General features: G+C 35.6%; 54 protein-coding genes (2 of these 54 running past the window's edge). 25 read left to right on the top strand and 29 right to left on the bottom strand.

All coding sequences use genetic code 11. From position 1 onward, the window contains the following. From BMW64_RS05015 to BMW64_RS05000, 4 genes are all read right to left on the bottom strand, one after another. Positions 1-1,541, bottom strand: the 5' portion of a protein-coding gene (locus BMW64_RS05015; RefSeq protein WP_089998882.1) for a SusC/RagA family TonB-linked outer membrane protein. The gene continues 1,354 nt to the left of window position 1, outside the view; 1,541 of the gene's 2,895 nt are visible here — the first part of the coding sequence; the start codon lies at positions 1,539-1,541; its stop codon lies beyond the left edge, outside the window. 94 nt (positions 1,542-1,635) lie between these two features. Beyond that, complete coding sequence (gene xylA / locus BMW64_RS05010; protein WP_089998881.1) at positions 1,636-2,964, bottom strand: xylose isomerase; 1,329 nt, start codon at positions 2,962-2,964, stop codon at positions 1,636-1,638. A 98-nt stretch (positions 2,965-3,062) separates the two neighbouring features. Then, positions 3,063-4,547 (bottom strand): xylulokinase, encoded by a 1,485-nt coding sequence (locus BMW64_RS05005; protein WP_089998879.1) that lies wholly within the window; start codon positions 4,545-4,547, stop codon positions 3,063-3,065. An 18-nt stretch (positions 4,548-4,565) separates the two neighbouring features. After that, on the bottom strand, positions 4,566-5,291 hold the full coding sequence (locus BMW64_RS05000) for an NUDIX hydrolase (RefSeq protein ID WP_089998878.1): 726 nt from the start codon (positions 5,289-5,291) through the stop codon (positions 4,566-4,568). Between the two features lie 621 nt (positions 5,292-5,912). Here BMW64_RS05000 and BMW64_RS04995 point away from each other — a divergent pair. Next, the gene (locus BMW64_RS04995; RefSeq protein ID WP_143052643.1) at positions 5,913-6,341 is read left to right on the top strand and encodes a hypothetical protein; all 429 of its coding nucleotides are present in this window, start codon (positions 5,913-5,915) and stop codon (positions 6,339-6,341) included. A 169-nt stretch (positions 6,342-6,510) separates the two neighbouring features. Here the strand turns inward: BMW64_RS04995 and BMW64_RS04990 are convergent, their stop codons facing one another. The 7 genes from BMW64_RS04990 to BMW64_RS04965 all read right to left on the bottom strand — a co-directional run bounded on the left by BMW64_RS04990 (position 6,511) and on the right by BMW64_RS04965 (position 14,357). Next, positions 6,511-7,671: a DegT/DnrJ/EryC1/StrS family aminotransferase gene (locus BMW64_RS04990; RefSeq protein ID WP_089998875.1), complete on the bottom strand. Its 1,161-nt coding sequence runs from the start codon at positions 7,669-7,671 to the stop codon at positions 6,511-6,513. A 236-nt stretch (positions 7,672-7,907) separates the two neighbouring features. Continuing rightward, complete coding sequence (locus BMW64_RS20590) at positions 7,908-8,054, bottom strand: PglD-related sugar-binding protein (protein WP_177175239.1); 147 nt, start codon at positions 8,052-8,054, stop codon at positions 7,908-7,910. Between the two features lie 10 nt (positions 8,055-8,064). Beyond that, the gene (locus BMW64_RS04985; RefSeq protein WP_089998874.1) at positions 8,065-8,670 is read right to left on the bottom strand and encodes a sugar transferase; all 606 of its coding nucleotides are present in this window, start codon (positions 8,668-8,670) and stop codon (positions 8,065-8,067) included. A 274-nt stretch (positions 8,671-8,944) separates the two neighbouring features. Next, on the bottom strand, positions 8,945-10,234 hold the full coding sequence (locus BMW64_RS04980; protein ID WP_089998873.1) for a nucleotide sugar dehydrogenase: 1,290 nt from the start codon (positions 10,232-10,234) through the stop codon (positions 8,945-8,947). Between the two features lie 18 nt (positions 10,235-10,252). Continuing rightward, on the bottom strand, positions 10,253-11,221 hold the full coding sequence (locus tag BMW64_RS04975; protein WP_394332256.1) for an SDR family oxidoreductase: 969 nt from the start codon (positions 11,219-11,221) through the stop codon (positions 10,253-10,255). Positions 11,222-11,223: 2 nt separating this feature from the next. Continuing rightward, positions 11,224-13,560 carry a GumC family protein gene (locus BMW64_RS04970; protein ID WP_089998870.1) on the bottom strand — a complete coding sequence of 779 codons (2,337 nt, stop codon included), beginning with the start codon at positions 13,558-13,560 and terminating at the stop codon, positions 11,224-11,226. 8 nt (positions 13,561-13,568) lie between these two features. After that, positions 13,569-14,357, bottom strand: a complete 789-nt coding sequence (locus BMW64_RS04965; RefSeq protein WP_089998869.1) for a polysaccharide biosynthesis/export family protein — start codon at positions 14,355-14,357, stop codon at positions 13,569-13,571. 1,024 nt (positions 14,358-15,381) lie between these two features. On the opposite strand from BMW64_RS04965, the gene BMW64_RS04960 reads away from it, so the two are divergent. The 9 genes from BMW64_RS04960 (at position 15,382) to BMW64_RS04920 (ending at position 25,798) form a co-directional block, all read left to right on the top strand. After that, positions 15,382-16,086, top strand: coding sequence for a helix-turn-helix domain-containing protein (locus tag BMW64_RS04960; protein ID WP_177175238.1), 705 nt, complete (start codon positions 15,382-15,384; stop codon positions 16,084-16,086). A 53-nt stretch (positions 16,087-16,139) separates the two neighbouring features. Continuing rightward, entirely contained in the window at positions 16,140-16,562 is a 423-nt protein-coding gene (locus tag BMW64_RS04955) for a hypothetical protein (protein ID WP_089998867.1), read from the top strand. Positions 16,563-16,850: 288 nt separating this feature from the next. Continuing rightward, entirely contained in the window at positions 16,851-17,384 is a 534-nt protein-coding gene (locus tag BMW64_RS04950; protein WP_089998865.1) for a hypothetical protein, read from the top strand. 30 nt (positions 17,385-17,414) lie between these two features. Further along, the gene (locus BMW64_RS04945) at positions 17,415-18,278 is read left to right on the top strand and encodes a fimbrial biogenesis chaperone (RefSeq protein WP_228400840.1); all 864 of its coding nucleotides are present in this window, start codon (positions 17,415-17,417) and stop codon (positions 18,276-18,278) included. After that, a complete protein-coding gene (locus BMW64_RS04940; RefSeq protein WP_089998863.1) occupies positions 18,271-19,296 on the top strand; it encodes a hypothetical protein in 1,026 nt (341 codons plus the stop codon). The genes BMW64_RS04945 and BMW64_RS04940 overlap by 8 nt, the downstream gene beginning before the upstream one ends. A 6-nt stretch (positions 19,297-19,302) precedes the next feature. Further along, the gene (locus tag BMW64_RS04935) at positions 19,303-22,095 is read left to right on the top strand and encodes a hypothetical protein (RefSeq protein WP_089998861.1); all 2,793 of its coding nucleotides are present in this window, start codon (positions 19,303-19,305) and stop codon (positions 22,093-22,095) included. Between the two features lie 129 nt (positions 22,096-22,224). Then, positions 22,225-22,584, top strand: coding sequence for a prevent-host-death protein (locus tag BMW64_RS04930; protein WP_089998859.1), 360 nt, complete (start codon positions 22,225-22,227; stop codon positions 22,582-22,584). Positions 22,585-23,196: 612 nt separating this feature from the next. After that, entirely contained in the window at positions 23,197-24,348 is a 1,152-nt protein-coding gene (locus BMW64_RS04925) for a porin (protein WP_089998857.1), read from the top strand. A 19-nt stretch (positions 24,349-24,367) separates the two neighbouring features. Beyond that, positions 24,368-25,798, top strand: a complete 1,431-nt coding sequence (locus BMW64_RS04920) for an anion permease (protein WP_089999267.1) — start codon at positions 24,368-24,370, stop codon at positions 25,796-25,798. Between the two features lie 197 nt (positions 25,799-25,995). On the opposite strand, the gene BMW64_RS04915 is transcribed toward BMW64_RS04920, so the two are convergent. The 4 genes from BMW64_RS04915 to BMW64_RS04900 form a co-directional block, all read right to left on the bottom strand. Beyond that, complete coding sequence (locus tag BMW64_RS04915; RefSeq protein WP_228400839.1) at positions 25,996-27,147, bottom strand: ABC transporter permease; 1,152 nt, start codon at positions 27,145-27,147, stop codon at positions 25,996-25,998. Then, positions 27,144-28,310, bottom strand: coding sequence for an ABC transporter permease (locus tag BMW64_RS04910; RefSeq protein ID WP_228400838.1), 1,167 nt, complete (start codon positions 28,308-28,310; stop codon positions 27,144-27,146). The genes BMW64_RS04915 and BMW64_RS04910 overlap by 4 nt, the downstream gene beginning before the upstream one ends. A gap of 14 nt (positions 28,311-28,324) precedes the next feature. After that, the gene (locus tag BMW64_RS04905; RefSeq protein ID WP_089998856.1) at positions 28,325-29,320 is read right to left on the bottom strand and encodes an HlyD family secretion protein; all 996 of its coding nucleotides are present in this window, start codon (positions 29,318-29,320) and stop codon (positions 28,325-28,327) included. A gap of 87 nt (positions 29,321-29,407) precedes the next feature. Next, on the bottom strand, positions 29,408-30,838 hold the full coding sequence (locus BMW64_RS04900; protein ID WP_177175237.1) for a TolC family protein: 1,431 nt from the start codon (positions 30,836-30,838) through the stop codon (positions 29,408-29,410). Between the two features lie 599 nt (positions 30,839-31,437). Here BMW64_RS04900 and BMW64_RS04895 point away from each other — a divergent pair. Beyond that, positions 31,438-31,821: a hypothetical protein gene (locus BMW64_RS04895; protein WP_089998854.1), complete on the top strand. Its 384-nt coding sequence runs from the start codon at positions 31,438-31,440 to the stop codon at positions 31,819-31,821. A 17-nt stretch (positions 31,822-31,838) separates the two neighbouring features. Further along, positions 31,839-32,069: a glyceraldehyde-3-phosphate dehydrogenase gene (locus BMW64_RS04890; protein WP_089998852.1), complete on the top strand. Its 231-nt coding sequence runs from the start codon at positions 31,839-31,841 to the stop codon at positions 32,067-32,069. 350 nt (positions 32,070-32,419) lie between these two features. On the opposite strand, the gene pgl is transcribed toward BMW64_RS04890, so the two are convergent. Genes pgl through gndA form a run of 3 tightly spaced genes read right to left on the bottom strand, consistent with a single transcriptional unit; the run spans position 32,420 to position 36,071 of the window. After that, entirely contained in the window at positions 32,420-33,133 is a 714-nt protein-coding gene (pgl, locus tag BMW64_RS04885) for a 6-phosphogluconolactonase (RefSeq protein ID WP_089998851.1), read from the bottom strand. A gap of 26 nt (positions 33,134-33,159) precedes the next feature. Next, complete coding sequence (zwf, locus tag BMW64_RS04880) at positions 33,160-34,641, bottom strand: glucose-6-phosphate dehydrogenase (protein ID WP_089999264.1); 1,482 nt, start codon at positions 34,639-34,641, stop codon at positions 33,160-33,162. A gap of 11 nt (positions 34,642-34,652) precedes the next feature. After that, entirely contained in the window at positions 34,653-36,071 is a 1,419-nt protein-coding gene (gndA, locus tag BMW64_RS04875; RefSeq protein WP_089998850.1) for an NADP-dependent phosphogluconate dehydrogenase, read from the bottom strand. A 318-nt stretch (positions 36,072-36,389) separates the two neighbouring features. Here gndA and BMW64_RS04870 point away from each other — a divergent pair, with 318 nt between their 5' ends. Then, the gene (locus BMW64_RS04870; protein ID WP_089998849.1) at positions 36,390-38,966 is read left to right on the top strand and encodes a phosphatidylglycerol lysyltransferase domain-containing protein; all 2,577 of its coding nucleotides are present in this window, start codon (positions 36,390-36,392) and stop codon (positions 38,964-38,966) included. Then, on the top strand, positions 38,963-39,652 hold the full coding sequence (locus BMW64_RS04865) for an AcvB/VirJ family lysyl-phosphatidylglycerol hydrolase (protein WP_089998846.1): 690 nt from the start codon (positions 38,963-38,965) through the stop codon (positions 39,650-39,652). The genes BMW64_RS04870 and BMW64_RS04865 overlap by 4 nt, the downstream gene beginning before the upstream one ends. Before the next feature lie 122 nt (positions 39,653-39,774). On the opposite strand, the gene BMW64_RS04860 is transcribed toward BMW64_RS04865, so the two are convergent. Both BMW64_RS04860 and BMW64_RS04855 read right to left on the bottom strand, forming a co-directional pair. Beyond that, a complete protein-coding gene (locus BMW64_RS04860) occupies positions 39,775-40,152 on the bottom strand; it encodes a DUF6876 family protein (RefSeq protein WP_089998844.1) in 378 nt (125 codons plus the stop codon). Positions 40,153-40,365: 213 nt separating this feature from the next. Next, positions 40,366-40,605, bottom strand: a complete 240-nt coding sequence (locus BMW64_RS04855) for a DUF6876 family protein (protein ID WP_089998843.1) — start codon at positions 40,603-40,605, stop codon at positions 40,366-40,368. Between the two features lie 72 nt (positions 40,606-40,677). Here BMW64_RS04855 and BMW64_RS04850 point away from each other — a divergent pair, with 72 nt between their 5' ends. Next, complete coding sequence (locus BMW64_RS04850) at positions 40,678-41,139, top strand: hypothetical protein (protein WP_089998842.1); 462 nt, start codon at positions 40,678-40,680, stop codon at positions 41,137-41,139. A 1-nt stretch (position 41,140) separates the two neighbouring features. On the opposite strand, the gene BMW64_RS04845 is transcribed toward BMW64_RS04850, so the two are convergent. The 3 genes from BMW64_RS04845 to BMW64_RS04835 form a co-directional block, all read right to left on the bottom strand. Then, on the bottom strand, positions 41,141-41,398 hold the full coding sequence (locus BMW64_RS04845) for a hypothetical protein (RefSeq protein WP_089998840.1): 258 nt from the start codon (positions 41,396-41,398) through the stop codon (positions 41,141-41,143). Next, entirely contained in the window at positions 41,391-41,774 is a 384-nt protein-coding gene (locus BMW64_RS04840; protein ID WP_089998838.1) for a hypothetical protein, read from the bottom strand. The genes BMW64_RS04845 and BMW64_RS04840 overlap by 8 nt, the downstream gene beginning before the upstream one ends. 82 nt (positions 41,775-41,856) lie before the next feature. Continuing rightward, positions 41,857-42,147 carry a hypothetical protein gene (locus tag BMW64_RS04835; protein ID WP_089998836.1) on the bottom strand — a complete coding sequence of 97 codons (291 nt, stop codon included), beginning with the start codon at positions 42,145-42,147 and terminating at the stop codon, positions 41,857-41,859. A 627-nt stretch (positions 42,148-42,774) separates the two neighbouring features. Here BMW64_RS04835 and BMW64_RS04830 point away from each other — a divergent pair. The 8 genes from BMW64_RS04830 to BMW64_RS04795 all read left to right on the top strand — a co-directional run bounded on the left by BMW64_RS04830 (position 42,775) and on the right by BMW64_RS04795 (position 50,644). Further along, positions 42,775-43,683, top strand: coding sequence for a universal stress protein (locus BMW64_RS04830; RefSeq protein ID WP_089998835.1), 909 nt, complete (start codon positions 42,775-42,777; stop codon positions 43,681-43,683). A gap of 10 nt (positions 43,684-43,693) precedes the next feature. Beyond that, complete coding sequence (locus BMW64_RS04825; RefSeq protein WP_089998833.1) at positions 43,694-44,140, top strand: GNAT family N-acetyltransferase; 447 nt, start codon at positions 43,694-43,696, stop codon at positions 44,138-44,140. A 1-nt stretch (position 44,141) separates the two neighbouring features. Next, on the top strand, positions 44,142-45,254 hold the full coding sequence (locus tag BMW64_RS04820; RefSeq protein ID WP_089998832.1) for an alanine racemase: 1,113 nt from the start codon (positions 44,142-44,144) through the stop codon (positions 45,252-45,254). A gap of 77 nt (positions 45,255-45,331) precedes the next feature. After that, on the top strand, positions 45,332-46,204 hold the full coding sequence (locus BMW64_RS04815) for a helix-turn-helix domain-containing protein (RefSeq protein WP_143052642.1): 873 nt from the start codon (positions 45,332-45,334) through the stop codon (positions 46,202-46,204). Between the two features lie 129 nt (positions 46,205-46,333). After that, positions 46,334-46,612 carry a hypothetical protein gene (locus tag BMW64_RS04810; RefSeq protein ID WP_089998829.1) on the top strand — a complete coding sequence of 93 codons (279 nt, stop codon included), beginning with the start codon at positions 46,334-46,336 and terminating at the stop codon, positions 46,610-46,612. Positions 46,613-46,785: 173 nt separating this feature from the next. After that, the gene (locus BMW64_RS04805; protein WP_089998828.1) at positions 46,786-47,916 is read left to right on the top strand and encodes a serine hydrolase domain-containing protein; all 1,131 of its coding nucleotides are present in this window, start codon (positions 46,786-46,788) and stop codon (positions 47,914-47,916) included. Positions 47,917-48,095: 179 nt separating this feature from the next. Then, a complete protein-coding gene (locus BMW64_RS04800; RefSeq protein WP_089998827.1) occupies positions 48,096-49,820 on the top strand; it encodes an FAD/NAD(P)-binding protein in 1,725 nt (574 codons plus the stop codon). 302 nt (positions 49,821-50,122) lie between these two features. Next, on the top strand, positions 50,123-50,644 hold the full coding sequence (locus BMW64_RS04795; protein ID WP_089998825.1) for a DUF1440 domain-containing protein: 522 nt from the start codon (positions 50,123-50,125) through the stop codon (positions 50,642-50,644). 118 nt (positions 50,645-50,762) lie between these two features. Here BMW64_RS04795 and BMW64_RS04790 read toward each other — a convergent pair whose 3' ends face one another. Then, entirely contained in the window at positions 50,763-51,458 is a 696-nt protein-coding gene (locus tag BMW64_RS04790) for a DUF1826 domain-containing protein (protein WP_089998823.1), read from the bottom strand. Between the two features lie 142 nt (positions 51,459-51,600). On the opposite strand from BMW64_RS04790, the gene BMW64_RS04785 reads away from it, so the two are divergent. Continuing rightward, positions 51,601-52,449 carry a transporter gene (locus tag BMW64_RS04785; protein ID WP_228400837.1) on the top strand — a complete coding sequence of 283 codons (849 nt, stop codon included), beginning with the start codon at positions 51,601-51,603 and terminating at the stop codon, positions 52,447-52,449. Between the two features lie 92 nt (positions 52,450-52,541). On the opposite strand, the gene BMW64_RS04780 is transcribed toward BMW64_RS04785, so the two are convergent. The 4 genes from BMW64_RS04780 to BMW64_RS04765 all read right to left on the bottom strand — a co-directional run bounded on the left by BMW64_RS04780 (position 52,542) and on the right by BMW64_RS04765 (position 55,740). Further along, the gene (locus BMW64_RS04780) at positions 52,542-53,639 is read right to left on the bottom strand and encodes a calcium:cation antiporter (protein WP_089998821.1); all 1,098 of its coding nucleotides are present in this window, start codon (positions 53,637-53,639) and stop codon (positions 52,542-52,544) included. Between the two features lie 56 nt (positions 53,640-53,695). Continuing rightward, on the bottom strand, positions 53,696-54,154 hold the full coding sequence (locus BMW64_RS04775) for a MaoC family dehydratase (RefSeq protein ID WP_089998819.1): 459 nt from the start codon (positions 54,152-54,154) through the stop codon (positions 53,696-53,698). 223 nt (positions 54,155-54,377) lie between these two features. Then, the gene (locus BMW64_RS04770) at positions 54,378-54,572 is read right to left on the bottom strand and encodes a cold-shock protein (RefSeq protein ID WP_089998818.1); all 195 of its coding nucleotides are present in this window, start codon (positions 54,570-54,572) and stop codon (positions 54,378-54,380) included. A gap of 52 nt (positions 54,573-54,624) precedes the next feature. Then, a complete protein-coding gene (locus tag BMW64_RS04765) occupies positions 54,625-55,740 on the bottom strand; it encodes a DEAD/DEAH box helicase (protein WP_089999262.1) in 1,116 nt (371 codons plus the stop codon). 382 nt (positions 55,741-56,122) lie between these two features. Between BMW64_RS04765 and BMW64_RS04760 the strand changes: the two genes are divergently transcribed. Then, positions 56,123-57,070, top strand: a complete 948-nt coding sequence (locus tag BMW64_RS04760) for a beta-1,6-N-acetylglucosaminyltransferase (protein ID WP_089998816.1) — start codon at positions 56,123-56,125, stop codon at positions 57,068-57,070. A gap of 119 nt (positions 57,071-57,189) precedes the next feature. Here BMW64_RS04760 and BMW64_RS04755 read toward each other — a convergent pair whose 3' ends face one another. After that, positions 57,190-57,671, bottom strand: partial view of a xanthine dehydrogenase family protein molybdopterin-binding subunit gene (locus BMW64_RS04755; protein WP_089998814.1) — the end only. It continues 1,756 nt past the right edge of the window; only the last 482 of its 2,238 coding nucleotides appear in the window; its start codon lies off the right edge, out of view; the stop codon is at positions 57,190-57,192.

The following is a 57,671-nucleotide window of genomic DNA, read 5'->3' as shown; positions in this document are numbered from 1 at the left end:
TATTTGTTATCATATGTATACATTACTCTTCCCATTGCAGAAAGTAATCCCGTCTGATTATATGTCTGATCTTCAGGTCTTACTGTAATATCTGCCTGAGGAGACTGTCCTAGGTTATAATATTGAAAGAAATCTGCAGGAACGTTCTTGGCGCTCATATACGAACTTATATATCTGTTACCTTCGGCAGAATATAATCCTACTGCATTGATTTTATGTTTACCAAATGTACGGTCATAGGTCAATAAATTTTCCAAAACCCAATGGTAAGTCTGATTATTTCCTCTTCCTGCTGCTGACGGTGCAGAAGGATTTGTACTAAATACTCCTACACCAGTATAATTTCCACTGTTTGAAGTACGGTAATCTAATCCTACATTTAGTCTGTATTTTAAACCGTTGATAGGAAGATTCAATTCACCGTAAAGGTTGTTGTATGAGGCAAACGCTTTACTCTCATCAACATACTTATCTTTTAGTGCTTCCAGGTTTTGACGGGTATAGATCCAGCTTTGGTCTATTCCTCCTGCCGTTGTCATCAACGTTTTTGGAGTTCCGTCAGCTTTGTAAGGATCTACCAAGGGTGAATATCCCAATACTGCTCCAGGACTTACTCCGTTCCCTTCAGATATAGAATAATTGGTATTTGTAGTAAAACCAAAACGGAAAATCTTTCCTACCTGCTGATCAATTGCTGTACGCAGAGCAAATCTTTCATAACTCTGAAGAGGAACTAATGCATTTTGCTTATAATAAGACAATCCCACATTATAGTTTCCACCTTCTGTTCCTCCTGAAACACCTACATCATGGCTTGTCATCATGGCAGGTTTGTAATATAAGCTTTGCCAGTCTGTATTAGTACTGTTGCTTTCGTCTGCGCCATTACTATATAAGGGCGTTGAGTTTCCTGCTGGAATGGCGTAAGCACGAAGCTGTGCAAATTTAGGCCCATCCATCATTGGATACTTAGAAAATAAAGTTTGAACTCCAGTAAATGTATTGTATGTAAATCTCGGTTTTTGTCCTTTTGTTCCTCTGTTTGTTGTAACAAGAATAACTCCGTTTGCCCCTCTTGAACCGTAAATGGCTGTAGCAGAAGCGTCTTTAAGGATGTCAATACTTTTTATATCGCTCGAACTAATGTCACTCAGGGATCCCACAAACGGAATACCGTCAAGAACAATTAGCGGGTTGTTATCACCTGTTAATGATCTTGTACCTCTGATCCGGATCTGCATGGCTGCACCCGGTTTAGTAGAAGTTTGGGAAATATCAACCCCCGCAGTTCTACCTTGTAAAGCCTGGGTAATGTTGGCTGAAGGTACCTCGCGAAGTGCATCTCCTTTTACGGTAGCCACTGATCCTGTTACAGCCTCTTTTCTTTGAGTACCATATCCGATCATGACTACTTCCTCTATCTTTTTCTCTTTGGTCGCCGTATCTTTCTTAACCTGGGAATACGCCAAGCCGGAAGGTAATAAGGCCATGGCAAAAAACAAGGCCGCCTTATTGGTTTTAGCTAAATAAAATCGGTTCATAATTATTATTTTTAAATATTAGGGTTGAATAAAAAGGCCATTAATAATTATAATTCTGAAAATCCTTAGTGTTAGCAGCCTTTTCATTTTTTTGTTAGATATACATATTCACAATAGCTTCAAACAATTCCTGTTTGCCGCTTTTTGGCTGAGGTTCCCCGATTTCATGTGCTATTCTCTGAAGATCTTCCAATGTAAGATTTCCTTCTTCGAATGCCTTCCCGTTTCCGTTGTCAAAAGAAGCGTAGCGATCTGTTCTTAATTTTTTATAATCTGAATTTTCAAGGATATCGGCTGCAGCCAGAAGTCCTTTTGCAAATACATCCATTCCCGAAATGTGAGAGATGAATAAATCTTCAGGATCAATAGAGTTTCTTCTGATTTTAGCATCAAAATTTACCCCTCCATTTCCTAAACCTCCTGCTGGAAGAAGTACAAGCCAAGCCTGAACCATCTCAAGGTAGTCTACCGGGAATTGGTCTGTATCCCATCCGTTCTGATAATCTCCTCTGTTGGCATCAATGCTTCCTAAAAGTCCTGCATCAACAGCAACCTGAAGTTCGTGCTCAAAAGTATGACCTGCCAATGTAGCGTGGTTTACTTCGATATTTAACTTAAAATCTTTATCCAATCCGTAATGTCTTAGGAAGCCGATTACCGTTTCAGAATCGTAGTCGTACTGATGTTTTGTAGGCTCCATTGGCTTAGGCTCGATCAGGAAAGTTCCTTTAAATCCTTGCTGACGTGCATAATCTCTGGACATTGAAAGAAAACGTGCCAAATGATCTTTTTCACGCTTCATGTCAGTGTTCAGAAGGCTCATATATCCTTCTCTTCCTCCCCAGAATACATAGTTTTCACCACCTAAAGCAATTGTCGCGTCGATGGAGTTCTTCACCTGAGTTCCTGCGCAAGCCAATACATCAAAATTTGGGTTTGTAGAAGCACCGTTCATGTATCTTTCATGAGTGAAAACGTTTGCTGTTCCCCATAAAAGTTTAATTCCTGTTTCAGCCTGTTTTTGTTTAGCGTATTCAACAACTGTCTGAAGATTTTTCTCATAATCTTTCCAGTTATTTGCAGGGTCTACCAAGTCGATGTCGTGGAAACAGTAGTAATCGAAGCCCATTTTAGACATAAATTCAAAGCCAGCATCCATTTTGTGCATCGCTCTCGTAACAGCGTCATTTCCAATATCCCAAGGATGATGAATTGTAGGTCCTCCGAATGGATCGCTTCCGTTTGCACATAAGGTATGCCACCATGCCATTGCAAAACGTGTCCAGTCTTTCATAGGTTTTCCCATGACAACTTTTTCAGCATCATAATAGCGGAATGCCATTGGGTTTCTGCTTTCCTTTCCTTCAAATTTAATCTTGTCGATACCTGTAAAAAACTCTTTCGTACCTGTTAAAGTGTTCATATTTTATATTTATTTTATTTTAAAGTTTGCGTAGTCATTCCCTTCTCACTGATTTCTGAAGTCAGTAAGTGTATGGATATTTTTCCGCTGAATTGTTTTTAGATTATTTCATTAAGATGATGTTTCCATCTTGTGTAGGCTTCCAGATATTGTTCTTGTTTCTCGTGTTCAGGCTCTATCACTGCTATTTTTTCGAGTGATGAAAATGCTTCTTTGGAATCTGCATAAAATCCTATTCCTATTCCCGCAGCTCTTGCAGCTCCCACAGCTCCGTCGGTATCATAAAGTTCAATAACCGCATTGCTGACACTTGAAAGTGACTGACGAAAAATTGAACTTAAAAACATATTGGCATTTCCTGCACGAATCACCTGAATGTCCATCCCGATATTTCTCATGATGTCCATTCCGTATTCGTAAGAAAATACAATTCCTTCCTGCGCCGCACGTAGAATATCTCCTTTTGTATGGATATTGAAATTAATTCCGTGAATTGAGCAGTTGGTTTCCTTGTTTTCCAATACTCTTTCTGCGCCGTTTCCGAAAGGTACGATGCTAAGACCTTTAGAACCTACAGGCGAAAGTGAAGCCAGTTCATTCATATCTCCGTATGAAGATAACGAAGTCGCAAAATTATGCTTTAGCCATGAATTCAAGATTCCTGTTCCGTTGATGCACAGTAAAACGCCCAATCTGATCTGTTCCGGTGTATAATTAACGTGAGCAAATGTATTAACTCTTGATAATTTATCGTATTCAAGCTGATCCAGCACTCCATATACAACTCCTGAAGTTCCGGCAGTGGAAGCGATTTCTCCCGGATTAAAAACATTCAGTGAAAGAGCATTGTTTGGCTGATCTCCTGCTCTGTACGAAATCGGCGTTCCTTCTTTTAATCCTAATTCCTGAGCTGCTGCTGCAGAAACCGTAGCCTGAATTCCAAAAGTAGGAATAATCTCAGGGAAGAAGCTTTTCGGGATTCCGTAATGGCCGATCACATCTTCCGAAATACAGTTATTCTTAAAATCCCAGAAAATTCCTTCTGATAATCCTTCGATGGTCATTCCGATCTGCCCGGAAAGTCTCATGGCGATATAATCTCCCGGAAGCATTATTTTATCAATTTTTTCAAAAATTTCCGGTTCGTTTTCTTTTACCCATGCTAGTTTTGATGCGGTAAAATTTCCCGGGGAATTTAATAGATGAGATAAGCATTTTTCTTCTCCGATCTCTTTAAAAGCTTTTTCACCGTAAGGCACCGCACGGCTGTCACACCAGATGATTGACGGTCTGAGTAAATTCTGATCTTTATCTACCAGGATAAGACCGTGCATTTGCCATGTAATCCCAATTCCTTTGATATCTTCAGCATGTACTCCGGCTTCGTGCATAACCGCTTCATGAGCAAGTTTCAGATTTGTCCACCAGTCAACAGGGTTCTGTTCTGCCCATCCGGGATTCACAGCGGTGATTTTCATTTCCTTTTTTGGGGAAAATTCTGAAGCAATCACTTTTCCGCTGGATGCCTCGATGAGACAAACTTTTACAGAAGAACTGCCGATGTCATAGCCTAGTAAGTACATAATTTGTATAGAAGCGTGTTATTTGATTAGTTTAGTATTGTTTTTCTTATAAATTTTAGCATCGAACTTATAATATCTTGCTGCCCGGTGCGATACATTTTTTTCAATTTCATCCAATGGCACAATGTAATTGAATGAGGATATTTTTTTATGAAAATTTTTAATATCAATATATTTTTCACTCAGCGCCGTGTAAAGCTGATACAGTTGCCTGATGGTAAATCTTTTCGGCAACAGCTCAAAAATAATGGAGAAATCTGTTTCGATCCATTTTCTGATTTCTACGAGCGATTCACTGATGATCTTATTGTGATCGAACGGCAGCTGCGGAACTTCATCAATCGGGAACCAATCTACAGTGTCATATTTCGTACTGTTTATCTTATGGTCGATCTTACATAGAGAAAGGTAGGCAACCGTAATAATCCTGTCGATATCATGTTTGTACTCTTTGCCCATCCATTTAATATCATGTACATTATTGGCACGGGTAGGATCTGCAAAACACTTAAACTGTTTAAGAACCATTTTTTTGATTCCTGTCAATTCATGAAGTACTCTCTGTGCAGCATCGTCAACATCTTCATCACTAAAAATCAGACTGCCGGGTAATTTTCGCTGTCTTTCCAAAGGTACCTCATCCACATGTCGCTGAACCAATAAAATGTTTAAGCGGTTTTCGTAATCAAATCCGAATACTACACAATCTACAGATACGTACGTATGAATAAAGTTGGGGCTCATTTAATTGTTAACATTTATGTAACATCACAAATATAAAAATTCAATCGAATAAAAAAAATAAATTTACTCCTACAACCTACATATCAACCATTTACATATCGATATTTTATGATAACAATTGTATATTAATTATGATAAGGTTATCATTAATTTTACACTTATCATAATCTTAAAACATGAGTTTACAACATCTTGCAAAAAAAATATTCAAAAAAAATTATTGAAATTCTTATCTAAAATACTATGATAAGAAAGCTTAAAAAAAAGATTAACTTTTTTATTAAAAAGTGTAAAAAAAACACTTTTTAGCATTAAAATTCCTTAAAATTTAGATTTTTTCTTTACCATTTTTATAGGCAAGACATAGAATTTGCACAAAAAAGGAAATATGGATAAAAAACCAAATTAATTTTAAGATAACCAAAATTTAAATAAAAAGGACGGGTGCTTTTTATGTTTAAACCCTATAAATACACAAACAGAGTGTAGTGTAAATTTTAAACTGAATTCAAATATACTATTTGAACTATACCGCCAATAATGAGTATTATTTTTATTTAAGATTTACATCTATGGCACAACTTCTGATATAATAATAGTAATCACTTAAATCAAAATGTTATGTCAATAAAAATACAAGTTGCCACGTGTACAGATTGTAACGGGTATTATTCCTCGGCTCCTTTGGAAAAAAAAGATATCTTTCACCCTGAAATTACCGACCATTATTTTTATCACGGTGAGCCAAGGTTCACTTTAGACATTAATGGATTTGAAAAATTTAAGAAATTCGAAAATACTGAAATCAAGATTATAGATCTTGATGAGCACAGAGCACAAGATCATTTGCACTGTCATTGCCTGAAGAAAAAAGCAGCTTCAAAAAAGAAATATACTTACAGTGCTTCAAAAAAGGAAAAAAACATTCCTATGATAGAAAAGATTGATGCAGAAACAGATATTTATTTTAAAGATCTTTACTATACATACAATAACTTCCATGGCATAAGTGCCAATAATTACAGTAATTCCAACAGGAAATATCATTAAGTTACAAAAATAATATATAGAGAAAAGCAGGAATAAATTCAATTATTCCTGCTTTTATATTTTTTGGTTAGTATTATTTGTTTTAAATATTGTTTATCAGTCTTACGATAAACTAGTGGTATAGGTGTGAATTATTTGCGAATAACATTCAGTTATTCAATGGTATCAATTAATGAGATATCAAATGACTTTTTTTGTTAGTGAGAACACTAAGCATAACTTTCTCAATTCTGCTTCTGTCATTATCCGTAAGATTTGATCCAGAAGGAAGGCACAGACTGGTTTCAAAAAGTTTCTCGGCAAAATTACCTCCATAATAAGGAGCATCTTTAAAAACAGGTTGCATGTGCATCGGTTTCCATATCGGTCTTGATTCAATTTTATCTTCTAAAAATGCAAGGCGAAGGTCTTCTCTGTTTTTTGATGCTAATTTTTCATCTATTGTGATGACAGACAGCCAATGGTTACTGTAAAAATCACCGTTAGGTTCACAAAATACTTCTACGCCCTCCAGGTCTTTAGAAATTTCAGTATAAAAATCATGCATTTTTCTACGTCCTTCTACTCTGCTGCTCAGAACTTCCATCTGACCTCTTCCTATACCTGCAGATACATTACTCATTCTATAGTTGTATCCAATTTCTGAATGCTGGTAATGTGGCGCTTTATCTCTTGCCTGAGTTGATAAAAACACAGCTCTGTCTTTGTCTTGCTGGGAATGACAAACCAGGGCACCTCCACCGGAAGTAGTTATGATTTTATTACCATTAAAAGATAAAATACTAAATCGTCCGAAAGTACCACATGCCCGACCTTTATATTTAGATCCCAGCGATTCTGCTGCATCTTCAATCAAAGGAATATCAAATTCAGAGCATATCGCTAAAATTTCGTCCATTTTTGCAGGCATACCGTACAGATTAACGGCAATGATTGCTTTTGGCTTTTTATTTTTGGCAATTCTATCTTCAACGGCTTCCCTTAAAGCTATCGGACATATATTCCAAGTATCTTTTTCTGAATCTACAAAAACAGGAGTTGCTCCAAGATATACGATGGGATTGGCAGATGCTGAAAATGTAAGTGACTGACAGATCACTTCATCGCCATATCCTACCTTACACTCAATCAGTGCGAGATGCAGAGCAGCTGTTCCTGATGATAATGCTGCAACTTTTACTTTCTGATTCAGAAATTTTTCCAGATCAGTTTCAAAGCCGTTTACATTAGGCCCCAACGGGGCAATCCAGTTTGTATCAAATGCTTCGTTGATATACTTGATTTCATTTCCACCCATATGTGGGGATGAAAGCCATACCTCGATGTTCATAATTTTACTTTTTTTATTTATAATTCGGTTATTTTTCTAAATCTTATCCTAATCCTACTAGTTACTATTCTACATTCCTCATTTATAGCTGTGTAATAGCTATCCACTTTTTAGTAGATGATATCTCTTAAACATTTGTGATATCAAATCAATGATATATCATATACAATTGAATAACGTGTTTTCTTCAACTATATTCTTTCTTATACTGTTATTCACTATTGGGACTACAGCATTTATGTTTTGGCGGATTGTGATGTAGAGTATAATTCAGTAGTCATTTTTAGATAATTTGTATCTATGCAAGCTTCAGTATTATAACCACTTTCTTCTCCAATTTCAGCAACTACCTTGCCATGACCAACTGCTCCGTACAAATACATTGTTATATTTTTAATTACTTCCGTTAAAAGCCTCCGTAGTTGCCTGTCCTTCCTTGTTAATTCCTTCTTTTTTAAAAACCTTTTTAAAAGTGAGAAATATTATCTTGCAATCCATCATAAAAGACAAATGATCAATATACCAAACATCTAGCTCAAATTTCTTTACCCAAGAAATTGCATTTCTTCCATTCACCTGGGCCCATCCGGTAATTCCGGGACGAACTTCATGCCTTCTTCTCTGAGATTCATTATATAAAGGCAGGTATTGAGGTAGTAAAGGACGTGGACCTATCAGTGACATATCTCCTTTCAGCACATTGATGAGCTGTGGGATTTCATCAAGAGAGGTCTGTCTTACGATGCTACCAACTTTAGTCAGTCTATCAGAATCTGGCAATAAATTACCATGACTATCTTTTTTATCAGTCATTGTCTTAAACTTAATAATATTAAACATTTTCTCATTAAGTCCGGGTCTGGTCTGAAAAAAGAACGGTTTTCCGTCATTTTGAAAATACAGGACAATCAGAACGATAATAAAGACAGGTGATAATATGATCAAACCTACAAAAGCGATCATAAAATCGATTATCCGTTTAAATACACTTTTATACATTATATCTTCTATGAAAATGCTTTATTTTAATAATTCATTCTAGATTACTGTTCACAATACAGCCGTAATATATAGCAACCAATCGCATAAATGCAAATTTCAGGAAACAACAATTAGCTTTTAAAGCACATTTTGTTATTTCCTGATTGCTATTTTGACATCAATATCATGTAACAAAATATTTATAGTTTATAAACAACTCCTATTTTATCTGTTACAATTATCTGTGGAATAAAGTTAAAGCAATTGCAACAATTAATTACAATGAAGTATATTATAATCTGGAATCACATTCCTCCAGAATTCCTTTTACATCATAAATTACTCCTTCGTCTTTCAAATAATCATTGAGATTGAGATCGATGAATTCGTTATGAGCAACAGTAAGAATGATTGCATCAAATTTCTTATCAGGGATTTCATTCACTACTTCAAGGCTATATTCATGCTCAACTTCATTAGGATTAACCCAAGGATCAAAAGTCGTAACTTTTAATGAATAATCTTCAAGCCCGTGAATAACATCCACCGCTTTAGTATTACGCACATCCGGACAGTTTTCTTTAAAAGTTATTCCTAAATTTAAAACTTCAGCACCGTTGATGTTAAGATTTTTCTTGATCATACATTTTACAAGCTGAGAGGCTACATATTGCCCCATAGAATCATTAAGACGACGTCCAGCCAGAATAATTTCGGGATGATACCCGTTTTCCTGAGCTTTTTGTGCGAGATAATAAGGATCTACTCCTATACAATGACCACCTACCAATCCTGGTTTGAAAGGTAAAAAATTCCATTTTGTTCCTGCTGCTTTCAGTACTTCGTGAGTATCAATTTCCAATAAGTTGAAAATTTTTGCCAACTCATTTACAAAAGCAATATTAATATCTCTTTGAGAGTTTTCAATTACTTTTGCCGCTTCAGCAACTTTGATGGTTGGCGCAAGATGAGTTCCTGCCACGATTACGGATTTATAAAGATTGTTTACTATTTCACCAATCTCCGGTGTGGAACCCGAGGTTACTTTTAGAATTTTTTCTACAGTATGTTCTTTATCTCCTGGATTGATACGTTCCGGTGAATAACCTGCAAAGAAATCTTCGTTAAATTTCATACCTGAAATTTTTTCCAAAACCGGTATGCATTCATCTTCGGTCACCCCCGGATACACAGTTGATTCGTAAATAACAATGTCATCTTTAGATAGTACTTTACCTACTGTTTCTGATGATTTGTATAATGGTGTTAGATCCGGGCGGTTGTGTTTATCTACAGGAGTTGGAACTGTCACTATATATATATTTGCATCTTTAATATCCTGGATATCTGCAGATGCAAAAAGGCCATTTACATTATTGTTAAATGGATTATCGTTGACCAATACCGATTTTAAAACATCACTTTCTACCTCTAGGGTACTATCTGTTCCGTTTCTTAATTCATCAATTCTGGATTGATTGATATCAAATCCCACAACCGGATATTGGGTTGCAAATAGACGTGCTAAAGGCAGACCTACATAGCCAAGACCAATAACAGCAATTTTATATTGTTTTTCCACAAGATTCTGTTTAATTATTTACTTTAAATTCTCCCAATACCAGGTAATGGCTTCCTTTAATCCTTTTTCAATGGGATGTGTCGGGTTATATCCTAAAAGATTTTTAGCTTTGTCAATCGAAGCAAGTGAATGAGGAATATCTCCCACACGGTTCGGACCGTGTATGACTTCTACATCAGCAATCTTTTCATCATATTCAGTTAAATATTTTTTAATATAAGTCACTAAATCATTTAAAGTTGTACGATCTCCTACCGCTGTATTATAGACTGTATTGATTGCTTCAGGATTGTTTGTAAGCATTGCCAGCTCATTCATTTGAATAACATTATCAATATAAGTAAAATCTCTGGAGTAGTCTCCTGTTCCGTTAATTTTCGGAGATTGATGATTCATTAATTGCTTTACAAATAACGGAATTACAGCAGCATACGTTCCGTTAGGGTCTTGTCTGCGACCAAAAACATTGAAATATCTTAAACCAATGCATTCTATCCCATATGTTTTAGAAAAAACATCTGCATATAATTCATTTACATATTTAGTTATCGCATACGGAGATAATGGCTTGCCTATCACTTCTTCAACTTTCGGAAGTGCAGCAGAATCACCATATGTAGAAGATGAAGCGGCATAAACGAAACGTTTCACCTTCGCATCTCTCGCAGCAACAAGCATATTCAGAAAACCTGAAACATTGACTTCATTGCTGGTAATGGGATCGTTGATTGATCTCGGAACCGACCCCAATGCTGCCTGGTGTAGTACGTAATCTGCATTTTCTACTGCAGCTCTGCAGATTTCAAGATCACAGATACTTCCTTCGATCAGTTTATAATTCGGATTTTTTAAGAAAGGCTCAATATTATGACGGTGTCCTGTAGAAAAATTATCCAGACATACCACTTCAAAGCCTTTATTCAAAAAATACTCTGTAAGGTTGGAGCCTATGAACCCTGCTCCTCCCGTAATTAAAATTTTACCCACTTTTATGATTTAAAAATTTTGCTCCACCACTTTTTCTTATTTTTATCTTCACTATATCCATAACCGTAACTATAGTTGTATCCATAACCTCCTGCTCGTTTTGTAACATCATTAACAATAAAAGATACATTAGAAAGCTTACCATCATTGACGAGATCATTCGCAAAATCGATAAGTATATTTTTTGACTCACCCGATCTTACAACATATAATGTAGCATCTGCAACATCCGCTATACTCAGTGTATCAGAAACCAGCATAAGCGGAGCCGAGTCTATAATAATATATGCATACATAGAAGACATCTGAGCTATCAATTTCTGGTATCTTCCATTAGAAAGAAGTTCCTGAGGATTGGGAGGAATAGTACCGGCATAGATCACATCACAATAAGGATTGGTATAAGAATTATGGATAAGATCTTCAACATTTACTGACTCATCATATAAAAACTCCGTTAAACCTTTTCTTTTCACAGGCTCGCTATCATACCTTTGAATCTGAGGATTTCGGATATCTGAACCTATCAATAGTGCTCTTCCATTTTTATTACCGATCGTTAAAGCGAGATTGACAGATACAAGCGTCTTTCCTTCTCCCTTTACTGAAGATGTAACCATAATAATCTTTGCAGAATCTTTTTTCGGCAGTACAAATTTAAGATTTGAAACTAAAACTCTAAAAGCTTCCGCAAGTTCCGAAAAGTCCTTTTTCTGTACCAGATGATTGTCATTATCTTTTAGTGATGGTATATCTACCAAAACACCAAGACTAGACCTTTCTTTAATATCTTCTCTACTGTAAATTTTATCATCTAAAATAAAAATTAAATAAAAGATGGCAAAAGGAATTAATAAGCCAAGTAAAACCGCTCCCAAAACAATGATATTTTTTTTGGGGGAAACAGGCTCATCTTCAGTAAATGCTGGATTTACAATTTTAGCTTTTGGAACATCAACCGATAAGTTGATTGCATTCTCTTCTCTTTTCTGAAGAAGAAATAAGAAAAGTTGTTCTTTAAGATTCTGCTGGCGCTCAATTCCTCTGTAAACTTTAGATTGTCCGGGAACCTTTTCAATCATCGAATTACTTGTTGTAATCTGATTTTGCAACTGTGAAATAGTGGCTTTTACTGCATCTTTCTGCTCACGTATATTATCTCTGATAATATCTTTTAATGACGCGATTTCCCGATTCATTTCTATAACAGCAGGGTTTTCGTTTGTTGCCTGCTTCAGCGTCTTGTTTCTGCTGATAAGTATTTGATTATATTGTGCAATAGATTGCTCAAGTGATGGATTAAGTCCTAAGTTAGAGGGCATTAGCTGATTATTACCTTTTAATGCCTCAGCAGATAGAGAATTTAAAAGATCAAGCTGTGCTTGTTGCTGAAGAAGCGTTTTCGTATTTTCGCTCGTATTTTGCATCGCTAATTCTGCCTGCGCCTGCAAATCAACAATACGATTACGGTTTTGGAAATCTTCTTTCTGGTTTTCTACTCCAGTAAGATCACGGGTAATAACCTCTAGTCGCTTATCAATAAACTTCTGTGTATTTTCAGCTTGCAGATTTTTATCTTTCTGCCCGTCTAAATTATACTGGCGGGTAACTTCATTAAGTATTGTTTCCGATTTTTCCGGAACCGATCCTATAAGACTGATATCCATCAACATGGCTTTTTCATCCGGTAAATTCACTTCAATTGTTTTCTCAAGTTTCTTTACTTTTTCAATAGGATTCCAAAAAACAATTTTATATCCTGGTTTAACCTCATATTCTGGATTTCTGGTTAAGACTACAACCCCAAAATCCAACTTTAAAGGAATATTAAATTTTCCTAAAAATTTAATATTATTATGTTCATTTACAAGGGTAAAGTCATTTCCAGAAACCTTAGTAAGATTATATTCTGAAGATACAAATTTATTATCAAAGGTTACAATTTTTCCCGCCACAGGAACTTTACTAAAGAGCTGATTATCTTTAATTTCTCCCGTATTATAATATTCTACATTCAGATTAAGATTATTTACCACTTGTGTCAATATGGGTCTGGATGTGACAACGGCTGCTTCACTTTTCAGCTCGTCGGAATTTCCAAGACCTATTCCAAGATTACTCAGATCAGAAAGGGCTGACGTAAGATCATTTTCTTTTTTATCAAACTTTAACGTTGTTTTTGTCTGATATTTTGGAACGCTGTATCTTAAATAAACAAAAGCAATTAATAAAAATATCAATACCGACACTAAAAACCAAGGCCATTTATAGAGGTATTTTGTAATCACTCTCCTTAAATCTATTTTTTCTTCATTTTCCAGAAGTTCTATCTGTTGCATATTTACGGTTATCTTTTTAAAGCAATAATTAAGGTAGCTACGGTTACTAATGTACCAATAATTTGGAAAGTAAGGGCTCTGTTTGGATTTGAATTTGCTTGAATCTGTTTATTATGATCAGGTTGCACGTATAATATATCGTTTTGCTTCATATAGTAATATGGCGAGTTTACAATGTCGGATCTGGTAAGATCAAGATTAACGACTTCATCGCTGCCTTCGTCTGTTGTTCTGATAAGTTTCACATGGGTACGATCACCAAAATCCGTCATATCTCCTGCAAGACCAAGTGCCTGGAATACATTAATTTTTTGTGACAAGCTTTCTTTTTGTCCGGGCTGTTTCACCTCACCTAAAATACTGACATTAAAGTTTTTCAGTGTGATCGTTACTAAAGGATCGGTAAGATATCGTTTTAGGCGGGATTCAAGATCCTGTTTCAACTGAATTTGTGTCATTCCTTTAGTATATACATCGCCTAATACGGGAAAATTGATATACCCCTCAGAGTTTACTAAATATTCACTTGGTTGAACATATTGATTCACTCCCATTGTACCTTCACTTCCTACTTTGTTAGCTGTGTTAAGATTAAAAGGCTTTACAGCAGCTTCATCAAGTGCAGAAACAAGGATAAGAAGAACATCTCCCTCCTGAATATGTAAGCCCTGAAATTTAGCTCTGGCAACTTCTTCTTCCATATTGTCTTTCGACATATACACCATATTCTGCTTGGGTTTGCACGATAATAAAGTAATTGATATCAATAATAGATACTTAATAATATTTCTATTCATAGGATTTTAATCTGCTAAAGTTAGCACTCTGCTTTTTAAAAAGAGCAAATTATTTTTTAAAGTTATAATATATATATGTAAACTCACTTTTAATTGTGATTTTTTTAATGCTTTCCTATAGCAATTTTTTTGCCGAAATCTTGCTATTTTAAAAATAATCACCCTATCACGTGGAATCACCAGATTATCAGTATAATTAATTATTATTATTTTTTTGTTAATTACTACAGCTTCATGGATTGTAGTATTAACCTATCAATAAATCAAGATCATTTTTGGCTATTTCACGCTCCAGTCATAAAATATATTAAAAAAATCTCTAAAAAATATTATTTATGTAATGGAAATCATAGTCCCACTATATACTCTATCTTAATAAAATTAATTATTAATTTTTTCTCAGATTTGTCAAAGCGTTATAACCATTCTAATTTTATACATCACAATTTTGGCACGCCAAAGATAATAAATTATGTCTACATTGAATATAAATAATTCCAACCATCGGGATATTAGCACTACTGATTATTACTTACTGAAAATATCCTACAATAGTGATAAATACTAACATTCTGGGAACCTGTATATATTATACCTTGTCAGTTGAATATTTAAAAATCATATTTAATTATAGTTATTAAAAAAATATCTCAATAAACAGTAAAGCGGTATAGAAAAATGTTTAAATTAAATTTGAGTTTTTATAACAATAATTATGTTTTAAGGATTGATCTAAAATACAAAACAATAATGATTTCTACAGTTATAATAAGATTTCAATAAGAATAAATTACTATATATTTTAATATATTTATAGAATTATGTCTAACAGAATAATATCAATATAACCTTAGCAAAAAATTATCTTAGCACGCTATTAATTTTATGTAAAGATAAAATGTATATTATTACAAATCAGTTAAGAGAAAATGGTTTTAGTGTTAATCGTTTAGATCAAATTATTAAAAGAAATAATAATAAGAGAAAATTTAATACACTGGAATACTTTTGCATTTACATTATCATGGAAGATATCCAGCTGAAAGTAGAAAATAATATATATGACGTCAAAGCCGGAAATATCGTCTTTGTAGGACCACACAAAAATGTTGAGTTCGGGAATATACACGGATACGATACTTTTCTAATTGTTTTTTCATCAAGCTTTTATGAAAGATCTATAAAAGACAGTTTATTTTTAAATTCCCAGCTATTCTTTAATTATAATTCTGATATTTTCATTGCTCCATTTATCAATATAGAACAGATGCGGGTTGTATTTATGGAGAGAATGGAAAATTTCAGATTAAAAGACAAAAGCCTGTATGTCTCAGCAGCGCACAATGCTATAGAAAGACTGATTCTTGACGCTTTTCTACATATTCCTACTGAAGAAGTAAAAAAAGACATAAAATTTGATTATCTTTATTGTGTGAATAAATTCAAAGTCATTCTACAGAGAGATTATAAAAAGGCTAAAAAAGTCTCTCACTACGCCAGCGAATTAAATATCACCCCCAGAAAACTGACCGAGATGACAGAATATGTATTAGGTAAAAGCGCAAAACATGTTATTATTGAGAAGCTTATCAGCGAATCTAAAAAGATGCTCACCTACACAAATTTTACTATTTCTCAGATCGCGTACGAGTTGGGATTCAGCGATGAAGGCAACTTCACAAACTTTTTTAAAAAACATACAGAAAAAAATCCTTCAGAGATGAGATAATTAAAAAATATTTGTATATTTGATTATGTAACCACACGGTGATAAATCAGGAAATGTATACCAAATATTTTTTTATTATAGTTTGTCTTCTTGCTTTCACTTTCTTCCATGCCCAAAATGACGGAACGACTTTAAATGTGCGGTTATACCCGGTTCAGACGCTTGCCATTAATCCGACAACTACAGATTCTGATGACAAGAATAATACCGATGAATCAAAATTTGTAATGATTTCAAGTCCGTCAGGATTTGAAATAAAAATGCAGCAAAATGTATATAATCAGTCTGCAGGATTTAAAGATGTTGATTATGAAAAGCTATCCCGGGGAAAAGATAAAGTTCACAACCTTATTAAATACAAAAAAGGGGTGATTGAAAAAATATTTGAGTTTAGTCATCATGCAAAATATATTAAAACAAGTCATAACTCATCAGCTGATCAGGAATATTATGTACTAACAATGATGTCTAACTAATGAAAAAATAACAATTAAAACGAAAATTTATAAATTTAAAGTTTTATTAATTTGACACCCATAATTAATTAATGATTACTTAACTTTAAAATAATCATTTTTATGGAGTTATTTCCATTTTCATAAATATCTTTTATTGAATTATCAATAAAGGGCTTTTTCTATATAGCTTATTATCAGCTACAAAAATTACAAAAGATTCGTATTTTTTCACAATAGCTCTAACAAATTTACTCAATACATTTGCACCATAATTTTTGAATTAAATTAAAAACAAATAATCGTATTATGAAAAAGTGTATTTTAGCTTCATTTGCTTTGTTAGGGTTCGCAGCAATGAAGGCACAACAAACTGTTACTTTAAACGTTAGATTAAAACCAATCCAAACTTTAGTGGTTAACAATTCACAAAAAATTGTAAACTTAGACTACGTTACTAAAGATGACTATGCTAATGGTGTATCATCCATTAATCCTGACCACTTGAGTATTTATAGTACAGGAGGATTCCAGGTGAAAGTAAAAGCTGCTAATTCGGCTTTACAAAACGTAAATAACATAAATAAAAGCATTCAGGCTAATACAATTCGGATTAAAGCCAGCGCAGGTACTGATGGCTTAAGCGGAGCGCAATATGCCCAAAATGCTACTCTATCTGCAAACGAAACTAATTTAGTAACTTCAACTTTAGGAGGTGTTGACAGGAAAATCAATATCGAATACAAAGGTGCAGGTGCTAATGCCTATCTAAATAAATATATTGCAGGACAAGATCCTACGGTATATACTACTGAACTTACCTACACTATTATTTCACAATAATAAGATATTGTAGATTATAATTAAAATAAAATGCTACAAGTAATTGTGGCATTTTTTTCTGCTGTCACAGTCTTTACTTTTACAATGAACAAGACCTACTCACTCCATTTTATTTTAGCTTTTTTTCTGGTTTCCTTTTTTTCAATGATTCAGGCACAGACCGGTATTTCGGTTTCGCCTCCGAGACTGTATTTTGAATCAACCGTAGGAAACAGCAATACACAGAAAGTAACAGTTACCAACGTGAGTGCAAAAAACTCTTTGGATTTAGCCATAAGTCTTGGTGACTGGGAATACAATGAGAAAGGTGAAAACATTATGTCTGCAGCCAATAGCCTGAAAGTATCCTGTGCAGGATGGATCAGTGTAAAAAAAGAAGACAATTATTTTACATTAGGACCGGGAGAGAGAAGGGATATTGATATTACCATAACAGTTCCCAGTAAACTATCTGATACATTGGAAGCGCATACTGCAGTTTTATATGTGAACCAGATGAATCCTGTGGATGATATGGACAGTAAAGGTGCAAAGATAAAAGTAAGTATCCGGTCAGGAATAAAAATATTTCATAAAATTCCTTCTGCCAAAACAAAAAAAATAGAAATACAGAATCTGACTTTTGAGAAATCTAAGAAGCAACTGAACCTGTTTTTCGAAAATGAAGGAAATATATGGACGGACGGCAAAGTATACACAGATCTTGTCAATATGGAAAACGGCAAAAAAGTGTCTATTGAACCTATCGTATTTTATACCATGCCGGGTAATAAAAGAGAGATGGGCATTTCTCTTCCCGAAGATCTTCCGAAAGGAAAATATACAGCATCCGTAATGATCGATTACGGTGATAATAATCTTGAACTCGGCGAGTTAAATTTTATGTATGATTAAAACACTCTCACTCGTACTGTTGTTAGCAGGGCAGTTTTTATATTCACAGATTTCTTATTATTCGTGGATCAATAGCTACCTGCAAATCAATTCTTACGATGGAAATACTAATCCCGATGCCTATACCGCAATGTTAAGCGGAAACGGCAATTTTAATGTTCCATCCTGGCGTCTGTCTGCAAGGCTAAAGCAGCCCATAAGATCTACTGATGGAAATTATACGATACCCGGAAATAAGATATCCTTTCATCCCGTATCATCTTCGGGCCAGGCTTATCCCAATCCGGTACCTACCATTCCGCAAATCGGCATGCCATTAAATGTCATTCTGCAGGAAGGCCAGGAAGTATTTTTGGTTCCAAGTTCCAATGCACCATTGTACAATCAGCCAAGCCAGCCTAATGGATATTATAATTTACAGATTAAATTCAGCCTTACGGTAATGGGCGGAGCTTATCTTGGAAGTTATCCTGCCTGGATGAAGTTTTACGCACCTGTAGAATTTACATTATATGATCAGTACAACAATGTAATTGGTAAAATGAGTCACGATTTTGAGCTGCAGATCGGTACACTTTCCGGAATTCCTCCTACGGATATTCCTGAAATGTCTTTGACTTTTGCACCAAGCGCTCAAAATGCATTATTGGAATTCAAAAGCATGGACGATTATAGCAACGGAGTCAGCGTAACGTATAATAATGCGCTCATTGTGAAAAGCAATACGAATTATCAAATCAAACTGAAATCATTACAATCTCAGTTTACCTCTTCTTTTGGTAATACTATTCCTATTGATGCCGTAAAAATGGTTCTTTCCTCTACAACGGCCAATACAAACGTATTTCCTATTTCACTAAGTCCATTATCACAACTGGTTGCCAAAGGAAATGCCACCCAGGGTAATACGGTTAATTACGACATAAAATATTCAACAACTCACAATGATGAAATCTTCATCAATGCAAAATCAGATGACTATTCAGCTACTCTTCAGTACGAGATAACACCTCAATAAAAACTAATGCCTTTTAACCATTTTCGGAGAATCATCGTATTTTTCATTTTTTTCATTTCATCACTGGCTTTTGCACAAACCATTGACGGCCTCAGCATGGATATCCGTGAGGAATCCGATATGGGAAGGGACCGTATTATAAGTACTATTGTTGAAATCAAAAATAATTCTCAAAGCAAATTTAAAGGAAAACTAAATATTACCGTTCCTACCGGCTTCAGAAATATTTCAGGAAATACTTCAGAAATTGAGATTCCGTCGGCTGGAAGTATTTATCTGCCGATAAAAATTCTTATCAACAGCAACGCTGGTTTTGGTGAAAGTAAAATTGATTTTAACCTTACCAACTTTGAGAATAAGATTTTATTGACTAAAACAATCACTCATCATATTGCCGAAAACAATTCGATGGCGATCAGTACAGATACTCCTGTGATTTATATGAGTAATGTTAATGACTCTATAGAAGTTCGGGCAAGAGTTTCAAATTTAGGGAACAAAAGGCAGGATGTCACGATCGTTTTTAAAATTCCGGAAGCAGATCAGGGAAGTTTTTTTGTGGAAAAGAAAGGAAGTATTGCTGTTCAGAAAGATTCAGTATTCATCTATAGATTCAGGCCAACAAATAATATGACAAGAATTCCTCAGTTCAATGTAAATATTGTAGGCTTCAGAGAACCTGACAAAGAAATATTCGGAAACAGTTCAGTTTCTATTCAGAATAATTCTTCTATGCAACGGTACCAATCTTTAGATAATAACAATCTCGGCTACACGAAAAACAGTATTACAGCAAGTTACCGCTATCTTGGAAGAGAATCTTTTCTGTATCAGCTGATCGGTTCCGGAGGTTTCAATCTTCCGTCAGGATATGTTTTTATAAGAGGAAATATCTATAAAACAAATGGTCCGGAAGATCCTATGGTAAACAATACCTTCATAACCTATAAAAGGGAAAAAAGTGAATTTACCTTGGGAAATATCAGTAAAATTATAGAACTTTCTCTTTACGGAAGAGGCGCGGAATATGCCTTTACTTCCTCTGATAAAAATAAAAAGCTGGAATTCGGGTTTATAGATCAGAGTTTCAGTCTTATTGAAAGAACTGCTTTCCTGAAATTAGGATATGGTTTCTACGTTCGCGGAACATTGGGGGCTAGCAATGCAAGCCGTAATATATCAGCAGCATATATCTTTAAAAATGATCCTTTTGAAAAGGCGAAGCATAACTTATTGGGAACCGATTTTCAGTATGTTTTTAATAAAGACTGGAAGATTAGCGGGAAACTATTCAGCGGAATAAGTACCTATGAAAGCCTTAACATCACAAAACCGTCAGGAGCGTTAGAAACACAGTATTCAGGGATTATCAACAAGATCAATCTCAGCGGAAATTATTCATTCAGCAGCAATTATTATCCGGGCAACCAGAGAGGGATTTTCCAGTTGCAGCAGAATATTTCCAGCATTATAAAGGATAATTCCATTTATGCTAATGTCATGATTTCTAACTTCTCTCCTAAATTTTATTTCTACAATAATAATTTAGAAACCAACAGCAGCAGATTTGAAACAGGACTTAATTTTCCTAAAAAAAAGAATTTCGGACTGGGAATCAGCCTGCAATATCAGAATGAAAATTCCAATACGTACAACACTTTTTTCGGACTGACAGAAAATAAAGACCTGAAAGAAATGACCGCCAAAAGGCTGATCGAGCGTGTGAGCTGGTCGAGCACAAACCGAAAACATTCATCCATAGTAGGTATCGAAACAGGATTGGTAAATTATCCGGATTCCGAAAAAAATCAGTACCAAATGAAATTTACGGGAACCTATGCTTACAAATGGCTTAATTTCCAGCTTATTTATCAGTACGGAAGCTATTACCTGTCCGAATATGCTTTCTCAAAATTATTAGGCGGTAACAATACGTACAAAAAAACATTGGCCTCAGCATTTATAACCAATACAATGCTAAAAGGTAAATTGAGTATCAATTCGGGATTCTCTTACACCGATGATACACTTTATGGGAAGTCTCCATCCGGATTTGTCAATGTAAAATATTCTAAAGAACGGTACGGGCTTTATCTCAATTCATCATGGTTTAATTATTCCATGAATAATTTCAGCAACAATCTTTTTACCATTGAGGCGGGTGTTACAATCAATTTACGAAGCAATAATCTGGATCCGGGGAAGAAAAGCAATATTAAAGCCTTTGTTTATTATGACCGTAATAACAACAACATATATGATGAAGGTGACGAAAAAGCCACAGGATATATTATCATGCTCAATAATATATCATTCAAAACCGATGAAGACGGAGCTATTACATACCGCGCAATTCCTTACAACAAATATACATTACGACAGGTGATTCAACAGGGATGGTATTATGATGAAACGGAGTTTGATGTAAATACCCATCAGCATTTTTTACAGATCCCGCTACATCAGAATGGGACAGTTCAAGGAAAAATAATGTACGAGTATGATACCAAAACTGCCGTCGAATTTGAACCTAAATCCGGAGGAATCGCTTTTGACATCTACAAAGGTGATAAACTTATAAGACACACGATAACGGATGATAACGGCGAAATCGTATCTTTTATAGAATCCGGGGAATACAAAATAAAGTTGAACGAAAACTCATTGGCAGCCAATACTTACTGCGAAAATACACTACAGGAGTTTAAAGTAGTACCAGGCAAAATAAGCCAGCTTAATCCTTTTATCATAAAAGTGAAAGAAAAGAAAATAAGGGTGAAGAAATTTGACAGTAAATAAATTTTAATGTAAAAAATGATACCACAAAAAAGGTAGAATAAAAATAAATTGCTATAAATGGTATATTAGTTGATCTATTTATTTTGAATTTTTTCAGCTTCTGATTACATTTGTACTAAATTTAAATTTATGAATTATACGCTTGAGCTCAACACGCAAGAGTCTGGCTCTAATCTTGTCTTTAACACCATAAAATTTGATACATTTAAGGTTAATATCATTGAAAGATATACCGGTAAAATGAATTTTAATGCCAAATTATGTGAAGTTATCTTCAAGTTACGAACACTGGATGATGAAATTATAAAAAGAAGAGACGGAAATCTGAGAGTAAAAATCAAAGATGACAAATTTGAGGATTATTCACAATTATCAAGAATCTTAAACTCATACGATTATAAAAACAAACTACTTAACAGAAAAGAAGCTGATCAAAATTATATTCATTTCATGTTGAGTCTGATTATCGCTAATTATGAGTTAAATTAATACCATCTGTATTGGGTTTGGTCAGTAACGAGATGACAATTTTTTGCATCATGCATACCTATTGCCTCATCAGTGGCTAAACTCACATACAGCGTAAAGTTAACTTTAAAAAAACAGATAAACCTTCTAACAATAGAAAGTTTATTTCTTATTCTATTCCCTTTTTTTATTTTCCTTTTACCAAGCTTATCATAATTTATAGCTTACCATTCTTTATAAACTGTTATTTTATGAATAGTTTAAAGTCTGATTTTGAAAGCATTAAATATTTAACATAAAAATCAATAATTGCGAAATAATTTCTTTAAATTTATTTCAAGATTAAAAGATTTATTTGATGATAAATAGTAATCTTCAACATCACACAAAATACTATATCATGAAAAACCATCACCTGAGTTTATTAATAAGCGCTATGCCATTTGCGCAGTGTACACCTTCTAAAAATTCTACCAAGGTAACTTACCAAATTCCGCTAAATTCCATTATTGCTTCCAGTTTAAATACTTGCAGCAATATTACTGAAAAGCCCATCCAAATATTAAAGTATTAAAACCTTTAATTTTTGAATCATATTAATTCGGAAACCAACATTTCACCAAACACAATATTATGGCTTTTCTTACCCAAAAGGCTGCACTACCTTTCTTTTTGATACTTTTCAGCATTGTGTATGCTCAGAAACCTGATTCTTTATACATAAACCCGGAAAAAGAAGAAGTAAAATATCCACAACTCCAGATAAAAGGATTATTCCAGGCCCGTTATCTGGTAGGAATGAGCAAAGATGTAGATGTAAATGGTCTTCATCACTCCGATCACAGCGGTACGGATAATAATTTCATGATCAAATATATGAGGGTCCAGTTACGAGCGCAGATCAGTAAACGCACGGAAGTTGTCGTTCTTGCCAATCTCGCCGATTTCAAGAATGATCCCAAATCAAGAGTGCTGGAAAATGCGTATTTAAAATACACATTCAACCCTAAGCTCGCTTTTACTGCAGGACAGTTCCGTCCATGGTTTGGAATTGAAGAGACCTACCCTATCGACATTATCAAATCGCTGGACTGGTCCAACCAATATACAGAGTTTGGAAAACTGGGCTGGACAAGCTTTCAAATAGGACTTTCCGCAACCGGCCAGCTCAAACTGGGTGAAATGCCTTTTCAATATGCAGTATCAGTCGTTAATGGTAATGGTAAAAACCAGATTAATGATAATGATAATGGCAAACAATATTCAACCCGGCTTGTATTCGGTCTGTCGGAAAAATACAATTTAAATTTAGGTTTAAATGGCGGCTACGGTGAAGTTTTAGGTAAAAAAGTATATGCAGTTGGACTCGATCTGAGTTCGCTCATCAAATTTGATCCCAAGTGGAGTCTGGATATGCAACTTGAAGCTAAACAGGCAACGAACCATCTGCTTTATTTTGCTGCCGATCCTGAAACCAGACCTCAGAATCCTGACGAATATTTAATCCGGGGAGCTTATTTCCTTCCTAATATACGCTATGAAATCAACCACCGGAACCTGAGTGCTTTTGAGCTTTCCTGCCGCTATGAATATTTAGACACCAATTTCAGATTAAATTCAAATCCGAGACAAACCATTACCCCGATGTTTGGCCTTGAATTTCTTAAAAATTACGGTGCACGAATCCAGTTGGGAATGCAGCTTGACCGCTATAAATATCAGGTAGAAAATACAAATCAGTACAACAATAATCTCTATATAATTCAGGTTCAGAGCAGATTCTAACACATTAAATCCAATGATCATGAAAGAAATAAACATTAAAAATGTAGCAATCACTTTTGCAGTGGCACTCATCATTTGGTTTATCCCCGTGCCGGAAGGGGTCAGCGAGAATGCATGGCACCTTTTCGCGATATTTGCAGCCACTATTTTAGGGATCATTCTAAAAGCGGCCCCTATGGGAACGATGTGTATGATGGCCGTGGGCTTTACTGCGCTGACACAGGTTGTAGCTCCCGGAGACGCAGGAAAATCAATCACCAAAGCACTTTCCGGTTTCGGAGACAAAGTGATATGGCTGATCGGAATATCTTTCTTTATAGCCAGAGGTTTCATTAAAACAGGACTGGGCAACCGTATAGCTTTTTTATTTATCAGAATTTTTGGTAAAAGTTCACTGGGATTAGCTTACGGACTTGGATTAGCCGACGTTTGTCTTGCCCCTGCAATACCGAGTAATACAGCAAGAGGCGGTGGTATCATTTACCCGATTATGAAATCGATGGCCATCAGCTTCGACTCCGTACCCGAAAAACCTGAGACTCACAGAAAATTAGGTTCTTATTTAACCTTAAACAGTTACTACATGAACCTCATCTCGTCTTCCATGTTCCTGACCGGAACTGCCAGTAACCCGATGTGTCAGAAATTTGCCGCCAATCTGGGAGTTAATATTACCTGGATGTCCTGGGCTGCCGCAGGTTTTATTCCTGGAGTAGCAGCTTTTTTTATCGTTCCTTTGGTGCTGTATAAACTGTATCCGCCAGAATTAAAGAAAACAGGCGATGCTCCGAGAATGGCCGCGGAAAAATTAAAAGAAATGGGTCCCATCACAAAAAACGAATGGCTGATGCTGCTGGCCTTTTTCATATTATTAGCACTCTGGATTTTTGGAGGAAGTCTTTCTATTGATGCAACCACGACCGCTTTCATCGGACTTACTTTACTGTTGCTCACTTCAGTGCTGACCTGGGAAGATGTAAAATCTGAAAAGGGAGCCTGGGATACGATTGTCTGGTTTGCCGTTCTGGTGATGATGGCCAGTTCACTGAATGAATTAGGATTTATCGGCTGGTTTAGCAACCTGATCAAAGCCGAAATTGGCGGAATGACCTGGACGGTAGCTTTTCCGGTAATTATTCTAGTGTATTTTTTCAGTCACTATATTTTTGCAAGTGCCACAGCGCATGTGGCAGCCATGTATGCCGCATTGCTGAGTGTTGGTATTGCAGTCGGAATTCCTCCGATGCTGTTGGCGATGATGCTTGGTTTCCTGGGATCCATTTATGGAGTGCTAACTCATTACGGCCACGGCCCGGCACCGGTATTTTTTGGTAGCGGATATGTAGATCTTAAATCCTGGTGGCTGCGCGGCCTGGAAATAGGAATCGTTCTCCTTATTATTTACATGGGACTTGGCGGAATCTGGATGAAAGTATTAGGATATTATTAATGATAAAAGTTGTTTCCTGAACAATTTCTTAATGATGTCAGTAAAAGCATGCCTAGTATTCCGCACGTAAGTGTGCGTCGCTTAGCCTGCTATGGAGCTCACACTACGCTCCCTAAGTGACACCCACTTAACCACCTAAGTGTCATCCACTTGAAAATATTGATACAGACAGCGAGTAAAAACCCTTCAATATATTGTCATTTAGCTTTGCTTAGAAGATATTTCATCCTTACCATCAGGAGAACTACAAGAACTACGAGCAATAGTAAAAGATGAACAACGGAATCCAGATTATCTGTAATCGATCCACCGGCCTGAACGATAGAAATATATACCTTCAGAAACGGGGAAGTCGGCAGCAAATCAGAAAAAAACTGAATTCCTTTTGGCAAAGACTGATAAGGCATTGAATATCCAGTCACCAGAAATATAGGATAAGAGGAAAATACCAGAACCTGAAACGCAAAGAGTTTGCTTTTAAAGAAGCTTCCGATCAGCATTCCTAATATAATGACCGAAGCAATAAAGGCGGCTGTAATAAAAGCGAGATCAGGAAAGCTCCCTCTCACCGCTACACCAAAAATGGAAAAGTTAACCACCGCAAAAAACAACCCGAAGATCATAAAAATACAGAAATAAAGCATTCCTTTACCCAGGATTATTTTAGAAATGCTAAATCCTGAGATTTCATAAAGATTGTGAAGCTTTCTCTCTTCCCGTTCTGATGTGAAAGCGGCAGCAACCCCAATCAGAAGCGTCTGCTGGAGGATAATAGCCAGTAATCCCGGCAAAAGAAACGAGCCGTACGTCATCCCGGAATTGTAAAGCGGGCGGTAATCCATATTGATGGGATTGGTCATTTTCATAGATTCATCTTCATTCATACCCTGCTTATTGAAATAGGTTTTCCGTACGCCTGCTCCTACCGTAAGAAAGACTTTGGTTACGGTACTCAGTAAATCGCTGGAAGGCAGAAAACGGGATGCATTAAGAACAAGATTTACATTAGCCTGTTTTTGTGAAAGAATATATTTTTCCAAATCCTTCTGAATATATAAGTAACCTTCAACTTCTCCTTTATACATTTTTTCCTGCGCTTCAGCAATATCTGAGCTGGGAACAATTTCAATCATCGGAGTAGAATTAAGCTGATCCGTAAGCAGCCTGGAAACTGCTGTTCCGTCTGCATCGATCAGGGCAAGCTTTACCTTTTCTTCTCCTTTATTCAGATAAATACTACCATACATAAAAGCATACAGCACAGGAGCAATCAGCAAAATGAGAAACAGACTCGAATCTTTCGAGATATTCCTTACTTCTCTTTTCAATATGTAAAAAATTTCTTTCACTGCTGAATGTTTTTTAAATATTGATTAATCTTCTTCTGAAAAACGACAATCGCAACGGGAAATGTGATACCGATAAAGATCAGCAGTCTGACCATTTCAGGATATGCATACCTGATGGGAAGTTCCATGAAGTACAGTTTAATAAATCCGTCCAGAAAATGCGTATAAGGCATGATCTCCGCATAGATCTGATCATACCATGGCATTGCCCATCTGGGAAACGTAAAACCACTAAACACGAAAGCCGGTGAAGTGAAAAACAGGGCTACATCCACCACAAAAAGAAGATTATCAGAAATCGCAGAAAGCATCATCCCGATTCCTATGCAGGCCAGTGCCAATAAGGTATATAGAATAAAAAAACTGAAATCCGTTTGTGGCTTCCCCAAATCAAAAACAGGAAACACAACAAAGCTTATGAGGATAAATAAAAGCCAGGCAATACAAAGGTGAGCTAGCATTTTACCGATAATGATCTGTGAAGATGAAGTGGAGATCTTCAGAAGGCCGTCGATAGTATTTCTTCTAAATTCGAGATTAAGAATAAGAACAGAAGCCACAATTAATGCCATCTGAAGCCCTACCGTTACGAGTCCGGGCGTGAGATACATTTGGTAATTAAATTCCGGATTGTAGAGAACGGTGGTATTCAACTTAATCGGTTGAACGAGAGTATTTGCTTGATCGGCAGGCATTCCCTGCTTTTCAGCTTTTTGAAGGACTACGGCAAGCCCTCCTTTAATGATGATCTCGGCAGCCCCTTTATAAATCATTTTAGCAGGAACCAGATAAGCACCGTTAGTATATAAGGTAATATTCGACTGATGGTTTTTCTTGGCATCCGACTCCATATTTTTCGGAAAATGAACAGCCCCGAATATTTTCCCTTCCTTCATCAGCTTTTCGATTTCAGCATTGCTGAACACCACATGAGTAAAGTGAATATTTTCATTCTGCTCCATCATATCGGTCAATGTTCTTGAAACTGAAGAACCGTCTTCATCCCAGACCGCCATCGGAAGTTCACGGGCAAACTGCTTCTGATAAATAAAACCATAAAACAGAAAAATAATAGGCGGAATAACCAGTAACACCACATAAAAATTAGGAATCGAAAAAATCCGTTTCCATTCGCGTACCATGATGATGCTGATTTTTTTCAATGTTAAAGGTTTAATTATGGTAAAATAAGCTGTGCGGTCATTCCTGAACGAAGCCCTTTTATTGTATTTAAATTTTCAGGTTTTACTTTGATCTGAAAAGTTCTGAGCTCAAATTCTCCGTTTTGTTTTTCGGGAACCCAGTCGGCATATCCTAATGCCGGAGCCAATTCAGATACTCTTCCTTTCATCGTTTCCGGAATACAGCCCGGAATTTTCATCGTTACCACACTCCCCTTCTCTATTTTTGTCATCTGATTCTGACGCAGATTGAACTTTACAAAAAATGAATTGTCCTTCTGGATGGTCATCATCGGATATCCTGCATTTACCATCTCACCTTTATTGGAAACAATCGTTGATATTTTTCCTGATACCGGTGCTTTCAGAGAAGCATTATCTTTAATTTCCTGGGTCAGTCTTTCCGCATTCTGAGCCTGATTAAGAACAGCCTGTGCAGAGTTCTTCAGCTCTTTATTGCTTCCTCTTTGTAATAGCTGTACATTAAGTTTTGCGGTTTCAAGTTCTTTCTGTGCTGCTTTGTATTTAAAATAAATCACATCCCGCTCCTGCCCGGAAACCACTCCTTGTGAATACAGATTCTGAAAGCGACTGTACGTTTTAGACATCAGATCCATTTGTTGTTGAGCAATCTGCTGGAGATTTTTTGCCGAAGCCAATACTTCAGGCTCTACGCCACGGTCGACTTTATCCAGCTGGTTTCGGGCAATTTCAACAGCATCGGCAACCTGAGACTGAATGGTTTCAATCTCGGAAGTTTTCATTTGGGCTACTACCTGATCTTCTTTCACCTCATCCCCTTCTTTGACCGGAATATCAAGCACTCGCCCGGGAAGCGACGCTGAAACATCGACAAATTCGGCATCTACCATACCGATGACGGCATCTTTCGGGGTTTCGGTAGATTTATCTTTCAGGAGATAGACCAATGCCGCCGCAAGTACAGCAATCGGAATAAAAACAGCCCAATAGTTTTTTATAAAGTTTTTCATCTGTTATTTGGTTATGCTTCGGATCAGGTCCGGCTTATGATTGATTTATATTAATATCTAAAGATTATTTTTAGTCTAAAACTACGATCACGGAATATAGTTTGTGATGTTTTCAGGATTTCCGGTAACATAAAAATAGGTTGCCAATGCAGTCTGGTAAGCTACCAGAGAGGTGTAATACAGCTTTTCAGTTTCGTACTGTAATTGTAAAGCATCATTTACATCTTTTACGGATGAAAGGCTGTTTTCCATTCTTTTTCTTACCATTTCGGTGGTGTTGTATGCCTGTTTTCGTGATGCATCGAATGTTTCACTTTGTTCTTTAAGGCTTACCAGTTTGTTCTCCGCTATTTTGGTAGCAAGATTCACCGATTTCTGTTTTTGTTCTATGAGCAAATCTGCTTCTTTGACTAAAGATTCAGAAGCCAGATTTCTGGAGCGGCGTTCCGGATCAAAAAGCGTCCACTGCAATTCCAATCCGATAAGCCAGGGAGGAGTGATGACAGGAAGGTCTTTTCTGAAGAACTGCAGATTTCCGATAGCAAAGAGATTGGGCCTTGATAAAGATTTTGTAATATCCAATCCGGTTTCGGCTTCTGCTTTCTTGCTTTGAAGAAGTTTTATATCTGCATTATTCTCAGAAGATATGAAAGGAGGAATTTCGGTAGATTCATTTAGCTTTTCGTTGATTTCTACCGGTTCGTCAAGAGAAATCCCCATCAAATCTTTCAGCGTAAACAACGCATTCTCTTTTTCCATCACCAAACTCTTCAGGTTTGTTTCCCCGTGAGCTCTGGCAATATCTGCCCAGTTTTTCTGATATGGCGGGATGATTTCAGCTTTCAGAAGATTATCTGCATATGCTTCATTTTTCTGCAGAGATTCCAGGCTGTTTTTTTGTTTCTCGATCATTGAATTCAGATACATGATCTGAATATACTGTAAAGCAATATTGTATGCCGTAATATCTTTTGAAGACTGAAGGTTGGCTTCCCCACTTTTCAGCTGTTCTTCGGAGAGCTTGCGGGATGACTTTAATTTTCCTCCAAGATATATCGGCTGACGCACGACCAGCCCTGCAAGAAAGTAACTCTGTTTGGTTATTTCCGGATTGTAATTGGGATAGACGGCACTGATGATATCTTTTGAGGTCTGATAAATAACATCCTGTACCTGTTGAGAAAGCTGGTTTCCTGTTACCTGCTGATACACGGTGTTAGCAGAATATACTGCCTGATTAGCCGAGCCTTCCACAATACCGTCTTTTACCTGTTGGAGATTCACGCGCAAAGGTTCACCGATGTAGTTGTATCCTGCGAGAAGATCCAGCTTGGGGAGCCCGTTGTTTTGGGTGGCTTTAAAAAGTTTCTGCCTTGTTTCCAGAGACTGTCCGGCAAGCTTTACGACTGTATTGTTCTGCTTTGCCTTTTCTATACAGTATCGTAAAGAAAACTGCTGACAAAATATTTTTGCTGAAAGCATCAAAAAAAGCGGCACAGAAGTTTTCTTTATGTTCATAGACATTTGTGAATGGTGATTAATTTTTCAGAACACTAACAAATTTAATGAAAAGTACCTTATTTTCGCGATGTATGAGTGTTAAAAAAACAATGACCCGAATAATGTTAAGTTCTTCACTTCTTCTTATTCATGATTTAAATAACGGTTACACTTCTTTTTAACCGAAAGAATATTAATTGCGGGCACGAGAATGTGATCTTACATGCAAGAAAGTAAATCTACATTGCAAAAAAGTAATTTTACCTCACAAGAAAGCAATCTTACTTCACAAGAAAGTAAACTTACCTCGCAAAAAAGTAAATCTACCTCGTAAGAAAGTGATCTTACCTCACAAGAAAGTAAGTCTATCTCGCAAGAAAGTAAATCTACCTCGTAAGAAAGTAAGTCTGGATTGAAAGAAAGTAATCTTATCTCGCAAGAATGTAAATCAACTTTGCTCCAATGTTTCTGACATTGCAAGACAATGATCCCATTCTAATAACTTGTCATTCTTATGGAAATGATAATTAAAGTCAAAGATTTTGAAAATGAAGGTAAATCAGATGATGTAATGTTAGCAAACCGAGTTTATTTTTTGTGTAGATTATATTTGTAAAATGAATAAAACAATACAAAAAGGAAATTTGATTTTAGCTAATAAATATTTGGCTAAAGTTGAAAAAATACATGCTAATGGATTATCCGTTAATTATGTGAGAAAAGATTTAGAATTATCAAAATTCATTTTATTAAATGAATGCGAAAAGGTTCCTATTAGCTATGTGGCTCTTGAGGAATTAGGATTTAAAAGAGTTTCTACTACCATTCACAATTTAACATACATTGACCACAACCAAGTTTTTATCATTGATGATGATATGACGTTTACTTTAATATACAAAGAGAAATCATTCCATGATATTAGAAGCATTACGGATCTTCAAAATGTATATTTTGAGGTCACCGGGAAAGAATTAACTTTGAAAGAGAATCAATATTAACCAAAAAAATAAAGCGCATGGGCAATAAAATCATTGTTATCAAACATTTTACCGGAGAGTATCATTTACCTGTAGAGCCAGGCAAACTACAAGAAATGCAACAGCAGATCGATAGATGCTTAAATGATGAACAACCGGCTATTGTTGTTAAGAGTGCCAATGGCGATCAGCATATTTACCCCACTGATTTATTAAAAAATAGTTATATCAAAATCGTGGACGAACCGGATAACGGTTTTTCAGAATAAAAATAAAATAAGGCGGTCCTAAAAGTTTGTATAGTCCTTTTTTGTTACAGCCACGACTTCATCTGACAGTTAGGATTTTAAATAATGATTTTATAGCATAGCGTAGGATTTGCTCCCGAGGAGCAATATCTGTGTAGATCAATATCAGCATATTGTACCGGAACTCCAGAGGAGTTCTATCTTATAATAGCACACCTACGGCGTGCTTGTGATATTCTATTGTTTTTTTTTACTACACAGATATTGCTCCTCCGGAGCATAAAAAATTACTTGTTAAATTTTCAGGCGTAAAAAAAAGAGGCTGCCCAAACTTTTAGGACAGCCTTATTCATTATATTTTAAATTATCTATTAATTTCCCATCGCTTTATGATCGGTAAAAAATCTGAAGTTTTCCTTCTTCTCAATAAGCTGCATTGGATATAACTCCGGGTTGTAGGCTCCGTTCAGGATTTCATTCAGAGCATTTCTTTTGGTTTCACCGAAGGCAACGGTAAGTATATTTTCAGCCTTATTAATGATCGGCGCTGTGAGTGTAATTCTGAACATTTCCTGGGGTTTCAGGTAATAGGCATCTACCCATTTGTCTTTTTCATTAAGGATTTCCTCACCCGGAAACAATGATGCGGTGTGACCATCGTCTCCCATTCCCAGAAGGATGAAATCAAAAACACCATTATCTCCCAGCACTTTGCGAATCTGACCTTCATATTCTTTTGCAAAGTCTTCGGGAAGAACATTTTCCTTATACATTGGAAATACGTGATCTCTGTTTACCGGCACTTTGTCGAGCAATGTTTCAAAAGTCATTTTCGCATTGCTTTTTTCATCGTTTAACGGAACCCATCGTTCATCGACCCAAAAGAAGTAGATCTTGCTCCAATCGATTCTTCCGGCGTATTCATCTGTTGAAAGCAATTTAAAAATAGCTTTAGGAGAAGAACCTCCACTCAGCGCTACTGCAAATTGGCCTTTTTTCTGTATTGATTTTTCTGAAAGCTCAACAAAAGTTTCTGCTGCCGCTGTATATAATTTATCTAAATCATCAAATACTGTGATATTCATTTTCAGTTCTTTACATTAATACTATTTTACCACCAGCTGTCGCCCTGTCTTTCTACCAGTGCAAAGCTTTCGTCCGGACCCCAGCTTCCTGCCTTGTAATTCGGGAAAGAAGCATCTTTATTGTTTTCCCAGGCTTCCTGAATTGTTTTTACCACATCCCAGGCTTCCTCTACCTGATCGGAACGCATAAATAAGGTTAAATCACCCAAAAGCGCATCCAGCAGCAAGGTTTCATAGGCTTCAGGAGTATCTTCCTGACATACGAAATAGTCGAAAATCATTTCTACCGGTTCAAGCGCCAGTGAAAGTCCAGGTTTTTTAGCCATAAACTGTAATCTGATATCCATTAATGGCTGGATATTAATGATAAGCCTGTTGGCCGATAAAAGATGGGGCGTATCTGAAAAAGTAGAATGCGGTAACGGTTTAAACTGTATGGTAATATAAGAATGTTTCTCTTTCATTTTTTTCCCGGTACGAACGTAGAAAGGAACTCCCTGCCAGCGCTCATTATCGAGATAAAACTTTACCGCCGCGAAAGTTTCTGTGTTGGAGTCTGGTGCAATACCGTTTTCCTGGCGGTAACCTTTTGTTTCTACTCCGTTCACAACATTTTTTCCATATTGTCCGCGTACGGCATAATGGTCAACTTTATCTGCAGGAATTCTTCGGATCGACTTCAGGACATCCACTTTACGGTCACGGATTTCACCGGATTCGAGAGATGCAGGCGGTTCCATGGCTACCATGCACAGAATCTGGAGCAAATGGTTCTGGATCATATCACGGAGAGCTCCGGTCTGTTCATAGAAACTTCCTCTTGTCTCTACCCCGACTTCTTCGGCAACGGTAATCTGTACAGATTCGATGTGCTTAGAATCCCAAAGCGGTTCGAAAATGGAATTTCCAAATCTGAAAGCCAAAATATTCTGTACGGTTTCTTTGCCTAAATAATGATCGATACGGTAGATCTGCTCTTCTTCAAATGTTTCGGAAAGAAGACTATTCAGCTCAATGGCAGACTGCTTATCATGTCCAAACGGTTTTTCGATAATGATACGGTCTTTTTTAGGATCAGATGCGAGCGAGCTGCTTTTAATATGATTAGAGATCGTAGAAATAAAATTAGGACCAATAGAAAGATAGAACAAACGGTTTGCTCTTGTACCGTAGATCTTATCGAAGTCATTCAGCTTTTGCTGCAACTCTTTGTAGGAATTCTCTTCGTCCAGCTGATGTCTGAAATAGGTAATGTGCGCCTGAAAGCCTGCCCAGTCTTCCTGGGTAAGCTTCTTCCTTGAAAAGCTCTCCAGATTTTCTTTTACATAGCTTTTAAAATCTTCATCCTTATTTTCTGCCCTTCCTAAAGCAAGGATATTAAATCCTTTGGGCATTCTTCCGTCGATATATAAATTATAAAATGCCGGAAAAAGTTTTCTTTTTGCCAGGTCGCCTGTTGCCCCAAAAATAATAATGGTAGTAGGTCTCAGGCTTTTATTGTCATTCATTTTTCCGAAATTTATTGATTTGTACTGTTCCATGACGTGTGGAAAACACCTTCCCTGTCGATTCTCTGATACGTGTGTGCCCCGAAATAATCTCTTTGTGCCTGGATAAGATTTACCGGAAGCGATTTTGTGGTATAAGCATCAAAATATCCTAAAGCCGTCTGTAATCCGAGACTTGGAATTCCGTTTAATACAGCAAATGATGATGTTTTTCGTAATGCGTTTATTTTTGATTTTACCAACGAAGAAATTTCTTTATCAAGTAAGATGTTGGTAAGGCCCGGGTTTTCTGTGTAAGCGGCATAGAATTTCTCTAATAGTAAAGAACGGATGATGCATCCGCCTCTCCAGATTTTCACAACATCTTTTAAAGGGATTTCAAACTGATATTCTTCAGAAGCTTTGATCAGTAAAGCCAAGCCTTGTGCATAGCTGATGAGTGTCGCAAGATAAAGCGCATCTCCCACTTCACGGATAAACAATTCTTTGTCTTCCGGACTTGTGATTTCTTTTTCAGCATATATTTCTGAAGCCAGAATTCTTTCTTCTTTATAGGCAGATAAAATCCTTGATGTTACCGCAATATCAATGGTCGGAATAGAAACCCCTATTTCCATTGCCTGCTCGGAGGTCCATTTTCCTGTTCCTTTTGCACCGGCTTTGTCTAAAATCTGATCCAAAAGATCATGATCTGTCAAAGTATCTTTCTGTTTAAATATATCTCTGGTGATTTCAATAAGGAAAGAGTTCATCTCACCGTTATTCCAGTCTTTAAAGACTTCGTAGAGCTCATCATTATTGAGGCTGGCTCCTCTTTTAAGAAGATCGTAAGCTTCGCTGATCAGCTGCATAATGGCATATTCGATACCGTTGTGAACCATTTTCACATAATTTCCGGCTGATCCTTTTCCCATATAAGCGGTACATGGTTCGCCATCCACTTTCGCAGAAATAGCTTCAAGCATAGGCTTAAGGAGGCTAAATGCTTCAGCATCTCCGCCGGGCATGATACTAGGGCCTGTTCTGGCTCCTTTTTCTCCGCCTGAAACGCCAATTCCCATAAAATGAAGATTTTTAGATGCCATATCGGCAATACGTCTGTTGGTATCCTGGAAATAAGAATTCCCGGCATCAATAACGATATCTCCTTTGCTTAAAAGTGGTGAAATGTTATCCAAAACGGCATCCACCGGTTTTCCCGCAGGCACCATAAGTATGATTTTTCTTGGCGTTTCGAGAGCGGCCACAAATTCTTCCAGCGAGCCTGTGCCTTTGATTTTCATTTCTGAAGTGGCATTGCTATGCAGTTGATTCACTTTCTCTTCATCGAGGTCAAAACCCGCTATAGAGAATCCGTTATCAGCAATATTGTAGAGAAGATTTCTCCCCATCACTCCGAGGCCGATCATCCCGTAATTATATCCTTCCATTGTAATGATATTATATAAATTCTGTTATACAGAGAATAAAATTACGTAAATGCTCATGATGAAAAAAATAATGGTCAAAAAATTGTTTATTTTATAAAAACATGGAATCATTAAATCCTTATTAGAATCAATATAAAATTGATTTTTATTTAAGACAAAATGGATTTATTTAAGATTTAATTAGATTTTATACACTTTTTATTATTGATAAATTTTACCGAAAGGTAGTTTAGATTTTTTAAATATTTAGTGGTCTTTTCATATTTAATACAGAACTTTTTAATTACTTTTGATAAAAGCTAACCCAAACTGACTGGTATGAAAACTCACAAAATATCAGGCGTATTTAAACAAATCCGCTGGAAAGAGATTCTCGCTGTTGTCGTACTTCTTCTGGCTTTCGTTTTTTTCAGAAGTGAAAGGCACGAACTTGCCTCAATTGGCCCGCAGCTGAAAAACTCTGATCCAACCTGGATTCTCGCAGGAATATTTTTATCTCTGATCTATATTTTTCTTCAGGGATTAATGTATGTGACGAGTTTCAGGAGCGTTGATCTCGATATCCGGATTTCTGATGCGATTGGTTTATTCCTGAAACGTAATTTCCTGAGTGTTTTTCTTCCTGCCGGCGGTGTCAGTTCACTCGCTTATCTTCCCAGAAATATAAGAATTCTCGGATACAAATCTTCTAAAGTTCACCAGGCCAGTGCCATCTATGGCTTTGTAGGTCTTCTGACGGTAGTCATTGTGGGGATACCTCTACTCTTTTATGCGTTCTCAATTCACAAAAACTTTGGTAACAGCTGGGTTGGGATCATCATCTTAGTAAGTATTCTTCTTTTAGCATATGGTGCATTTGTTTCATTTAGAAAAAAAAACCGTTTGTATCGTTTTGCTGAAAAAAGATTTCCTAAAGTCATCAGTTCATCTGAAGAAATTTTCAGCAGTGACGTTGATAAGAGAAATTTCTGGTATACCGTTGCGGTATCGGTTATCATAGAATTTTGCGGAGTCTTTCACCTTTTGATTGCCATGTATGCATTCGGGGTAAAAGATTCTTTTTCTGCGGCTGCAATTTCATATGTAATTTCTGTATTACTAATGATTGTATCTCCTTTTCTACGAGGATTGGGTGCTGTGGAATTTTCACTTACCTATATCCTTTCCGTTTTCGGGTATCAGCATGCAGAAGGATTGGGGATCACGCTTCTTTACCGGTTTTTTGAATTCTGGCTTCCACTTGTTTTTGGAATAGCAGCATTTCTATGGGGTGGCAGAAAGTTGTTTGCCCGACTTTTGCCTGTTATCATGATCTTTCTGCTGGGCGTGATTAATATTCTCTCTGTCATCACGCCCGCATTGGCCAACCGATTAAATCTTGTGAAAAATTATTTATCATTAGATTTTATTCATCTTTCAAAAATGCTTACACTGATGGCAGGAGTTTTATTATTGGTGACTTCCGCCAATCTTTTTAAGGGGACAAAAAGAGCTTGGTACTTTGCGGTGATTCTTTCCATTACTTCAATTGTTTTCAATATCGCCAAAGCATTGGATTATGAGGAAGCATTGTTTGCACTTTTTACGCTCGGATTGCTGATATACAGCAGAAAAGAATACACTTTCACAACAAACAGACTTTCACTTCAGCGTGGGTTCGGATGGTTTGCAGGTATTTTTGTGGCCATCTTCATTTTTAATTATCTGGCATTTTATTTTATCAGTAAAACACATTTCGGAATAGATTTTACAAAAGAACAATCTCTATATTATACCTTACACACTTTCCTTTTATTTAAAGATTCCGGGCTGATTCCCAAAACGGGTTTTGCAAAAGATTTTCAGCAGCTTAATTATATTCTGGGCGTTATTTCCTGGCTGGTTCTCATTTTTTCATTTTACAGAACAAATACTTATAAGAAACAATATGATGCACAAAATCATACTGATGCAGAAAATCTGGTAAAAGAGTACGGAATTTCTTCTTTAGATTATTTTAAACTGACCTGGGATAAACAGTTTTTTTTCACGGAAATGAGGGAGGGCTTTTTGTCTTACCGAACGGCCAACGGATTTGCAGTAGTGCTGGAAGATCCTGTTTGTGCAGAGAATAATAAAACGAATCTTATTCTGGAGTTTGAACATTACTGCAGTAATCACGGCCTCAAAACCTCTTATTATCGTGTCGGAGAAAGCAGCTTAATCTATTTTGATCCGCTTCATAAGCAAAAACTCTTTATCGGCCAGGATGCTATTCTGGATGCTGAAAATTTCAGCCTTACGGGAAAAGAAAGAAAGTCTTTAAGAAACGGAATAAATGCGCTTCAGAAATCAGGATATTCAACAGAAATCAAATATGCTCCACAGGAAGAAAAAACATTGGATCAGGTAGAACATGTTTCTACGGAATGGCTGAAAGAGTTCGACAAAAAAGAAATTGTCTTTGCCGAAGGAATGTTTGAGCGTGAAGTCATCAGAAATCAGGACCTGATAACGATTTCCGATCCGGAAGGGAATTGTGTTGCCTTTCTTAATATTATTCCGTTCTGTGCACCGGATGAGTGCAGTTATGACATGCTCAGAAAAACTGAGAATGCGCCTAATGGATGCACGGATGCCCTGATCATAAAACTCGTTGAATATTCTAAAAGTAAAAATTTGAAGTTTATCAATATGGGAATGACCCCTATGGCCGGAATGGAAGAACCTAACAACACCGCTGAAGAAATATTAAAATTTGCTTATCACAGAGTGGGAAGCTTTAAACATTATCAAACTTTGAGAAATTTTAAGGAAAAATATGCCGACCTGTGGGAAAACAAATATCTGGTATATGATAATGATTTAGATTTACTCCAGCTACCTGCCGTTTTAAATAAAATAATGAAACCGTGAAACAAATTTCTAAATTAATCGTCAGCATTATCTGTTTATCAATAAGCCTGGCCACATTAGGATGCAGCTCTGAAAGTGATTTTAAAATTACTCAATGGAATAATCATTCTGATAAACCTATTATTTTTTATATCAGCGGAGATGCCGGCTTTAATACCTTCTCAAAGAATTTTGGAGAAAATCTGCATCATTTCGGTTACGATGTTTTTGCTTTAAATACGAAAACGTACTTCTGGAATAAAAAAACGCCGCAACAGACTTCTTCTGATATTGAGAAATACATCAACGAACAGCTGAAAGGAAGAAAAAACCAGCATGTTATAATTGTGGGATTTTCGTTTGGAGCTGATGTAACCCCGTTTGTGTACAACAGATTTTCTGACGATTTAAAGAATAAAGTTCAGAAAATTTTTATCATTGGTCCTTCAAAAAGTAATGATTTCAAAATACATCTTGAGGAATATTTCGGGCAGGAACCGAAAGGAAGCTTACCTGTAATTCCTGAGATTAACAAAATAACGCAAGTACCGGTAATGGTCGTTCTAAGCGATTTTGAATATGCTCATTTTCCTTATCAAAAAATCACCCTTAAAAATAATTATCAGATGAAACATATCCCCGGAGATCACCATTATGGCGGGAATACCAAAATGCTGGCGGATTTTATTAATACTAATCTGAAATAAACTGTTGAGCAATAACAATTATTGCAGGCTATTTTTCGGCTGATACAAATGAAAAGTTAAGTGCTTTATTCAATAAATCTGAATCAGCACTTAACCAAAAATATTAATATATGATAGATTTTCTATGCGTACATTTTGGATTCAATAGGCAGGCATAGAAGATTTTTCTTGACTAACAAGAATAGATCATCAAAGAAAAAATTGATGGAAATATCATTGATTTCTGTAAGGACATTTCCTTCTTCATCTGTACAGTAAAGCATGAAAGTACTGCCTTCTACTCTTTTAAGATGCCAATACTGAAATTCACAGTATAGGCTTGATTGCTCATTTAAGATGATTTCCAATAGCCACTTACAGTCTTCTTCATTGGATATATCGAAAATTCCTTTTGATAACTTATAACCTTCCTTGTAATCGTAAAGGTCTTCAACTGCTTTATACGCATCGTAAAGGGTATTTGCAGAGTTTCTTTTTTTGTTACGTCTAATAATACTCATGAGATTAGTTTATAAAGGTTTTTAATTCATTTCTGTTCTTATATCACTATTTGGATTAGGTTCTGTACCCATCTCATTTTTAATATGCTTCATAAATTCATTATATTCACTCGGCAGCAAGAGATAATTACCTATCTTCCAGATAATGATTTCATTAAATAAAAAGTCAGGAGAAACAAAAGGCTTATCAAAAATTATATCACCTTGGCTGTTTTAACATTGCAGCACATATTCTAAACCTTCCTTTCTTTGCAGGGTCCAGAATTCAAAAAGCTCTGTTTCTGATGTTTTAGACTGAAAACAAATAATCTGTAATAGCCATGAACAATTTTCTTCAATAGAAATTTTAAAAAGTCCTTCTGAAAGAAAAAACCCTGAATAAAACTCAACAAAATCTTTAGGCTGTATAAAATGACGATAATAGTCATTTGCCGATTGCATATAATTTTTCATTTATACTAATATTCTATAATTTTGTTTTATATTTGCAAATATAGACTAAATTCCGACTATATAAAAATAATTATGGACAAAATTCAGACTACAAAGGAAAGAATTTTAATTTTTCTAGAAAAAAACGGCATTAAGAAAGAATCTTTTTACCGAGAAACCGGAATATCCGCATCAAATTTTAAAGGTGTTGGTTTGAAAAGTGACCTTGGGGTAGACAAACTTGCCAGGATTCTAAAAGTATATCCTGAACTAAATGATAATGTTGTTTGGCTAATCACTGGTGAAGGAGAATTGTCGACGGAAGTAGACAACAACAAAAAAGACCATCAAAATGATGATCTTTATACTAGTGATATTAATGATAAAATTGGAGATTTGCTTGCTAACCTTTTTGCCCAATATAATACTCAGGACAAAAGTCTGATGTTTTTGCAAAGTCAAATCACTAAACTTGAAAAGCAATACAGTAAAGCTATTTCAGAACAAAACAAAATGCTCAATGAAATCCTTTCAGAAATGAAAGCAACTAAGTAAATCAGTTTTTATTAATTATAATCTTTTCCGAACCATAGATAAAACTTTTGGTTGGAACAGACATAACCAAATACCCGAGCTCGTTAGTGAACACTTCCAGATCTTCCAGGGTTTTGATAAATCCGTTGTTAATTTCTTTCTTTACCAGATTCATTTTTTGAATATACTCCTCTTCAGATATTACCGCATTGTCGTAATCTTCCCATAGTTTATCCGAAAGAGCAACAAGAATCTTTAATCTATCTCTATGACTACTCATGTTTACCTAATCGTTTAAATAATATGGAAGAAAATCTTTCTAATGTACTGTTGTTAAATTTATCCAGAAGATAAATTTTTCTGTAGTACCTGTCCAGCATAAATACCAAGACAATAATCACGAGAAGCAGACTTACAATGGCAAGGTCTGCAATAGCGGAAATTTTGTTTTGATTGAAAAAAACAAATTTCACGTAAGTACTCAGGTGAAAATATCCGGATATTAATGCGGCATAAAATGTAAATCTGTTAGCTCTGAACAATCCGCCCAACGCCAACAGTATCATGCAAACCGGTATCGACAAAAAATAGATCGCGGAATCTAAATCAAGGCTTCTTACACCGGCGTTATTATCAAGCTGCACAGTAACGTCCATAAAATAACCTACTATATTGTTTAGAAATGGCAATATAGCAGATACAATGACAAAAACAGACGCTGTTATCTCAATAATGAGCTTACTTAGGCCTGTCCGGTTTTGTCGGATCAATTGTTTCTCCTGAATTGTTCCCTCCTTGTTCTGTGGGAAGTTCGGTTGAGATTCCTTGTGTTGCATTAATAATTTCCTTGGTTTTAGTTGAATCCACTACTACTTTGGCTGTTGTTCCGTCATCCTCTTTGTTTAATTTTCCGAAAACTTTGGAACTTTTAGTTTGTTCAGGTAGGGAATCTGTTTCTTCATTCCTATCCGAACAAGCTGCTAAAAGTGATAATAATAAGACTCCGGATAATAATAGTTTTATGCTCATAATAAAAAAAATTTATATCTAATTAGATAAGTTTTAGTTTTTAAATTTTAGAATAGTAAAAATAAAATAATTACTTCTTATTTCCTATACTAAAAAGACATAAAAAATACTTTTCTGGACTTTTATATCACCTTTTATTGAATTCAAATTTACTAAAATAAATTCAGATTTTAGAAAAAATAAAGAATAAAAAATAGATTTTATTATACATTAATCAAAATTTTGAAAAAAAATAATTCAAATATTTGAGAAGTATTTTTAATAACATAAAATGAAATAAATTACATAAATAATTGATTTTCAATATATTAAATAATATAATTTTAATTAATTCTCAAATAACTGCAATAGACTTAAAATCAAATAACTCCACTTTTATATAATGATAATATAAAATGAAAATTTTAAATAAAAATATTTTGTTATACATCAATTTAGACAATGAAAAGATAAAATTTAAAGAAATAATTACGTTTTGAAAGAAAAAAAAATTTTAAAAAATTTAAAAAAGTGGTATATAAATTCAATTTTAAATAAGAATAAAAGTAAAATATACCATAATACAGATGATTTATGATGTAAAAAAATCTTACTTCTCACTAATTTTGTATTCTTAATCACAATGATATGGAAAAACATACCAAAATAAAAACAATACTTGTTGCTGTAGATTTTACAGAAAAAACAGATAGCGCCACAACGCTCGCTGCTCACATGGCCAGAAGACATAATGCACGCGTCATTCTGTTCCATAACCTAATGAACTTCTATATTATTGACAGAACAGGGAGGCAGTTGGTAGGAGAAGACACCGTAAGTAAACATTATAAAGAAGCAGAAAACACTCTTGAACTCATGAGAGAGCATCTGCAAAAAATGTACAGTGACATTACCTTTCATAAAATCATAGGCAACGATCATATTGTAAACAGCATTAACAAAATTATTGATTCTGAATCCGTCGACATCGTCATTACCGGAACAGCCGGAAAACAGGGACTTCGTGAATTTATTTTAGGTTCATCCTCCTACCAGATACTCACGGGAATTAAATGTTCCGTCCTCATGATGCCGGAAGATTCTTATCAATATAAGTTTGAAAAAATCTTAGTCCCCATAAGAGTTCTCGAAAAGCTTGATGAAAAACTTGAAATTTCTAAGCTTATTGCCGAAAAAAATAACGGATTTATAGGTTTACTTGGGATTTCAGGAGATGAGCATTTCCGTGATATCCGAAAAGCTTTTATAAAAATAAGAGAGTCTTTAAAGGGAGATGAGCAAGAACATTACGCATCTTTCGTTGTGAGCAATGACAAAGCAGTGGAAATCTCAAAAGCTTCCAAAGATGCCGAATTTGACCTCATTATTCTGAATTATCAGGATGAAGAAGGCTGGAAATCATTTTTTTCAGAGAATTTTTTTAAACAGATTATTAATAATACGTCCGTCCCTTTATTATTTTTTAAGGATGGCGAAGCAATAAATCCAGGTCCCGAGCCAACAGGCTATGATATTACCCTACCCTTTCCTGGATAATAACAAACAGATGACAACACTAGAAATATACAAACCACAACAATTAAATGAAACAACTGATATTAATAAAATTTCCGGATTTCTTTTTGAACATCTTGAACAATATGGAGATTCACAGGCAGATATTACAAAGGCAATACATTATGCTTTAGGCAAAGAAAATAAGCCTGGCGGCCTCATTATAATGGCTAAAGATCAATCGACAGAACAACTGAAGGGAGTTTGCGTAGTCAATAAAACAGGAATGAGCGGATATATTCCGGAAAACATTCTTGTTTATATTGCCACAGATAAACAGACCAGAGGCCAGGGAATCGGAAAAAGAATACTCGAAAAAGTAATAGAAAACACAGAAGGAGATATCGCACTCCACTGTGAAAACGAAAATCCCGCCCGACATCTTTATGAAAAATTGGGATTCAAAACCAAATATCTCGAAATGCGATTAAAAAAATAACATGTCTTATATAACTTTAAATACCCAAAAACTAACTCATAACTATAATTTTTTAAATCATCTTTTTAATAGACACGAAATAGAATGGGCAGTCGTTGCCAAACTCCTCTGCGGAAATGAAACATTTTTAAAAAATCTGTTATCCGTGGTTGATAAGGATATCTGCGATTCCCGTCTCAGCAATCTTAAAAAAATCAAAGAACTTTCACCGGAAACCAAAACGGTTTATATAAAACCTCCTGCAAAACGTCTAGCGGCAAGCATTGTAAAATATGCTGATGTAAGTTTTAATTCTCAGCTTGAAACGATAAAAGCTTTATCAGAAGAAGCTTTTAAGCAGCAAAAAATTCACCGTATTGTCATTATGATAGAAATGGGTGAACTTCGTGAAGGGATCATGGCTGATTCTCTGATTGATTTTTATGCTGAAGTCATAAAACTCCCCAATATTGAAGTTTCCGGAATCGGAACCAATCTGAAATGTCTCAACGGAATTCTGCCGGACCGAGGGAAGCTCAATACTCTCCTGAAGTACAGACGGGATGCTGAACGCCATTTTCAAAAGAAAATTCCTTATATCAGCGCCGGATCTTCGGTGACAATTCCATTGCTGAAAGACGGTAATGTTCCTGAGGGAATCAATCATTTCCGGATCGGCGAAAGTCTTTTTTTCGGAACCGATGTTTTTAACGATACTTTCATTAACGGGATGCATCGTGATGTCTTTAAATTAACTGCTGAAGTCATTGAAGTGATAGAGAAGCCCATGATTCCTACCGGAAAAGTCGGCAAAAATCTTACGGGAGACAGTCCGGAGTATAACCAGAAAGACAAAGACAAAACTTCTCTCAGAGCTATAGTAGATCTTGGTGTGCTAGATATTGACATAAAACAAGTCTACCCTATTGATGAAGATTTTGAAGTTATCGGAGCAAGTTCAGATATGATGATTTTAAATATCATCGACGAAAAAAAACTTGTAAAAGTGGGTGACGAAATTGACTTTGGTGTAAGCTACCTCGCTGTTCTGCGAGCGATGAATTCGGATTATGTTGACAAAAAGGTCGTAAATACTCAGAAAATAAAGAAAATACACGAAAAGTCAGAAAATTAATTCTAAGCAATACCTCAAAACCGCAAACAGTTTGCGGTATTTTTTTTATATTTAATGGATCACAGAAGCTTAATATTTTGAAAAAAGACATTAAAATGCTGCAATTGCATCATCTGGAAAAAGTTCATCCTTTGAAAAATGACCTACTGATTTTGCCTATTACTGAGTTCTTTAGCAGATTCGATCTGCAGAAGCACTGGCGAAACCGTTTTTATGCCATTTTTCTTTTTAAAACAGGATCGGGATCATTGGTTATCGATGATCAGCTGTATGAACTGGGAAAAGACCGTTTATTTTTTTTAAACTATAATCAGGTATTTTATTTTAATCCGCTATCAGAACCTGAAGGTTATGCTGTTTTGTTTACCAAATCTTTCTACAATCATGTATACACCGGAAATAAGCTTATCCGAAGTGATACGGCACTGGCAGAAATGCCTCAGCATATTGAACTCAGCACTTCATCTAAACATGAATTCTGGCAAAATTTATATAACATCAAAAAGGAATATTCGAAAAACAGGATGTTTAACAGGGAAATCATCTGTATGCAGCTTAAAATATTCATATTGAGAGTCATAAGAGCTTCAAAACTGATCAAAGAACATCATCTGCCTGCTGATCACAAAAGAGAAGTTGTAGAAAAATTTTCGGAACTTGTGAATCAATTTTATAAAGAGTACAAAACGACAGCACCATATGCTGCAAAGCTTAATCTTACTCCTAATTATTTAAATACACTTGTCAAAGAACAGCTGGCTTTAAGCGCAGGAAGATTCATAAAAAACAGGGTAATATTAGAAGCTGAAAGACTTCTTCTGCATACAACATTATCTGTAACAGAAATTTCATATGAACTTGGATTTAGTGATAATTCACATTTCGGGAAGTATTTCAAGGCTGCTCACAATAGGTCTCCCAACAGCTACAGAACACAAAAAAGCCTTTAAGGTTATCAGTTTTATCTCACAATCGATATCATAAAGCATTATTTTTGAACAGTTTTTAATATACACTAGATACCACATTATCTACATTTTATCTGATGTTTTAGTACTTTAGCAAAAAAAATACACCCGGTGCCTTATACCATTAAAACCACAAAAGAGGGGCTAATCTACATTAAAGCCTCAAATATCATCAAAATCAGTAAACCAAATTCTATTGATGGTGCAAAGGTTTTAGGATATCCTTTAATTATTAACGCTAATCAGATAACTTTCCTGAGTTTTGATACAGAAAATAAAGTCACCTACTTTATGATGAATGGGTTTCAAATATCTATGAAAGTCCTTTTTGAGGATGCTGAAGAAGCATTACAAATTGCCAGATCCAACATTGAAAAAATTATAGCTTAATAATAATCGATTATTGCTTAAACATTCAATAAATCTATTCATAGTACCAATTTTATACATTTCAGCCTTATATCTACTTAAATTTATAATTAATAAAGTGACGGCATAACCTTTGAATAAAGATAAAAAGTTATCTGTACAGTAAATCAACGGATTGTATTCACTTTATATTTATGAAGAAAATTTTATCTGCATTTGTAGTCACAACCTCAGCATTAGTAGCGGTCATTTATCTTTCGGGATATAATTTTATATTTAAAGCTTTTGCATTGAATATAAAAAAGGGACCTGTGACACCTTCAAGCGATGATGTGGATAAATTTTCATCACGTAGCATTGCTAACTCAAATCCTGAACTATGGAAAAAAGCGCCGGATTATAATTCAATTGAACTTTCCGAAGCAATTTTAAAAGAATTAAAAAAAACACGTGCATCGTCTCTTGTTGTTATTCGTGATCAGAAGATTTTTTATGAAGAATATTGGAAAAATCATAATTCTTCTTCATTAATGAATTCTTTTTCAATGGCAAAAGGTGTTCTTTCCATATTGGTAGGATGCGCTATTGATGATGGTTATTTGCAATCTGAAAACCAGCTTTTGTCGTCAATTTTTCCTAAATATAAAAAAAGTCGATATGGAAAGCACCTCACTCTTTATCATCTGATGACGATGCAGGCGGGATTGGATTGGAAAGAAGAATATCACCACCCTTTCTCGGAAAATTCAAAACAATATTTCGTTGATGATCTTGCAAAACAGGCTTTTGAAATTGAATGTAAAGAAATGCCCGGTCAAAATTACGAATATCAAAGTGTTGCGGCTCAGCTTTTAGGATTGGCGTTAAGAAAAGCCACACAAAAAGATCTTGCCACCTACCTTTCAGAAAAAATATGGAAGCCCCTTGGCATGGAATCTCCTGCAAAATGGAGTATCGATAAAAAAGGGGTTGAAAAAGCTTTCTGTTGTATTCATGCAACTCCACGTGATTTTGCAAAATTGGGGCAGCTTATTATGCAAAACGGGGAATGGAAAGGAAAACAGCTGATCAGCCGGGATTACTGCGAAAGAATGCTGGCCCCCACAAAAATAAACGATGCATTCTGCTTTACGATATGGGCAGATGATGAAAGTCAACTGAAATACCGTTTTTTCTACGGATTTTTAGGGCAGTTTATCATTATGATTCCGGAAAAGAAAATGGTGATCGTAAAAACCGGTTTTTACAACAGACTTGATGTAGACGAGAAGAAAAGACCTCTGCAGGTAAAACTTTTTGCAGAAGAATTTGCTAAAATCATATAATGTATTTCACAAAAAATCAGTTAATTTCTTATTGCCAATAGATACCACACTTAGCAGTATACCCAGGTACTGGCATACGCTTTGAAGATACATCATGACTGCAATCATAAACCGGTTCAAAACATTTATAATTACCGGCCTGATGGTGCAATGAAATCACTGCAAACAGAAGTATAGATATGGAAAAAATCGACAGTATCGGAATTGTTGGAGGCGGACCTGCAGCATTATTTGTTGTAAAACATTTAATCTCCGAAAATATATATCCTAATACATTGTATATCTTTGAAAAAGGGACAAGACTTGGAGCGGGAATGCCTTACAGCCGTGAAGGCGCTGATGTTGAACATGTAGCTAATGTTTCAGCTAACGAGCTTCCTGAATTGCCAGAGAATTTTTCATCTTTTATCAAAAGAAAACCCTACCCTAATCATCCTGATTTTTCCGATTATCACAATATCAATGAGTATAAGGTAATTCCACGGCTTATATTAGGCGATTATCTTGAGGAACAATTTAAACTACTTCTGAAAAGTGCCGGCAAAATGGGTGTTCATGTAAAAATACACACAGAAACAACAGTTACGGACATTCGCAAAAAAGGTGACTTTTTTGAAATAATTACTGACAAGAATGAAATTTACGACTGTTCTGCAACAATAATATGTACAGGTCATCACTGGCCTAAAAAAAATGAAGGATCTATAAACGGCTGGTATGATTCTCCTTACCCCCCTTCCAAATTCTCCGGTCCTACAAATTACCCGATTGCCATACGCGGAACTTCTCTCACTGCAGTTGACGCTATCAAAACACTGGCAAGACTTAATGGAAAATTCAGTGAAAAAGATGATGAAACTGTTTATACTTTAAATGAAGAAAGCAGGAATTTTTCACTTACTTTATTTTCAAAAAGAGGTTATCTGCCTGCATTACGTTTTCATTCGGAAGGAAGTGCTTTTTCAGAGGGATGGATCATGTCGCAGGAAGAAATTTACGACTATAAAAAAAACAACGGCGGTTTTGTAGATCTGGATTATGTATTTGAACGTAATTTTAAACAGCCGCTACGTAAGAAAAATGAAAAATTTTATAACGAAATCAAAGATCTAAGTATTGAAGATTTTGTAAAAAAAATGCTTAGTATACGTGAAGAACTCGATAGTTTTGAACTTTTTAAAGCTGAATATTATGAAGCCCAGAAATCAATAGAAAGACATCAGACGATTGCCTGGAAAGAAACACTTTCAGCATTCAGCTATGCTATAAATTATCCTGCCAAACATTTTTCTGCTGAAGATATGCTCAGAATGCGGAAAACATTACTCCCATTAATTTCTGTGATTATTGCTTCCCTGCCCCAATCTTCATACAAAGAAATCATTGCACTGTATAATAAGGGATTGATCAGCCTCGTAAGTGTAAGCGATGACAGCTCTGTAGAGCCAAGTGATGAAGGCATTGTGTATCATTACACTGACTCTCATACAGGTGATCAAAAATCTGATCACTACAAAATGTACATTGACGCTATTGGCCAGCAGCCGGTCAATTTCAATGATATTCCTTTCAGAAGCCTACGTGAAGAAGGTTTCATCAGTTCAGGTTATTTAAAATTTAAAGATAGTCATATCGGGCAGGTTCAGTTTGAGGAAGACAGCAGAAAAATTCTCAGAATGGACGATGAAAATTATTATCTCCGTGTTGACGGATTAAATATTAATGATTACTTTCAGGCACTCGATTATTACGGAAAAGCCACGGAAAATCTTTTTATCATGTCTGTTCCATTTATTGCAGGGCTAAACCCCGATTATTCCGGTCTGGATTTTTGCGATACTGCCGGAAAAAGAGTGGCTATATCTTTAAAACCGGATGTAATTGCTGATAAAGTAGTTTCGTAATCGTAAGATCTAAATAGGATTTAAAGTGTTTGTTATCATTAAAATCATTCATTTAATGATATATGAATTGTTGATATGAGATCATTTGATTATTGTTTGTAGTGACATCATATAATCAGTTGAAAATCTGAATGCACTGCTACCTAACGTTATCGAGGAGAAAGAAGTTCATCATTATCGTTAATGCACAAAAATTGAGCGGTAAAAAATAAAACCTTTGTCATTTAGGAGATCATTAAAATATCACTTTTATTGATAAAGCTTCAACGTAATAATAAAATGAATTAATTTAAATTTTACAGATGAATACAACCACAAATACGATTATAAAAGGAATTGCTGTAGGATTGTTGGCTTCATTAATTAAATCACTGGTAGAGCCACCCCTGCAAAAGTTGGGAGAAAAACAATTTCCACCAAAACCGGATGAACTGAAATTACGTGGTGCAGATGTAACCCGCCAGCCGGAAAATATGCCGCCGGCAATTTTAGCCAAAGAGATGTATACTTCCATTACCGGAAAAGAACTTTCTTATCATGACACCTTAAAATCTATGAAATCCATCCACTACACATTGGGAATATTGATTGGTGTGAGTTATGTGATGCTGGCCAATAATAATAAACGTTTTACAATAGGTGAAGGCATAGGAGCAGGTATTACGGTATGGGCATTGACACATGGTTCTATTGTTCCTACCCTGAAACTGCAGGGAAAAGTCTCTGAGATGCCGACATCATGGTGGGTATGGGAATTTGGTTCCCATATTATTTTTGGCGTAAGCATGGAACAGACAAGAAAATGCCTAAATATGCTTTTTTAATTTCTAAACTTAATAATTTAATTTAAACAACAAATCATATATTATGGCCAGAGAATTTTTCAGCCTCCTACGATGGATATATGAAAGTATTGTTGTGAATACCGCAGATTCAAATAATTTAACAAATTAACAGAAGCCTGTACTCTCCTTCTTTCTCCTGTGGCGCCCGGTGAATACAAGGTAAAACTTTTTGATCGGGATGATCAACCGCCAGTCTCCAAAGATGACCATTTCCTAGATTAACAGGTGTGGCACCAGGCTTAGGCAGATAGTGCAGATCAAAATAATTGCCTTTCAGGAAAGTTTCAAATTCTTCATCATCACCATCGCATAATGTCCGAAGTTTTTCCCGGATTTCAGGGATCATAATCTTCTGTACACATTGGTCATTTGGTAAAAAATCACTGGCTGCACCAAAATAGGTACATAGAAAAGTATCTGTAGCTACAGGTGAACGGTCGACGTGATATGAATAAACATCAGTTGAAATAAAATCGAATTCTTCGTCCCTGTCGTAGCTTTTTAAAAGATTAAGTGAAGGTGCTGCTCCAAACTCTGACAACATCTGCATATCACGGATTATGATTTCTCTTGCCGAATTTCCCCTTTCAGATAAATCAAGTTTCATAAGATCATCAATAAAAATCTCTGTGATATTTTCTTTTAAGATAAGCTTACCTACAATTTCATGAAAATCAACGTCAAGTTCTCTCTGCCAACAAACAGCATTCACATTCCCCTGAAAACCTACAGAAACAAGATCTGAAAAAGAAGAGACGATCCCATAATGACTTTCCGACGAAATGTAATTCATAATAAATAAACGTTGTTTCAACTGCATACAAAAATAAACATTTACCATAACTTTATTGAGATTCGATTGAAGCACTTTCAATACCACATTTTATTTTTTTTAAAATATTAGTACACATTTTGTACTGTTTCGAAAAAAATCGATGACACATCATTATTATAGCATGCTGAAATTCATTGCTCCTGTATTCTTTATTTCAAATCTGTTCAATGCCCAACAGGAATTGCCAAAAAAATATTCTCTATTTAATCCTGTTCCTAAATCGATGATGCGGGAAATGGAGACAGACCGTCCTGATGTCACTGAATCGCCTTATACTGTTGATGCCGGTCATATTCAGTACGAAACGGATCTGCTCAGGCTGAGGAAAGAAAATTCGGAATTAACACAAACCCGTACACTGCTGATCAATCAGGGGAATATCAAAATTGGAATTACTGGATCAACCGCTATGCAGATCGGATTTCAGACTTATGGCGTCCAGAAAGAGACTGAAAAGAGTTCCGGAAATATTTCGCATACCGATGGTTTTGGAGATATCAATTTTAGGATAAAACAAAATCTCATCGGAAACGATAAGGGAAATTTTGTAATGGCGGTTTTGCCTTATATTAAATTTCCGACTTCACAATATGATCATGAAAGTCGCCTGGAATACGGTCTGATTGTACCGATGCTTTATAAATTTGCTGGTGACTGGAATTTAGGATTTCAGGTAGAAGTTGATAAATTAAAAGATCAGGATCAACCGGAAATGCATACCGAATTTCTACAGACTCTTACGATCAGTCATCCTTTGACAAAAAGTATTGATGGTATCGCTGAAACCTATTATACGTATGATTTTAAAGCTCATCAGTTTTCAAATTATATTAATGCAGCAATTCAAATGGAAGTGGTTAAAAACTTTAAAGTTGATGCCGGACTCAATTATGGACTTCAGCATAATGCAGAAAAACATTACTTTGTCGGCTTTTCATATCTGCATTGATTGAAGGTCCAAAACCTTTACATATGAGGATTATTTAATATGCTGAGAAGTCCTTATATCTATTTCATTATCTGATCTTTAGCCAGATTTAGTCAGGGAAATACGGTAATAAAAAGATAAATTAAAAAAATACCGACTAGAACGACACCCTGCATAATATTGGTTTTACCGGTTGCCAGTGATACGGTGATGATGAATAAGGAAAGTCCAAGAAGTAATGTCGATTTTATATCAATGCCTAATGTCATTCGTATCCCTGAAATAACTGATATAATGGCAATTGCGGGAATACTTAATCCAATACTCGCCAACGCAGAACCAAAAGCGAGATTCAGAGAAGTCTGAATCTGATCGTTTTTTGCGGCCCTAAGAGCTGCCAGCCCTTCAGGTAAAAGAACTATACCTGCAATAATGACACCTACTATAGATTTTGGTGCGCCAAGCGAAATAACGATATGCTCAACATCTTTTGAAAGCAGTTTTGCCATCAAAACTACAATCCCTAAGCATAATATGAGCATAAAACAGCTAATATATACCTGTTTCCATGAAGGTTCATCAATATCTTTCTGATCCTTCTGTCCAGCCAGAAGTTTGTTTTGCGGAGATATAAAGAAGCTCCGGTGTCTTATCGTTTGCACCATTGTAAATCCAAGATAAAGTGCCAGTGAGATCAACGCAATAAAAATAAGCTGAAAAGAAGTGTATTCGCCACCAGAGTGACTAATGGTATAATTGGGCAGGATAAGTACAAAAGCCACTACGGCTGTAAGTGTTATTAAAGCTGTACTTACACCCTGTAATGTAAAAGTCTGCTCTCTGTATCTGATCGATCCTGTAACAATACAACTCCCGATAATACCGGTAAGAATAATCATTACAGCTGCAAAGACAGTATCTCTTGCCAAAGTAACCGTTTCAAGACCTTTTGCCCCCATCATAATACTGATGATTAATCCTACTTCTATAACGGTAATCGCAAATGCAAGGAGCAGTGTCCCGAAAGGCTCCCCCAATCTTTGGGCAATAACTTCTGAGTGATATACAGCAGTAAGAACACTTCCTAAAAGTAAGACGGCAAGAATTACGGAATAATAACCCGAAGAGAACACAGCATTTGCAAAATAAAAAATCCATGCAAAAATTGGGACTACTATAGTCCACATCATTAAATATTTTTTTTTAATCATTAATTGTAATCATTTGATTTGATTTCTTTCTGAGTCATGCAATAAAGGATATTATCTCATGCAAAATGATAAAGAAATAATACGTCTCCTGTGTATGCGGGTTTTGACTGATCTTTAATAAGAAGCCTGGCTCCGACCACTACTTTCACTGTTCCTTTAAGGTCATTAACAGATCTTATAGTTGCCTGCAGACATACCTGATCATTAACTTTTACGGGCTGCCCAAATCTGAAATTTTCTATTCCGTAATTGATTTCCATGGTTATATTTCTGACTTCTGCAATCTGTTTCCAGAGATAGGGAATCAGGGAAAGCGTTAAATATCCGTGAGCTATTGTAGATCGATAAGGGCTTTCCTCCGCAGCTCTTTTTTCATCAGTATGGATCCACTGGTGGTCCAGCGTTGCATCTGCAAAACGGTTGATCTGATCCTGATCTATGGTGTGCCACAAAGAGGTACCAACCATAGAGCCTTCCAGCAATTTGTATTCATTAAAATTATTGATAATGATCATTTTAGTAAGTATTTAATTAAACTTTAATAATAAATTTAAAGTGTTTAAATTATTAAACCTCTCACTTAAGCAAGAGGCTGATGAACATGGAAAACGATGTAGTTTGCATCAATATTCATTCAAACAATATATTAAAACAGTCAAGTATAATATTTAGTGAGACAATAGTGGTGTTAATAATAAAAAGTTTTGCCATATGTAAAATCAATGGTCTTTCCGGTAGTTATACCAGCCTTACATTGACAGCATTCAAACCTCTGTCTCCCTGTTGGATATCGAAATTTACTTTGTCATTTTCACGAAGAGACCTCATCGTCAATCCTGAAGAATGTACAAAAATATCTTTACTCCCATCTGCAGGAGAAATAAATCCGAAGCCTTTTGCTTCGTTGAAAAACTTTACTGTGCCTTGTTGCATTGTAATTATTGTTAAATTGTATAGGATAATCTGTAAATTTTACAGCTTTATTTTATATTGTTCCGACGGGCATTGTAAAACCAATCAGACTCTGAATATTCTTCAGATCGATATGCTCGTCTGCCGTACAGAATGAAATTAATGACCCTCCATTTCCGAATTTTCTTATTCTTTCAATTCTCTGAACATAAGTCTGAGGAATATCGGGAAGATCATAATTCACGATATGTAACAGCTGATCCAAATCAACGCCTTTTGCGGCTATATCCGTGGTGATCAAAATCTGGATTTTTCCATTCCTGAAATCATCCAATACGCCGTTTTTAGCAGTCTGAGTTCTGTTTCCATGTATCGATCCTTTGCTGATTCCTGCTTTTTCGAGATCTTGCACCAGTTCATCAGCAATATATTTGCTATGGGTAAAAACCATGGAGCATTTCATCTTATTGCTTTTCAGTAAATCGATTAGCAATCCGGATTTATCTCTTTTCTCAACAAAATATACACACTGCGAAATATTATCCATCTCTACCGATCTTTCGTGTATGGCAATCTCAACAGGATTTCTGAGGAAAACCGATACATATTTCCTCACATAAGCTGAAGGCTCTGTGCAGAAAACCAAGGTCTGTATATTTTTAGGAATTAGTTTCTGAACATCTTTTACCCGGCTTATAAGTACTTTTTCAAGCATTTTATCTGCATCATACAGAACCAGAATTTCCAGTTTAGAAAAATTAATTGGTCTTTTATGAATGATCTCCAGTAATCTTTCGGGAGTTGCTACCAGCACATCTACCCTCTTTCTAAAGGCCGCAAGCTGACTTTCTGTTGATTCCTGGTCGTTAATACGAAGATGCAGCAAAGTCAGATACTTGCTCGACTGATTGATTTTTTCTTCGATTTCTATGGCCGAACGGTCTGTAGAAGCAAGTACCAGAACCCGGATGTTTGTATGCTCGCTTGGATTTCTTTTCAATAGCTGAAGTATGGGTACCGTGAAGGCCGATTTTTTTCCGCTTCCTTTCGGGGCAGATGCCAGGAGATCTTTACCTTCTAAAATAGTTGGTATTACAAAATTCTGTATTTCGGTTGGCTTAGAATACCCGGCTTCCGTAATGGCACGGATAATCGGATTGATTAATTTTAAATTTTTGAAACTTATCATATTTTTTGCAGTTCCCGACACTTTACGGAAAATACATTTTCAAAAGAATTAATTGTACTCATAGGAATTGTATTCATTCCCTATGTTTAACTCACAAAACTTTTCTTTTAAAATTTGGATAGCTTATAAGTTGAAGCTTTTATTTTAATAAGATAAGTTGACAATCGGGCAGCTGAAAAAGCAAACTGAATGATAAAAATATGATTTTAATTATTGCAGAATAGCAAAGCAGGAACCTGTTTTATAAATGCAATGCAAAGCTACGTTAAAACAATTTAGTAATACCACAATATAAATAACTGATTATCAAAATAATATTCGTACATTACGCAGATTAACCAAATTATTTGCAAAGTGCGGATGATTTTAAAACTCCAATCTTATGCAAGCTCTTGCTGCTACGCCAAAGCCACAATCACAAACATCAGACACCCTTCAATCTCCATCTATACGAATTGCTTACTTTATAATGGTACATCATAAGCCGGAGATCTTTAAAGCAATGTTCAGCAAAATCTACGCGCGCGATCAGTTTTATCTTATTCATATAGATCGGAAAGCAAAAGCGGAAGTAACCGAAGAAATCCAGCTATATCTTACACAATTTCCCAATGCATATATTTTAGAGAGCATGAATATTGTCTCGGGAGGATTTAGTATGATCCAGGCAGAGCTTAACGCTATGGAATATCTGTTGAATGTAAGCAAAGACTGGGATTATTTTATCAATCTAAGTGGCGAAGATTACCCTCTAAAATCACAACATATTATCCGCCAGTTCCTTACTATCAATAACGGTAAAAATTACCTTTTTTATTATGATCAAAAATTTTACAGGCCTGATACGCTCCAGAGAATACAGAATCATTTTACGGAACTGACCCATAAAATCTCGTCATTAATCTACAAAAGAGAATTCATGGAAGGTGTAACGCCTTATATCGGTGGCAAATGGTTTATTTTCACCCGAGAAACATGCATGTTCCTGATCAATAACAAAAGGGTTATCGATTTTGAAGATTATTATCTGCATACTCTTCTACCCGCCGAGTCATTCTTTCAGACTGTTCTGATGAATACGATCTTTAAAGATATCATTGTAAACGATGATAAAAGAGCATTTATTGAAAAAACATTTTTTAATAAGAACCTGTACAACAATCATCTAATCAGATCATTAAAAGTTAAAAACCAGCTCTTTATAAGAAAAATTAATGCTAAGACCAACGAAAATATTCTTAACTATATAAACGAAAGTTATGATCTCCCTTTAGCCGAAGTTGATGAAATTGAAAGAGAACTAAAACGTGATGATCGGGATAATAATTAACAAACATCAAATATAAAAAAATATAGCTATTGGATTTTTCCAACAACTATATCATAACATTATTATTTTTTATTATTGATAGACCTATATCTGTTGCGTCTGCCAGTTAATTTTATTAACTAAATTAACCTGTCAAAATGGATAGGAAGGTCATAAATTCTTTTTCCTGTAGCGTGAAAAATGGCATTTGTAATAGCAGGAGGCATTCCTACCCCACCAATTTCACCGACTCCTTTAACGCCTAAATCATTCACGAAAGAATCATTTTCTTCCACAAAAATCACATTAAGATCGTGAATATCGGCATGCACAGGAATATGATATTCTCCAAGATTGGCATTCATATATCTTCCAAATTGATGATCGAGTATTGTTTCTTCATGCAAGGCCTTGCTGATTCCCCAGATCATTCCTCCCAAAACTTGACTTTCTGCTGTTTTAGGATTAATAATTTTACCGGCTGCCACGGCTGTAACAGCCCTTTTCACTTCAATAACCCCAAGTTCTTCATCTACTTCTACCTCAACGAAGACTGCACTATGAACGGCTCTTGCTTTCTTTCCGAAGGTTAAAGGATTAGGCATCGCAGAATTGGTTGTTC

Origin of the sequence: Chryseobacterium taichungense (assembly GCF_900109935.1) — a bacterium.
Taxonomy (GTDB): domain Bacteria; phylum Bacteroidota; class Bacteroidia; order Flavobacteriales; family Weeksellaceae; genus Chryseobacterium; species Chryseobacterium taichungense.
This window is presented reverse-complemented; position numbering and strand designations above follow the sequence as displayed.

Bases quoted from the DNA above. Each gene is read 5' to 3' on its own strand.
- BMW64_RS04835 (WP_089998836.1), bottom strand. From the start codon at position 42,147: ATGAGCATAAAACTATTATTATCCGGAGTCTTATTATTATCACTTTTA.
- gndA (WP_089998850.1), bottom strand. From the start codon at position 36,071: ATGGAAGGATATAATTACGGGATGATCGGCCTCGGAGTGATGGGGAGA.
- BMW64_RS04850 (WP_089998842.1), top strand. From the start codon at position 40,678: ATGGACAAAATTCAGACTACAAAGGAAAGAATTTTAATTTTTCTAGAA.
- BMW64_RS04890 (WP_089998852.1), top strand. From the start codon at position 31,839: ATGGGCAATAAAATCATTGTTATCAAACATTTTACCGGAGAGTATCAT.
- BMW64_RS04840 (WP_089998838.1), bottom strand. From the start codon at position 41,774: ATGGACGTTACTGTGCAGCTTGATAATAACGCCGGTGTAAGAAGCCTT.
- BMW64_RS04765 (WP_089999262.1), bottom strand. From the start codon at position 55,740: ATGATAAGTTTCAAAAATTTAAAATTAATCAATCCGATTATCCGTGCC.
- BMW64_RS04920 (WP_089999267.1), top strand. From the start codon at position 24,368: ATGAAAGAAATAAACATTAAAAATGTAGCAATCACTTTTGCAGTGGCA.
- BMW64_RS04790 (WP_089998823.1), bottom strand. From the start codon at position 51,458: ATGAATTACATTTCGTCGGAAAGTCATTATGGGATCGTCTCTTCTTTT.
- BMW64_RS04825 (WP_089998833.1), top strand. From the start codon at position 43,694: ATGACAACACTAGAAATATACAAACCACAACAATTAAATGAAACAACT.
- BMW64_RS04985 (WP_089998874.1), bottom strand. From the start codon at position 8,670: ATGTATAAAAGTGTATTTAAACGGATAATCGATTTTATGATCGCTTTT.
- BMW64_RS04935 (WP_089998861.1), top strand. From the start codon at position 19,303: ATGCCTTTTAACCATTTTCGGAGAATCATCGTATTTTTCATTTTTTTC.
- BMW64_RS04775 (WP_089998819.1), bottom strand. From the start codon at position 54,154: ATGATCATTATCAATAATTTTAATGAATACAAATTGCTGGAAGGCTCT.
- BMW64_RS04785 (WP_228400837.1), top strand. From the start codon at position 51,601: ATGACACATCATTATTATAGCATGCTGAAATTCATTGCTCCTGTATTC.
- BMW64_RS04870 (WP_089998849.1), top strand. From the start codon at position 36,390: ATGAAAACTCACAAAATATCAGGCGTATTTAAACAAATCCGCTGGAAA.
- BMW64_RS04925 (WP_089998857.1), top strand. From the start codon at position 23,197: ATGGCTTTTCTTACCCAAAAGGCTGCACTACCTTTCTTTTTGATACTT.
- BMW64_RS04900 (WP_177175237.1), bottom strand. From the start codon at position 30,838: ATGAACATAAAGAAAACTTCTGTGCCGCTTTTTTTGATGCTTTCAGCA.
- xylA (WP_089998881.1), bottom strand. From the start codon at position 2,964: ATGAACACTTTAACAGGTACGAAAGAGTTTTTTACAGGTATCGACAAG.
- BMW64_RS04770 (WP_089998818.1), bottom strand. From the start codon at position 54,572: ATGCAACAAGGCACAGTAAAGTTTTTCAACGAAGCAAAAGGCTTCGGA.
- BMW64_RS04995 (WP_143052643.1), top strand. From the start codon at position 5,913: ATGTCAATAAAAATACAAGTTGCCACGTGTACAGATTGTAACGGGTAT.
- BMW64_RS04930 (WP_089998859.1), top strand. From the start codon at position 22,225: ATGAATTATACGCTTGAGCTCAACACGCAAGAGTCTGGCTCTAATCTT.
- BMW64_RS04800 (WP_089998827.1), top strand. From the start codon at position 48,096: ATGGAAAAAATCGACAGTATCGGAATTGTTGGAGGCGGACCTGCAGCA.
- BMW64_RS04805 (WP_089998828.1), top strand. From the start codon at position 46,786: ATGAAGAAAATTTTATCTGCATTTGTAGTCACAACCTCAGCATTAGTA.
- BMW64_RS04820 (WP_089998832.1), top strand. From the start codon at position 44,142: ATGTCTTATATAACTTTAAATACCCAAAAACTAACTCATAACTATAAT.
- BMW64_RS04895 (WP_089998854.1), top strand. From the start codon at position 31,438: ATGAATAAAACAATACAAAAAGGAAATTTGATTTTAGCTAATAAATAT.
- BMW64_RS04830 (WP_089998835.1), top strand. From the start codon at position 42,775: ATGGAAAAACATACCAAAATAAAAACAATACTTGTTGCTGTAGATTTT.
- BMW64_RS04780 (WP_089998821.1), bottom strand. From the start codon at position 53,639: ATGATTAAAAAAAAATATTTAATGATGTGGACTATAGTAGTCCCAATT.
- BMW64_RS04855 (WP_089998843.1), bottom strand. From the start codon at position 40,605: ATGAAAAATTATATGCAATCGGCAAATGACTATTATCGTCATTTTATA.
- BMW64_RS04940 (WP_089998863.1), top strand. From the start codon at position 18,271: ATGATTAAAACACTCTCACTCGTACTGTTGTTAGCAGGGCAGTTTTTA.
- BMW64_RS05000 (WP_089998878.1), bottom strand. From the start codon at position 5,291: ATGAGCCCCAACTTTATTCATACGTACGTATCTGTAGATTGTGTAGTA.
- BMW64_RS04905 (WP_089998856.1), bottom strand. From the start codon at position 29,320: ATGAAAAACTTTATAAAAAACTATTGGGCTGTTTTTATTCCGATTGCT.
- BMW64_RS05005 (WP_089998879.1), bottom strand. From the start codon at position 4,547: ATGTACTTACTAGGCTATGACATCGGCAGTTCTTCTGTAAAAGTTTGT.
- BMW64_RS04860 (WP_089998844.1), bottom strand. From the start codon at position 40,152: ATGAGTATTATTAGACGTAACAAAAAAAGAAACTCTGCAAATACCCTT.
- pgl (WP_089998851.1), bottom strand. From the start codon at position 33,133: ATGAATATCACAGTATTTGATGATTTAGATAAATTATATACAGCGGCA.
- BMW64_RS04955 (WP_089998867.1), top strand. From the start codon at position 16,140: ATGTATACCAAATATTTTTTTATTATAGTTTGTCTTCTTGCTTTCACT.
- BMW64_RS04795 (WP_089998825.1), top strand. From the start codon at position 50,123: ATGAATACAACCACAAATACGATTATAAAAGGAATTGCTGTAGGATTG.
- BMW64_RS04990 (WP_089998875.1), bottom strand. From the start codon at position 7,671: ATGAACATCGAGGTATGGCTTTCATCCCCACATATGGGTGGAAATGAA.
- zwf (WP_089999264.1), bottom strand. From the start codon at position 34,641: ATGAATGACAATAAAAGCCTGAGACCTACTACCATTATTATTTTTGGG.
- BMW64_RS04970 (WP_089998870.1), bottom strand. From the start codon at position 13,560: ATGCAACAGATAGAACTTCTGGAAAATGAAGAAAAAATAGATTTAAGG.
- BMW64_RS20590 (WP_177175239.1), bottom strand. From the start codon at position 8,054: ATGTATTTGTACGGAGCAGTTGGTCATGGCAAGGTAGTTGCTGAAATT.
- BMW64_RS04945 (WP_228400840.1), top strand. From the start codon at position 17,415: ATGCTACAAGTAATTGTGGCATTTTTTTCTGCTGTCACAGTCTTTACT.
- BMW64_RS04760 (WP_089998816.1), top strand. From the start codon at position 56,123: ATGCAAGCTCTTGCTGCTACGCCAAAGCCACAATCACAAACATCAGAC.
- BMW64_RS04960 (WP_177175238.1), top strand. From the start codon at position 15,382: ATGGAAGATATCCAGCTGAAAGTAGAAAATAATATATATGACGTCAAA.
- BMW64_RS04845 (WP_089998840.1), bottom strand. From the start codon at position 41,398: ATGAGTAGTCATAGAGATAGATTAAAGATTCTTGTTGCTCTTTCGGAT.
- BMW64_RS04950 (WP_089998865.1), top strand. From the start codon at position 16,851: ATGAAAAAGTGTATTTTAGCTTCATTTGCTTTGTTAGGGTTCGCAGCA.
- BMW64_RS04965 (WP_089998869.1), bottom strand. From the start codon at position 14,357: ATGAATAGAAATATTATTAAGTATCTATTATTGATATCAATTACTTTA.